A 57,671-nucleotide genomic window follows, 5' to 3' on the forward strand; every position below is an offset into this window, starting at 1 on the left:
GCCTCTTCGCACCTGCAGAAGGCTGCTCCAGTGCCGTAATGCTTGCAGCCACATCGGCAGCGGTCTGTTGGGCCGTAAGCACATGATATGCGGAAGACAAACCGCGCATCGAATGCCCCGACGCGTCAAAAGCTTCCACTTTGTAATAATAACTGGTGCCGGGACTCAGTTCGTTGTCCGTATACTCCCGCAAACTGCCGTTGTAGACGATACTGTACTCTCCCTTCTCACGATCGGAGCGATAGAGCTTGTAGCTTGCTGCGCCAAGAATTGCATCCCAGTGGAGTGATGCACTTGTTGCAGCCGATATATCAGCATTCAAACCGGCGCTGTCATCCGTAGGTGGCACCGCATCAGACTTGGAAATTATAATCCAGCTGATCAGCGGGTCCTGTGATGCCGTATTACGTACCGTTAATTCCAACTTTTTGCCAGATACGACAATGCCTGAGTGAGTTCTGACACTGGCGGGTGTATAAGTAACTGCACCGGTATTCGTGCCATTGATGAGGAAGTTCGCTCTCCGCGATGTATTCGTCCACGGATCGTTGAATCCGGCGTATATATCGTATGTCCCGTTCGGCACATCGAAGGTATAGGTCAGATCGCTGCCTTTGGGAGAGTTGCTGACATTGCCGCCGTTCAAATAACGGACGGTCGAGAAAATATCCCCGCCGCTCGAACCGGAAGCGAGCGCATCCGTGCTGACATAACCCCAAGTCCGTCCCTCCTCCGGCGCGTATAACTGATCTGCCGTATCCGAATTGACGAGCGTGCCTTTCATGTAGGCACCCATCAGTTTATAATCAGCCGTTTCGTATCCACTGCTGTTCACAAAATACTGTGCGTTCTCCGGAATAACATATACTCGGATAGCCTGCTTTTTGTTACCGAACTCCGGTGTCGTTACCTGAAGGGTGATTGGTCCTGGTTTCGCAAAATCTTCTGCCGTCATGACCCGGTTATCGACCGTCCATACCACTGGGGTTGACACAAGCGTACCTCCGTCACGCACATTGACCGTTTTAGGCAGGGAAGGTACTTTCCCGAGCGGCACAGCTTCCGGCAGCGGATCCGTGATATCTACCTTGCCCATCGAATTCAGCAGATCAGGCGACCAACTGTTATACCACTTGATAGCAATGTCTGATCCTATCCCGAACTCAATGGGCAAGAATACGTATTTTGCCCCGTCGTTTGAGAAATTGCCGCCGTTCCAAGTGTCTCCCACGTAAATGAATTTTCCTTTTTCCGGATCGACCGGAATAACCGAAGTGGTCTGCGTTCCGAATGCCTTACCTGGATCGGGGTCGCTCGGCAATGTGCGTACGAACGGATTGGTCATCGTTGACCAAGGACCAAAAATGTTATCCGCCACAGTCACTTTGTTTTCGTTAGCGGCCCAGCCGGACGCGCCGGAGGTCAGAATATAATATTTGCCCTGATACTTGAACATCGCGGGCGCTTCACGCTGTCCGCCTGGGAACACGCGCACATAATCGACGCCGTATTCCGCCTGATAGGTGGAATCACGTACCGGATTGCCTTTGTCATCCGTTCGTCCTTCCTTATGCCACCCTGTTACGTCACTGTAGTCTTCATTCAGTTTGGAGATATACAGCGTCAGGTTTTCCTCACTGGAGTAGATCAGATATCCGGTACCATCGTCGTCCTTGAACAACGTCATGTCACGCGCCATGCCCCGGTCACTTGGGAAGTAATCTTTCTCTCCTTCGGGAGTTCTGTCCATCCGATAACTCTTCTGATATACGAAAGGCCCTGTCGGGGAGTCACTGATCGCGTAGCCGGCCCGTGCTTTACCGTAGTTCGCATTGTCGTTGTAGGGGTCCTTGTCTCCGTCCATGTGAGCCCACATCACGTATTTTTTCGTTTTGTCGTTATAGATGACCTTCGGTCGTTCAATAATCCGGCCTTTACGGATATCGGCCCAAATGTCCACTTTGTCATCACGACCTTCATACAACTTGGCGATCAACGGGTTCTTGTCGAAATCATCCATCGATTGAATCATCGTCAATGCCATGCCTTCATCTGTCCAGTTCAGCAGGTCCTTGGATGAATACACGCGCACACCAACGGCTGGCCATCCGCCCGTATGGTATTCGCCATACCAATAATACTTTTCAGTCTGTTCATCGTAAAAAAATCCTGCGCCGTGTGCATCAATCGGCTTGCCGTCCTGATCCGGCCATAACTGCCCCGGCGTAAAGCTTGTACGAATGGTGGCAACCCCAAGTGGAGCAGATGCCGGAGAAACAGTGCCATCGACGGTCGCCTGGATCATGTAAAAATACCCCGTGCCCATCGTCAGATCACTATCAATAAACGTGCTTTCATTGCCACTGTATACTTGCTGATACGTACCCGCAGCACTGGTTGCACGGGATACCGTATATGATACATCCGATCCAGAAAGTTCATTCCACCCTAGGGAAATCGACGTATCCGTTACAACTGTAGCAGCAAACCCTGCTGGAGAATCAATCGAGTATGTGGTGGCCTCGGCAACGGTGAACGCAGATTCTCCGGCAGCATTAAAGGCCGTTACGCGGTAGCTGTAGCTGTTGCCGGGCTCAAGCCCCTGATCCGTGTAACTGAGCGCCGTACCTTCATACACCTGATCATACTGGTCACTGCCAGCCTCGGCCCGAGCCACACGGTAACCATTCGCCTTGTCCACGGCCGGCCAGGACAGCTTCACGCTCGTGGCATCGAGTGCCAAGGCCTTCAATTCGCCTGGAGCCTGTGGAGCAACGGCTGTCGTCCGAACCTCCAGCGGCGCAGACCATAACGATTCGGTCATCCCTCCGTATTCATAGGCGAGCTTGTAATAATACACCATATCCGGACTTAATCCCTCATCCACGTAACCCAAAGACTCGGTGTTGGTAATCAGGGAATACCCATTTTCAGGCGTAGAGGAACGGTACAGGTAATAGCTCGTTGCACCTTCTGCCTCGGTCCATTGCAGTGAAACCGAAGACGGCGTCTGTTCATCGTTGGAGAGTAGAAGATCGTTTCCTGGCGGCTTCTCGGCAATGATAACGTCATCTATATGTACCGACTGCCACTTATTTCGAATGCCAACTGTACCCGAACCGTATGTAGTATCGACCAAATCGAATACCAACCGACCCGAACCGTTTTCGGCGATGTACCCGCGAATGGAAGAACCAGACAGCACCATTTTGAGCGTATACCACGTATTTTTGGCCAACGCATAGTCCACCGATTTCAATGTCGTATCTGTTCCGTTCACCCGCTTGGAAAAGACAAGTTTATTGTTAGGGGCCTGCATTTGAAAATAATAAAAGTTGTTCTTATCCTGAAACCGCGATAAAATTCCCGGAAATCCCTGACCGCTCCCCGTGTAAAAACGCATGGAGATCGTCATGTCAGACATGACGTCTCCGGTTGAAATGATGCCTTCCCCAGTATCGCTCTGAAAAAGTGTGGAGTTGGACGCATCCGTCGGGTCCGCCATTACCGCCCAACTACCTGAGCTTATGTCCCACACGGGCGATGCCGTGTAATCCCCGTCAGAAAAATCGTCTTGCAGCAACGTGGCAGGCATTCTATCTGCATCGGCATATACATGGCTTGGTAACATCAATGGTCCTGAAGACAATACCAACGTAGCAGATAACATGAATATCAAGGGTTTCCTGAGTTTATCCAATGTTCATTCTCTCCTTTGACTTGGAAGATGAAAGCATGGTTCTTGAAGGCGGTGTTGTTATCCGGCCTGTCCTCAGCAGTAAGCATGCGGTAAAAAAGTGCGCTCCACCTCCCTTTTTTAATGAAACCGGTTTCATTATGGGGCAAAAAAAGACCCGTCTTCTCTCCTAAGTGCAATGTTACCAAAACGGAATACCTCGTCTTCTTTGCCCCTATGTCGTGAAACAGGTTTATAATATATAAATGTAATCGCTTTCTCGAATTATATGATTACGTATTTGAAGCTGTCAACCATTAACTCAGTTCGGACATTTTTCACTGTAACATGCAGAAAAAACGCGTATTCCGCCTGCTATGCAAGCAAAATACGCGCCTTGTATCACCTTTCGAGTTTGTTCGCAAACTCGCCCATATTACGTTAAAATACCTTCGTTGTCCACGACTCACAATTCCATGTCTCCGTAACCACATCACGATAGAATTCAGGTTCGTGAGAGATCAGCAGAATGCTGCCTTTGTATGCTTTGAGTGCGCGTTTCAACTCTTCCTTTGCATCAACGTCCAGATGGTTCGTCGGCTCATCGAGTACGAGCAGATTTGTTTCGTTATTAATCAGTTTGCAGAGACGCACTTTGGCTTTCTCTCCACCGCTCAGTACCGCAACCTTGCTCTCAATATGCTTGGTCGTCAGTCCGCATTTTGCGAGTGCAGCACGTACTTCAAATTGGGTATAGGAAGGGAACTCCTGCCAGATCTCTTCGATACAGGTATTGTAGTTCGCATCCTTCATCTCTTGTTGGAAATATCCAATCTCCAGATGTTCACCGCGCTGAACGGTACCTTCCAAAGCCTGAATCTCGCCCAGAATGCTGCGCATCAGCGTTGTTTTACCGATACCGTTCGCACCCACAAGGGCGATCTTCTGCCCACGCTCCATGCGCAGGTCCAGTGGTCTCGACAACGGCTCATTGTATCCAATGACGAGGCCTTTTGTTTCGAAAATGAGCTTGCCGGACGTTCTGGCATCACGGAAGTTAAACTGCGGTTTCGGTTTTTCCTTGGCAATTTCGATGACATCCATCTTGTCCAGCTTCTTCTGTCTGGACATCGCCATGTTGCGCGTAGCCACACTTGCCTTGTTCCGGGCCACAAAGTCCTTGAGATCGGCAATTTCCTGTTGTTGGCGCTTATACGCCGACTCCAGCTGCTGTTTTTTCATCTCATGAACTTCCTGGAAATGACTATAATCGCCCACATAACGGGTGAGATCCTGATTTTCCATATGATAGATCAAGTTAATTACACTGTTCAGGAAAGGGATATCATGCGAGATCAGAATGAAGGCATTCTCATATTCCTGCAAATAGCGTTTCAGCCATTCGATATGCAATTCATCCAGATAGTTCGTAGGCTCATCCAGGAGCAGAATATCCGGTTTTTCAAGCAGCAGCTTGGCGAGCAATACCTTCGTACGTTGTCCACCACTAAGGTCGTTAACGTCTTTGTCCAGACCGATATCGGTTAGACCCAAACCGCGTGCAGTCTCGTCGACTTTGACATCGATCATGTAGAAATCCTGGTTAGTCAGCGTATCCTGAATCGTACCTACATCCTCCAACAGCTGTTCCAATTCCTCTGGAGTTACATCGCCCATCTTGCCATACATATCATTCATTTCTTGTTCCATGTCGAACAAATACTGGAACGCACCACGAAGGACATCACGAATGGATTGCCCCTTGCTCAGCACAGCGTGCTGATCCAAATATCCGACACGCATGCGTTTGGACCACTCCACTTTACCTTCATCTGGCTGGAGTTTACCCGTAATAATGTTCATAAAGGTAGATTTACCCTCACCATTGGCCCCGATCAGACCAATATGTTCGCCTTTCAGGAGGCGGAAAGAAACGTTGTTAAAGATAGCACGGTCACCAAAACCATGACTTAATTTTTCGACATTTAATATGCTCATTCATGACACCTTTTCTATATAGACTTAATTCTTTGTATATTATAAGCGTTATATCATGCACAACTCAACGCCCTATTGTAAATTTAGCACCATTTTTCGATGAAATGTCCTTCGTTTTGACCCCTGATCCACTCAATCTGAAATCAATGACATTTGCCTTATAGGTATGGATGAGTTAAAATTTTTCCTTAAACGACTTACTACTATAAGAATGGAGCTCTCTTGGGGAGCATCAGGTGAAAATCATGATTGAAGTGAAACAATCCAAATTGGGTGATGGCGAATTTAACCGCGGCGTATTTGCGACCGTAGACATTCCAAAAGGCCAGCTGATCCATCAGGCTCCGGTTGTCCCTTATCCCAATGAAGACCACGAACATGTTGAGAAAACAATTCTCGAAGATTACGTATTCGAGTATGGAGCCAATCATACGGCTATCCTGCTGGGCTATGGCAGTTTGATTAACCATTCCTACGAGCCTAACGCCACCTATGATATCAACTTCGAAAACCACACTTTTGACTTCTATGCTTATACAGATATCAAAGCCGGCGAGGAAGTATTGATCAATTATAATGGCGAAGAAGATAACATGGACCCATTATGGTTTCTCGATGATTACGAAGAACGTATGCGCGAGTTGAACGAAGCAAGTGATGGTGAAGAGGATGCTGATGGCATTGAATCTGACTCCAAAAACACGGACTCAAGCAAATAAGACCTTGAGGATAAACGACAACAGTAGTGCAACTTCAAGTGGACAAAACTCAAATAAGCCTCAGCATATTCATTGAAGGCTTGATAAATTAACCTCATAGCGCTGCCTAATGCAAATGAAAACAAGCAAGTCCTCCATCAAGGAAGATTTGCTTGTTTTCGTTTGTTGCGATTGCGTCACTTGTCCCAACCAAACAAACTTAATCGGCAATGGGAGGGTCTGTGTGCAGATCCTGATCCGGTTCAGTCCATTTCCATTTGGTAAACGCAACCTCGAACCCGGCACGCTTGGGAGAACAGAGAAACGGCCCTGCTTGCTTGTTCGTCGGATAGGCAAATCTCGCGACCCGAATAGTACGCCAAGGATGCTCATCCGTGCGGGCACGAATAACCACGGCTTCGTCGTGGTACGAAGCCCGAATGGTAACAATGCGTCCGCCCCACTCCGGTACAGGCGAAAGCGACCAATCGGAAAACCGATCCGTTACGACCGCTCCTACATGAGCCACGCCGTCATTTACTTCTACCCCCGCCTTGATCCATTGATCCTGTCCATGCCAGAGCATTAATCCCGCCTGATCATATAATTCCGTGAATGAGCTCAGATCAAATGATACTTCAATGGCCTTGGTTCCATCCCATGGAGCAAGCATGGCATGTCCATTCTGATGACAGAAACCATAGAAGGTCTTCTCCCAGAAGTCACTGCCCTCCTGTGCCTCCACAATCAGACGGTCACCTTCCGTTCGCGCTTGAACCGGTTCGGTTGTCCACTCGGCATCATGAATCTGATGAAAATTAACTGACATGATTCATCCCTTCCTTCCACACCATCACATTAAAATAAAGAGCCCATATCCGATGCGGCTGTAGGATATGCAAAATTCATGGTGTTTAGCTGATCGGTCGTCAAATCGAACTGAATTGCCATGGCGAACAGGTTAATCAGTTCTTCTGTTTTGCCACCCAATACATGGGCACCCAGAATACGCCCTGTTGCCTTGTCGACTACAACTTTGGCCATGGAAAATTTTTCATTTGTACGTTTATAAGTATACCATTTCGACATGTCATTTACCTTCACCTCATAGCCCTCTTTCTTGGCCTGCTCGATATCAAGGCCTACAGAACCCAGGGATGGCACGGTAAATACTATGGAGGGCATTACTTTATAATTAGGTTTGTTATGATTGCCTTCGAGTAGATTCAAAGATACTGCGCGTGATTCCTGGCCTGCGAGCGGTGTCAACGGAAGTCCTTCCGTTGCGGTAACATCGCCGGCCGCATAGACTCTTGGATTGCTTTCGCTCTGTAAGAACTCATTAACGGAGATGCCTTTTTTCGTATAGCTGACATTTCCCTTCTCGAGTTCAAGCCCATCTATATTTGGAACACGCCCTGCTCCATGAACGACAAGGCCGCACTGCCATTGATGATCAGCCCCATTGCGGGTTCCACTGACCACATATGTGTTTCCTTGCTGACGAATCGCCTTCACTTCCGCATTCAAATGTACGTGTATGCCTACCTCTTTGGATTTTTGCAGCAGCAGGTCCACCAGTTCCGAATCAAACTGTTTTAGCGGCTCTTCTCCTCGATGAATAATATGAACTTCAGTACCGGCTCTGGCCGCAATATGTGCAAATTCAAAAGCAATGTAACCTCCACCCACCAGAACCAATTTATCCGGCAGCTGTTCCAGATCAAGAAAATCATCGCTGTATTTCAGATGCTCTGCACCATCAATAGGAAGTGGTGCTGGACGCGCACCCGTTGCGATGAGAATATGTTTCCCTTGTAGTACTTTGTCCCCTACACGAATATGATCTTCGTCAACGAAAGAAGCCTTTCCATGGAACGTATGCATTCCGGCCTGTTTGAACTTATCCTCGCTTGCTCTCGGAATACTTTCCGTAAATGTTCGCTTGAACGCCATAAGTTCCGACCACTGAATAGAAACGTTACCTTCCACTCCTTTGCCCTTCATTCTTTCATTCCAGTCGATCAGTTCAGCCGCTCCTGCAAGTACTTTTTTGGGATCACAGCCCCGTAACGCACAGGTTCCGCCAAACTCTCGTTCATCAATCACAGCAATTTTCCATCCAGCTTCGGCGCAGCGGGATATCACTGAGCTTGCAGCGCTGCCGGTTCCAATCACGATCAGATCATAAAGTTGTGTCATGTTAGTTCCTCCTCTTCAGGTATAACCATACATATCAAGCTATAATAACCCTGCTTTTTGCAGATACTTCGTTGCCACTTGTTCTGGACTCGCTCCATTAACGTTCACTTCGTAATTCATTTGACGCATCTCATCGTCCGTGATCCGGCCTGCAAGTTGATTCAATACCTCCACCATCTGCGGATATTGGTCTGCCGTTTCTTTGCGGAGCATTGGTGCTCCCTGATATGGCGGGAACAATTCCTGATCATCCTCCAGCACAACGAGTTTATACTGTCTCAATTCACTGTCTGTGGAGTAAGCATCCAGCAAATTGATATCTCCACGCTGAACGGCTGCATAACGCAGTTTCGGTTCCATTGTGGCTACGTCAGGGAATTTGATGCCATACTTCTTCTGAATGCCAACATATCCGTCTTCCCGATCTGAGAATTCCAGTGTGAATCCTGCCTTGATCTGCTGCTGTACCGACTTGAGATCCGATATGGTCTTGAGATTATACTGATCCGCAACCTTCTGAGGCACAGCCAACGTATACGTATTGTTGTATTCCATCGGGTTCAGAAGAACCATATTGAATTGGCTCAACATCCCGTCTCTTGCTTGCTCATACACTTCGGTTCGATCTGTGCTAACTGCGGTTTCCTTCATAAATTCAGATATGGCGGTACCCGTAAATTCCGGATAAATATCAATATCACCTGAATTCAGTGCATTGAAAAGAAATGTGGTTTTCCCCAATCCTGGTTTCAATTCAACCTTCAGATCGGTATCTTTTTCAATCAGCAATTTGTACATGTTAATGAGAATCTCTGGTTCGGCACCCAGCTTTCCAGCAATAACCAGATCTTTCTGCCCCCCACGGGAGAGCCATGGAATCGTGACTACCAGAATGGCCACCAGAGCGAGTGTTCCGAGCGTGACCAACGTTTTCTTGAATGATAAACGTTGAAACTGGCGTAACAGCACATCAAACAAAATGGCAAGCAATGCGGCTGGGATGGCTCCCAGAATAATCAATGCTGTATCATTTCGATCAATACCAAGCAAAATGAGTCCACCCAGACCTCCTGCACCAATCAGGGCAGCAAGCGTTGCTGTACCTACAATCAGAACCATTGCGGTACGAATACCTGCCATAATGACAGGCATCGCGAGTGGCAGCTCCACTTTGGTCAGACGCTGCCGACTGTTCATGCCCATCGCATTCGCTGCCTCGACCATCGAAGGATCGACTTCCGATATGCCCGTATACGTGTTGCGGAGTACCGGAAGCAAGGCATACACCACCAGAGCAATGATTGCAGGAAGTGTACCAATGCCAAATAACGGAATAAGCAGTCCGAGCAGAGCCAAAGACGGGATCGTTTGCAGTACGGCCGTAACCCCAATAATCGGCTCAGCCACTTTTGGCTTGCGTGTCAGATAAATGCCCAGCGGAATCGCGATCAGAACGGCAAAGAACAATGCGATAAATGAGATCTGAATATGCTCAAGGAGTGCGGACAATAACTGTCCTTTGCGCTCGCTGAACACCTCCGTAAATCTACTCATCCCCTTCACCTCGTTCCTGCAACTGCCCGGACCAGTACTGGATCAGATCGGCTCGACTAACCTGACCTATAATCTGATGGTCTTTCTCGACCAGTAAATGATCATGAGAAGCCATGATTTCCACAAAATCAGGCAGCGTAATCGATACGGGAACAGCCGTTTTAACTGACTTCGGTACATGTCCGGGTGAGAGCGATGACATGATCGATTCAAGATCAAATTTTGAAATCAATCGTTCTTGTTCGCCGGAGGCCGTTTGTAATTCAAACATTGGGTCGCCCCCACCAGATACAAGCTGTGAACTCCTATCCGGACCAGAACTGCCGACAAAGTCACGTACAAATTCATTGGCTGGGAGCTGGATAAGTTCTTCAGGGGTGCCTACCTGTAACACTTGCCCATCCTTCATGATGCAGATACGATCACCCAGCTTCATCGCTTCCTGAATATCGTGGGTAACAAACACAATCGTCTTCTTCATCTGACGCTGAATATCCAGAATATCGTCCTGTAGTTTCTCACGGCTAATCGGGTCAAGTGCACTGAACGGTTCATCCATCAGTACAATTTCGGGATCGGCAGCGAGTGCGCGCAATACACCGATTCTCTGTTGTTGTCCACCAGATAGCTCGGCAGGCTTGCGATCACTGTATGTGGTACCTTTCAGTCCAACCATGTCCAGCAAAGTATGTACGCGCTCCTTGATTTGCTCTGACTTCCACTTTCGGAGTTCAGGAACAACCGCAATATTTTCGGCAATCGTCATATGTGGGAACAGCGCAATCTGTTGCAGCACATATCCGATATTCCAGCGCAATTCATGAATGTTATATTCATCGATAGGCCGTTCATTAATTCGTACGGTCCCATCTGTCCGCTCGATCAGGCGATTGATCATTTTGAGCATGGTGGTTTTGCCGCAACCGCTCGGACCAATCATGACGAACAGCTCTCCCTTATTAATGTTGAGATTAACCTGACGCAGAGCATGGGTTCCATCAGGATATTGCTTGGATACATTTTCGAACTGAATCATCCGTTCACTTCTCTCCTTTTATCAAACATTCATTCTCATCTATTTCCCCAAAAGCGGCCACATATAATCACCGTGCTGGACTGGGTATTGTTGTTTCTATAATCATCGGAATATGAACGGGTACCTCCAAAGGTTAAATAATCAGCAAAAAAGACGGGCCTTCCGGCACCGTCTTCTTATTATTCAGCAGAATTTGCTTCCAATATTTTTATAAAATCCTTCTATGATTTCCCTCATTGCATATGCTGCCTAATAAACTGCTCCAGTGAAAGTGGGCTTTGCCCTGTGACTTTAAGTACCGTCTCCGTCGTTTGATCTTCTCTTCCTTCCTCCCGTCTATGATGAACGGAATCATTACGTCTTCCGGGTGCATGTCCATGACCGGCACAACAAGGTACACTTGATCCACATTTTTCAGCGCTGGACCATAAGTGGTTGAATCGTACCAATCAAAATAGACATAATTGTCGGCAGAATCAGAAGAAGCTGGTTTTTTTTTCTTGCCAGACGCACCGAAAGTGTGCCTCTGAAGCATGGCCGCAACGCGGCTTCCTGGCTGTCCATTCGCTCCTGTAATCAGTGTTAAAGGTTTATCGTTGAACATTTTCACTTCCTCCTTCGGTTTGCTCAGTGTTCATTTTCCAGACTGATCAGTCAAGAAAATAAATGCTTTGATTTTTGCCAAAGTGGTATAATGACACTAGAAGTTGAATTAATCCATTTACCATTACAATCATGCCAACATATAAAGGAGTGTAGCGATATGCATATTCAAATTACAGATTTGGCTGCTGCGCGATTAACTGAAAGACTGAATGATCAGCCCGGTTATTTCAAAGTGATCTATGACATGGAAGGTTGTGGCTGTAACGGAATTATCGCCATACTTATCGTGGATGAACCCGAAGCTTTGGATGTTCAAATTGAAACCAATCTCGTGCCATTTTATGTCGATCCGAAACAGCAGTTAAACCTGGAGCAGCACATGAAGCTGGACACGGAACCCAACTATCCTTCCTTTAAATTAAGCAGTGATTCCGGTGTACTTAGCAGCAATGTCCGTGTTCGGGATGCCCGCGCAGTGGCTGCTGGAAGATCCGGCAATTCTGTTTCATGCGAGCTGTAATTCAAAAGTTGTGGCTGAGATAATGAGTATTTGATTCGCTTATCTATGTATACAAAAAGACTTTGCACAATAGGTGCAGAGTCTTTTTTGTGCTCTTTTTCTCGTCAGACATTTAAAAACTATGAATCTCGCAAACTTTGTTTACAACTCGGAAACAATTGGAGAACCTATGGATATAATCCTCTAGTATACTCGGTATATAGCAAAGCACGAGATTGATATAACCCGAGGAGGAACACACATCATGAAATCTTTTACACGTAAATCCATCGTATCCACGATACTTATAGGTTCTGTCGTAGCAGGCTCAGCATTCACAACGCTGCCCTTCACTAAGGAGCTGAATCCGGTCGCATCTGCTGCCAGCTCCAGCTTCACTCAATTCCTGCACGATAATGCGCCTGGACGCACAATCAAAACGAGTAGTAGCGGTCTGGCAACGGTAACGAATCTATCAAGCACGGTTGTGCTAGTGAATAAAAAAAGAAACTTGCCTTCGACCTATGCTCCTCAGGATCTGGTTGTTCCTAACATTCCATTTAGCTTCTCTGGCTCCAGTCCGAAAAAGCAAATGCGTAAAGTAGCTGCCACAGCAATCGAGAATTTGTTCGCAGCAGCGAAAAAAGACGGCATTGATATCAAAGCCGTGTCCGGTTACCGCTCTTATGCCACCCAAAAATCCATTTTTGACCGAAATGCGAGTATCAAAGGCGAAGCCGTTGCGAATAAAACCAGTGCTCGTCCAGGACAAAGCGAGCATCAGACGGGTCTTGCGATGGATATCTCCAGTGCATCAGCGGGATATGATTTGCAACAAAGCTTTGGAAATACCAAGGAAGGCAAATGGCTGAAAGCCAATGCACATAAATACGGATTTATCATTCGTTATGGCAAAGATCAGGAGAAACTGACAGGCTACTCTTATGAGCCATGGCATGTGCGTTATGTTGGCGTGTATATTGCGGGGGAAATTACGAGCCAGAACCTTACACTTGAACAGTACCTTGAGCGCACCAAATAAACAGTAGAAATATCTGATGACAAAGGTACTCATTCCACTCTCATATGATAGACATATGTAAATGACAGATACAACTAACAGAACGGGGCCCGAAATTGGGCCCCGTTCTGTTGCATTATAACTACAACATTTTAATCGTTCTCCAAATCGAAAACATATGGATCAGCTCAATCACATTGATGGAAAAGTTACGTTCAATTCATAGCAGATTTAAGGTTTATTATTCAGTTCTGTGCTCCATTCCTCTACAGCATCAACGACCTGTTTTAATTGCTGCTCTTCATCAATCGCTGGATCATTGTCCCCTTTTTGCTTCCCATAAGAGCCAAATTGGCCATGGTTCCCTCCTTCTACACTGACATACAAAGTGTCAGCAGGTAGATTGGTTTTGGCACTTTCCCAAGCTTCTTTATTGAGAACACCATCTGCTGTACCTGTTATTTGCAAAACAGATAAATCTGTATCTTTTATGGATCCGCCCTCATCCGCATAAGAAGCCAAGAAAAATACACCCTGCAGCTTTTCACTGTGTTCAGAAGCATATCTCGCTGCAAATGAACCTCCTAAAGAGTGTCCCCCAATAACAAATTGTTCGTCTGGGTGTTCTTCAAGAAAGGAGTCCGCTTTATTTTGACCGAAAATGGCTAGATTCAGTGGCATTTCCGCAATATATACGCGATGCCCCCGTTGAGCCAGTTCTCTGGCAAATGGTGAGTAGCTTTCCGGTTCTACTAGACCTCCAGGATAAAAAATAATATTCGGTTCGATTACTTTCCCGGTTTGTGGCTCAAATTTATAACCGTCTTTGACCTCTGTTACTTTGACCTGATTATCATTCTGAAATGCGAGTTCCGCTTGATTGGAAGGACTATAGGTTATCGAATTGAGGTATACCAATAAGCCAATAATTACAATTACGATGAAGCAAACTCCCCATAACAATATTTTGGTCCATTTGTTTTTTTTCTCTGTTTTTGCCAAAGTTAAAACCTCTTTCAATCATTATTCTGGATGAAGATAGCAGAGCTGAAAGCACAGCAGCGACCCATTACACAGACAAATTCCAGTACATTCACCTGCTCGCTTTTGTATTTATCATTGAATTGCTGCTTCAGTTCTAGTAAATTATATTTACCGGTAAGTAAAATTACAAGTCTAATCTTATTCAATGGATAATTTGTCATAAAATATTCACGGAGGTAATGATGAAAATGAATATAGAATCACAACGCTCACCAGGAAGACCCAAACAAGCAGAAGATAATTTGCCCGTACAAGAAATAATTCTTCAAACAGCCGCCAAACTCTTTATGGAGCATGGGTATGAACCTGTTTCACTCCAACAGATCGCCAAAGCTTGTAATGTGTCTAAACCATCCATTTATTATCACTTCACCAGTAAACCGGAACTTTTTAAGATCGCGGTTACGACCATGTTTAAACATGTGCACCAAGCTACGTCACGATTATTAAGAGAAGCTGACAATCTGGAAACAGGACTGCTACATGTGGCAGAAGCAAGGTTAGCTAATCCTCATGCGGAGATTGAGACCCTGCTCAAAGATGCGGAGAGATATTTGAGTGAGAAACAGATCGAGGAAATCAGAGCAGCGGAAAATAAAATTTACGAAGAGCTGGCTCATTACTTTAAAGATGCGATGGATAATAACCTTCTTCGAAGCAACAATTCCATGCTTCTCGCGCAAACTTTCTCAACAATGATGGTCATCGGCAACAAGGAAGATACATTAAGAGAACATGATTCCACTTTGAATTTAGGTAAGGAGATTGTCGAAATTTTTTTGCGGGGTACGATGGTGAGATGACTGGCCGCCTGACTTATTTAAAAATGGTGCCTCTCTCTCCTCGTTCGAGGTTGGAGCAGCAGAAGACATGGGGTATAACAAAGTTGAGACGTGTATGAGAGATTGAAGCGATGTAAAATGCTAAGGAACCTCAGACACGTTATAACGGGGTTTTGGCCATATGTAACGTTTTTTGGAGCATTTCAGGAAATAACGTGTCTGGTGTCCCTTGCGATTGAAAAAGAGAGCTGGAGCCCTAAGCCGTCCTATTCCTTAAGTAAAGAACGTGCTCATGCTGCCTGAACCTTCCTGTCGACCTGATATTTTTTTGAATACGAGTGGCAGTCTCTTTAAACTTTCCGTTCCAGCCCAAGAACCTACACCAGCAAGAATTGCATTGTGAAACCAAAAAAGTGCAACATTGTACGCGATGGTACCCAGCACCATCTCCACCACAAAAAAACGTTTCAGCGTGGATGATTCGATGACGTATACCTGAAATTCATTTCGCGACTTTCCAGCTCTGTACCTTGTGATGAATGTTTTCATGAATCACCTCTTCTGTTTTATTTTATCGTATGGCAGGCAGATCTTGTCTTATTCAAAAATAATACTTACATAAAGTAACTTAGTGTGTTATAGTCAGTTTATAAATCATACATAAGCGAGGGAAACCACCATGAGTGAATTGGAGAATCTAGTCAAAAACCGTAGGTCGGCCGTTATTTTTGAAGAAGGAATTGAGATTCCAGAGTCGGAATTGCAAGAAATGTTTGCCTTGAACAAATTCGCACCTTCCGCCTTTAACCTCCAGCATACGCACTATCTTGTGCTGACGGACCCGGCTCAGAAAGAAAAAATCTATGAAGCTTCCCAGCAATATAAAGTTAAAACCGCCTCTGCGGTCATTGTTGTCCTCGGCGATGTTAACGCACACCATCACATCCGCACAATCAATGAGGGCCTGCTGAACCTTGGTGCGATGACTCCCTTCCAATACGAGCAAGAATCGCAGAGCGTCATCGAATTTTATGAAACGCGTGGGAGGTTCTTCCAGAGGGAAGATGCAATTCGTAATGCCAGTCTGTCAGCGATGCAATTGATGCTGATCGCTCAGGATCGTGGTTGGGACACCTGCCCCATGATTGGCTTCGACGCGGAAGAGTTACAACGGAGCTTGGATATTCCTGACCATTATGTACCGGCCATGCTAATTACAATCGGCAAAAAGTCAGAAAGCAAACAACGTCCGCGCGGATACCGCAAACCGATTAACGAATATGTCAGCTTCAACAAAATGCATGCCGAATAACTAAAAGTTATAAACAAAAAAGCCACGTTCTCGTGGCTTTAATACGTTTCATAGATAAGCGAATCAGAAATTTCCAATTTTTCGTTAAACGAAGCATACAGATAGAGCCGTCCAGCAGGTGTATCACCCGCATCATAACCTACTCTGAAGCAGCCACCTTCCTGAAATACCATGTCCGCCAGTACCAATCCATTTACATCCTCGTCCGGATGTGTCTTCCCTATAACCTGAAGCGTTCGCTCACATAATTCGTCGAACTGTTTCCAGGCCGTTTCGATCACTGGAGACAACTGATCCATAGCTACTTTCGTTGAAGCATCAGTAGTAATGACCATATCTTCTCCCTTGTACGTCAAAATAGCTGTATAGTATGACATCGAAACATCATACTGAAAGATTCCTACCCCCGAAACGCTAATGTCCGGTTCAATGATCAGGTTGTTCCCAAACTGAATTCTATCCAATCTGGAGTGGGTTTCAGAATCAAGTTCGGTTAGTTTATTTTCTGAACAATAAAGCTCCTGAAGCTGCTCGTTCTGACGGAGGTCCAACTTCGAGATATGGTTATTAAAACATCTAACACTTTCCAATTTCGGATTGTTACACGTATCCAGTTCGGTTAGATGATTATGATTGCACCGGATTTGCAGCAAGTTCATGCAGCTTGAGACATCCAGATGTGATATGTAATTGTTGGAGCAATCGAGCCGTTCCAGCAGCTTATTGTGATGCAGTTCGAGCGTAAAAAATGCGTTATAGCTACAGCTAAGTTCCTTCAAAGAAGGATTATGATCCAGATTTAACCTCGACAGCATATTCCAATGGCACTCCAGCTTCACAAGCTTGGGGTTGTTGCTTACATCCAAAGCTCGAAGTCGGTTAAAGCTGCAATCCAGAAACTCCAGCTCCGTATTTGCACTCAAATCTAGTGACAGAAGTAGATTCTCTTTGCCAATCAGCATTTTCAGGTTTGGATTACGGCTTATTTCCAGCACGGTTAATTGATTATACGAGCAATCCAGCTCTTCCAGCATACTGAAGTGTTCTAGTCCTGCCAGACTGGAAATATTTTGATTTGCGAGTGATAGTGATGTTACGGTTTCGATATCGCTTGACTGAATGGTTTCTCGATTATCGCAGAAATGCACCAGCACCCATTGCTTAAAAAGTTCGTCCGTAAAATCTCTGGTGATATCCATTGCAATTCTTCTCCCCCTAACTCTCAGCTACGCTTCTAATGTCATGATTATATCTTCAATTCTAAGTGTTTGCTGATGCGGAAACAAGAATACCACAAGTCCTAGTAACCCATTAACACTGAAAATAGACTTAAAGTCCTACGATCTCTCTTTCCCAAAAATACATATGAATATTTTTTTATACCATGATAGCATTCGAGATGTAACCCATAACCGTAACGAAAGGAATGAAAAGCAATGGAATTCCACATCGAAAACCTGCCAACCTCCCGAATTGCTTATGTACGACAAGTGGGTCCGTATGGTCCTGCTAACAACCACGCGATGGAAACATTGAAGACCTGGGCAAGATCCAAAGGCTTGCTTACAAGGTCGACTATCTTGTTCGGCATTCCGCAGGATAACCCGAAAACCACCCTCCCCTCTCAATGCAGGTATGATGCTTGTATTGTCATATCAGAGGATTACTGCCTGGATGAGTCGACTCCCCAACTTGAAGAAGCTGAACTTCCTGGCGGGCAATATCTGGTTTGCAAAGTCAAACATACAGCAGAAGATGTGAAGCAAGCCTGGACCGAGATTTTCCCGTATTTGCAGAGCAATGGTTGTATCATGGACAACAAACCCATTATAGAAAGGTATGCGGGTGATCTGCTTCTTCTGGATTATTGCGAAATATGTGTACCCGTTAAGCCACTATAAATCATTCAAAGTTGTGGATGCCAAAAACAACAAAAGCGACTTCAATGTTGAAGTCGCTTTTGTTTATAACTTATTGCCTTGTTTTTACCAATTAAAATGCCCAGTTCCCTTTGCGGAATACAGGTTCCACCGTACCATCCTGCAACTCACCATCAATGTCGAGCTCTGCAGAGCCGATCATAAAGTCCACATGGGTCAGACTAACGTTGCATTCATGTTTCAGCAATTCCTCGTTAGACATCGTCGTACCATCTTTCATATTAAATGGATATGCACTTCCGACGGCCAGATGGCAGGATGCATTCTCGTCAATACCGGTATTATAGAAAATACGATTCAAGTTGGAAATTGGGGAATCATGTGGCACCAAGGCCACTTCGCCAAGATAACGTGCACCTTCATCGGTGGCAAACAGGTTTTTCAGATGCTCTTCACCCGAAGCTGCTGTAAACGCAACAACCTGTCCATCCTTGAACGTAATTCTCATCTGGTCTACAAGTTGTCCATTCAGGTTCAGCGGCATCGTGCTGCTGACAAATCCGTTGACTCCACTGCGCTTCGGCATTGTAAATACTTCTTCTGTCGGCATGTTCGCAACGGTATACACACCTTGCTTGTTTTCGCTACCGCCACCACCCCAGATGTGGTTGTTCACCAGCTCGATTTTCAAATCCGTTCCGGGTGCGCGGTAGTGCAGGCTTTTATAGTTTTTCTTGTTCAGCAAATCACTCATGGCATTCAAGGTGTCCAAATGTTTTTTCCAGTTCTGAATAGCGTCTCCGCCATCGACACGGTTCATTTTGAAGATGGTTTCCCACATCACGTTAATGCGATCTTCCTCTGGAATGTCGGCAAACACTTTGTTCGCCCACGCCTTGGTTGGCGCTTTGATCAGACACCAGCTAATTTCGTGGTTACGCGTATATTTCGAATATCCGCGACGTGCATGAGCTGCCGCTTTGGTTGCACGCGAAACGTTGTCGGAATTAATGCCGTTGTATAATTCAGGGTCAGGTACTTTGATCGTGAGGGTAGCCCCGCCTGCTTCTGCAAACTTCTCCATCATTTCCGCCTTCCAGGCGGGGTAATAATCAAAGCTATCGTCAGAACCATGTTCAAAACGACTGCGTGTAATATTGTCATCATCAAAATCAACCTGTACGTACTTGGCACCAGCTGCATACGCTTTTTGTACGATCAGACGGGTGAATTCCAATGTTTCGATGGGTGCCGTTACGAGCAGATCCTGTCCTTTCTGAATATTTACGCCGACTTTGACAACCAGCTCTGCGTATTGTTCCAACGATTTTTCAAAGGTTTGTTCAAAATTACTCATGGTTGTGTTCACTCCTGTTTCATATTTGAATGTTCAGAGTCGATTCCTTCCCCTTCACTACTTATGCTGATATTTCCAACTATTTGTGTACACGTAATTATTTAAACCTTGCGTTTTTCCTGCTCACGCAGCTCAATTCGGCGGATTTTACCGGAGTTTGTTTTCGGCAGATCAGTTACAAACTCGATTTTGCGTGGATATTTGTAAGGTGCTGTCCATTCCTTCACATGATTTTGCAGTTCACGTGCCAGTTCTGGTGATGCGAGAGACTCGTCTCTCAGCACAACAAATGCTTTCACCACATTACCACGGATCTCATCGGGACTTGCGACAACGGCACATTCCTTCACACTGGCGTGTTTCATCAACGCTTCTTCCACCTCGAACGGTCCAATCGTGTAACCCGAACTGATAATGATATCATCACTGCGACCTTCAAACCAGAAGTATCCTTCTTCGTCTTTCCGTGCGCGGTCACCAGTTACAAAATAATCCCCACGCTGATTCGCTTCCTTCCGTCCCTCATCTTGATAATAAGCACGGAACAAGGCTGGCATATCCTTATGCACTGCGATATCTCCTACTTCACCAGCAGGTACAAGTTGTCCCTCTTCATTGACGATCTCAATAAGGCCTGGTGTAATGGACTGCCCCATAGAACCAATTCGTACGGGAGCATCTTTCAAGCTGCCGATAAGCAGCGTACTCTCGGTTTGTCCATATCCGTCCCGGATCGTCAGGTCAAAGTGACGCTGGAAAATTTCAATTACTTCCTGATTTAACGGTTCACCAGCAGACACGGCGCTGCGCAGTGCGGACAGATCATGATGACCCAGATCGTCTGTTTTGGCCATTAACCGATATTCCGTCGGCGTACAGCACAAGACGTTGATCTGATGCTCTTGCAGCAGTTCCAGATAACGTTTGGGTTGGAATGATCCATTGTAGACCAGTCCGGTCGCCCCTCTTCCGAGTACAGACAGGAACGGACTCCAAATCCATTTTTGCCATCCCGGTGCTGCCGTTGCCCATACCGTATCCGAAGGCTGAATATCCAGCCATAACGATGAAGCGATCCGCAAATGGGCGTAACCCCAACCATGACTATGTACTACGCCTTTTGGATTGCCAGTCGTACCGGAGGTATATGCGAGAATGGCCATATCGTCACGATGTGTTTCCACCGCAGCCATCGAATCGGATTGGTCTTTCATTAACTGGTGTACATTGACCCAGCCTTCTCCAGGTACACTATCATCACCATTTGGTGATGCAACGATGCGATGTGCCAATGCTGGCAGATCTGCATTTATCTTTTCAACTTCGGCAGTGGTCTCGGACCAGACAATGACAGCACGGGCCTCGGAATGCCGAAGACGATACTCAAGATCTTTCGCACGCAGCATTTCGGAAGAAGGAATAACAGCAATGCCCAGTTTCAGGCAGGCAATGTATATGACATAGGCAATAATTCGGCGTGGTACCATGACCAGCACCCGGTCACCCTTCTCCAAACCAAGATCACGCAAACCTCCAGCAAGACGATTGGCCTGCTTGAATAACTCACCATAAGTGATCTCTTCCAATTCTTTATGATCGCTTAGCCATCTAAGTGCAACCCGATCCGACGGGTGATTCTCCATCTCGGATGTCAGGTTATAGGTTTCAGGCGAAATCCACTGTTGAAAATTCAAATGGAGCCTCTCCTTCATATTTCAAATGTATAGCATCTATATATTATACCCTAAATCCTAGGACCTGGTGCTATGATATGAAATAGTTTTTAGAAAAAAATAAACACAGGTCAATTAAAACGAAGCTCTAAAAGGTCTATCTCTACATATAAAGGATGATAAGTAAGACAAAAAAGTGTCCTCCCGACTACAGGAAGACACCTTAGTTATCTCAACATATCTATAACATATAGATTGATTCAATCATTGTAGACATGACGCTGAATCTACATAGTCGTATCTCTTCGTTACAATCTTACCAAGCGTAGTTCCCGATGCCATCCAAGATACTTTCGATTTCATTCAGCTCTTCTGTCGTCAGATCTGGTGCCTGAAGTGCGGCTACGTTTTCTTCGATCTGGGACACACGGCTTGCGCCGATCAGAGCGGAAGTAACTCGGTTACCACGCAAAATCCAGTTTAGCGCCAACTGGGAGATCGTTTGGCCTCTACGTTCGGCAACAGCCTGAAGTGCTTCGAACTTGGCGATCCGTTCGTCCGTATAGGCTTCTTTTCTCAGATTGCCTGTTGGATTGGCGCGCTCTTCCCTGATCTTGTCCACATATTTATTCGTCAACTGTCCGCGGCCAAGCGGACAGAATGCGATCGATCCTACGCCATTCTCATCCAGCACATCCTGCAAACCATCCTCAATCCAGCGATGCAGCATCGAATAGTTTGGCTGGTGAACCAGACAAGGTGTTCCAAGACGACGTAAAATGGTCACAGCTTCCTTCGTCTGTTCGGCATCATAGTTGGACAAGCCTACATACAGAGCCTTACCCTGTCTAACGATATGATCCAGCGCAGTCATCGTTTCTTCGAGCGGTGTCTCCGGATCTGGGCGGTGATGATAGAAAATATCTACGTAATCCAGTCCCATCCGGCTGAGACTTTGGTCCAGACTGGCAATCAGGTTTTTGCGTGAACCCCATTCGCCGTATGGACCGTTCCACATATGATAACCTGCCTTGGTTGAGATGAGCAGTTCGTCGCGGTACGGACGCAGATGTTTTTTGATAATGACACCAAAATTCTCTTCGGCTGATCCTGGAGGTGGTCCATAGTTGTTGGCCAAGTCGAAATGGTTAATCCCCAGATCAAATGCGCGCAGGATCATCTCTTCCTGAATATCCAAGGTGCGGTTTCCACCGAAGTTCTGCCATAAGCCTAGTGCTATTTGCGGCAGTTTAATTCCGGTTTTGCCAGAGCGGGCATACTTCATTTCACTGTATCGTTGTTCACTCGCAGTATAGGGCATGGTTAATCTCTCTTTTCCTGTAAAAGTTATTGAATACCCTTTCATCTTAGACACTTTCCATGTAAAACGATATGGCATTTCACTACAACGATATGGAAAAATGATTGGTATCTTCATCAAATGATATTCATAAAACGATCCCTTTTCACCTTTTATATGTTAAAATGCAAGGTATAACGACCTCATAAACAGGAGTGAATAGCCTTGATTACGTATATGTGCAAAAACAGTCACTTTCAGGAGCTTCAGCTCCTTCATTACGGCACGGAAGCTTGCGCACCCGGTCACCACTTCGGCCCGGCCATGCGGGATTATTACAAAATCCATTACATTTTGGACGGCAAAGGCACCTTCGAAGTCGGAGGAAAAAAGGTTACGCTGCACAAAGGCCAAGGGTTCCTCATCGTGCCCCATTCTGTCGTTCACTATGAAGCAGATCAGAATGATCCGTGGGAGTATAGCTGGGTTGCTTTCCAAGGGAGCACCTGCCCTTCGTTATTACAGCAGGCTTGCCTGTCTGAGCACCATCCGATCTTTGAAATGGGCAATGACGATGACGAGATGCGCTCCTGTCTGCACCGCATGATTAGCTCTCGCAACACCCATAAGGGATGGGAGATCAGCATGACGGGACTGCTCTTTCAGTTTTTCTCCATTTTGATTGATCGAGCCGGTGAGGACAGACCTATTCCGCTCCAGGACTATACAAAAGAAACTTATGTCACTCAGGTAATGGATTTCATTGAGATTAATTATGCCAATACCATCACAGTACAGTCCATTGCTTCTCATGTTGGCTTGCAGCGCAGCTACTTGTGCTCTCTCTTCAAAGACAAGATGGGCACCAGCATTCAGTCTTATCTGGTCAATTACCGCATGCGCAGGGCGGCTGAGCTGACGTTGGACCCGGCTTTGACCATTGGGGATATCTCCCGTTCCGTCGGATATGCCGACCAGCTGCTTTTCTCGAAAATGTTCAAAAAAGTTATGGGCGAAGCCCCTACGTATTATCGCAAACACAAAACAGCACCTTCCCATTTATGCAGCTAATGGGAAAGTGCTGTTTTGTGTTTTTACACAGGATATCACTACCTGCTTACGACTGAATTCCATTCGTTCGTTCTTCTCGTTCTGCTCGTTCTGCTCGTTCTGCTTTAAGCCTGCTCCTGCATGGTCACGCCTACCACTTGAACTTTAATTTCATTCACCATAATGCCTGTTAATTGCTCCACTGCTTGCTGCACATTATGTTGAAGTTCCTGACAGACTTCATGCATCTTTCTGCCAAATTGAACATTGATTCGCAATTGGATAGATGCCTGGTCATCTTTGATCACAACGTCAATCCCTTTTTGCAAGCTCTTTCCGCTGATGCTCTTGGCGATTCCTTCGGTAAGACCAACAGACATGGAGGATATTCCCTCTGTAGTCTGGGCGGCCATGCCAACTATTTTGGAAACTACATCGTTGGAAATATGAATGGCGCCCATTTGAACAGATTGTGGCTCAATATACTCAGGTTCAGTGTATGGTTGTGGGATGATTTCAGACATGATTTCCACTCCTTCTATATCATTTATAAATGTTTAAGCATTCTGCCATTTGTCCTTGAAGAATAGCTGATAGATTCGAACCAAAATAATTTTTACGATCATGTAGACAGGGATGATGATCAGAATGGCAATTATGCCGCCCAGGTCCCCTGCACCCAGCACCAATATAATGGTGGTAAGTGGATGAATGTCGAGTTTTTTGCCGAATACATACGGTGCAACCAGATTATCCTGAATTTGCTGCGCTACCAGAATAATAATGAGTGACCAGATCGCAACCGATGGGGATACCACCAGTCCCATAATGACAATAGGAACGGAGGAAAGGATTGCCCCGATAAACGGAACAAAGTTCATAATTACCGCAATTACGGTTAACAGCAGTGCATACGGGAGACCGATGATCAGGAAACCGATATACATCAGCACACCCAGTGCCAGATTCACGAGAACTCGTCCCACAATAAAACCGCTTAACGCCTGATCGATCTCAAGTACCACGTCACGACTGTCTTTTTGGAAGCGTTTTGGTGCAATGTGCACCAGCTTACGGCCGAATTTCTCTCCCTGCTTCAACATGTAGAACAAAATGATCGGGAAAGTGAACAGAACAATCGCAAAGCTTGAGATAAGTGAGAAGAATCCACTCACATAGTTCGTTACAAAGGTAAAGCCTTTGTTAATGTAATCCGTAATCTGCGAAAACGGGGTCGATCCTTCCGGGAACATAGCCGTAATGACGCCGTTCTGTTCCAGCTCTTTAAGCTGCAAACTCAGTGAATTGATTAAATTTGGTGCGTTTTCTACCAGATTGATCAACTGCTCGCGTAGTGAAGGCCATAACCCTATAATAAACAGGGCGAACAGTATCCCAAACACCAGATAGATTAGCAGAATGCTAAGTGTGCGATTCAGCTTCTTTTTCTCCATGTAATTGACGAGCGGCCGCAGCAGATAATAAAAGAATACGGACAGCATCATCGGCACGGTAATCACCGTAAGCATGGTAACAAGCGGTTGGAAAATAAAGCTGACGCGTGATAACAGATAGATATTAATCAGTATCAGTGCCAGTGCAATACTGAAACGTACAAACGAATTTACTTTGAACAAAAAGTTTCCCCTCCACTTAACCTTTTCTATATGAGCACTTTGCAAATGGTGATCAGAATGACATGTTTATGTCCACCTTATCCTTTATGTCGGTTCTTTATTTCGGAATCTGTATAGTGAACACCGTCGTCTCCCTTCCACGTCGGGAAAGTGTTAATCGTCCACCCATTTTCTCGGTGTTCCGCCGTGCAATGGCCAGTCCAAGCCCGGTACCCCCGGTTCCCGTACGAGCCTCATCCCCGCGTACAAAGGGATCAAAGATGGTTGCCCATAACTCCTGAGGGATACCCACACCGGTATCAGCGACCTCAATAACCACATGATTGTCCAGTGGGATTAACTCCACACGCAGTTCCGTCCCCCGAGGGTTGTAGGACAAGGCGTTTGTAATCAGGTTCTGAATCACTCTGGACAACAGTTCTGGATCATATCTTGCATAGATCTCTTCATCTGGGACTAGCACATGCAAACCAAAATGGTTCTGCTCAATCTCACCATACGTATCGGCCATAATCTCACGTACAAACTCGCCGATTTCCCGCTGTTGGATATGCATACGGAAGTCAGGTGAATCCACTTTGAGCAATTCCAGCATATTCTGAATCATGCGTGCGACCTGAACAGACTTGTTGTAGATATATCCCAGATATCGCTGCTGCCTGTCCTTATCTTCCCCCCGCCCTTCCACCAAAGCCTGGGCGTATCCTTGAATACTCGTGATCGGGGTCTTGAGATCATGTGACAGGTCCACAATCAGTCGCTGCTTGCTCTCTTCGGCATAACGTTTCTCCGCAGATGTATTCTCAATGACGTCAGCCATATAATTGAATGTTTCTCCAATCTGGACAAATTCCCTCTCTGCCGTAATGGACATGCGCGTACTATAATTCCCCTGGATCATCTGGGTAAGACCTAGAGAGAGAATACTTAGCGGCTTTTTGATTCGCCGGGCGACCCAATAGCTGTATACAAATATCAGCAGCAAGACCAACCCGATCCCGATCATAATGTAGAACGATAACGGATGCTTCAAATTGGTAATCAGCTGATTATCATTAATACGTACACTGACCAAGTCACGCGGAATCTTCAGCAAAACGTACTTTGCAGCTCCCTCAGTTGAAAGTGGACTAATGGAGTAGTAATACGGCTGTTCGTTTCGGTTTTCGAGTCCAGCATATAGCTCAGCTTCACTGTATTGAGTGAACGTATCCTGCTTGTCCCCGATATAACGAATGACCCTCCGATCCGCATCCAGCACTTCAATCCATCCTCCGCTATCCTTGAGACGCTGAATCTCGGTATTGTTGGCCTCATTGGAACTACCGGACAACCATCCGTTCTCCAGTTCTGTCACATACACATGTGCCTCCACATTCAGATCAGGATCAACCACCTGATCCGAAATGCGGAAATCGACCACATCCAGATTAATGATAATGTACACAATGGCTACCAGTAACAACAAAAAGAAGTTAAACAGCAAAAAGTCCAGTGTCAGGGACGTTTGCAATAGTCTCTTTTCTCTAGCTTTCCATGGGCGCTTCAATTTTGTATCCCAGTCCCCTTATCGTTTTTAAATATTCCGGTTGTCTGGAGTCGCTCTCGATCTTCTCCCGAATGTTACTGATATGTACCATTATCGTGCTGTCCTCGTGAGCGTAATAATCTCCCCAGACGGCTTCGTATATTTTTTTACGGGTGAAGACACGGCCTGGCTGCTCAAGCAGAAGCTCCACGATTTTGTACTCTGTAGAGGTCAATGTCACAGGTTTACCCGAACGAAAAAGGATACATTGGGATCGATCAAGCCTGAGCTCACCCAGCACAAGATTCAGCTCTTTGGCAGCAGGCATGTCAGGTGCATCAAATTGATTGACTCTTCTGAGCAAAGCTTCCACTCTGGCGACAATTTCCAAAGGATTGAAAGGTTTGGAGATATAGTCGTCGGCACCCAATCCGAGTCCAAGGATTTTGTCATGATCCTGGCTCTTGGCCGACAAGAAAAGAACAGGCATATGATGTGTGGACCTGATTTGTTTGATCAACTGGAGTCCATCCATCACGGGCATCATAATATCCAGTATGACCAGATCAATCTGAGTTGAACGGATACACTCTAGCGCTTCTACTCCATTAACGGCCGTCACAATGTTGTAGTCCTTCTCGAGGTATAGCTGAAGCAGTTCCACAATTTCAGGTTCGTCGTCTGCAATTAATAGTGTGTATCTCATGTGAATCCTCTCATTCCTGTTTCAATAAATTCAGTTTTCATTCGAATTCGTATCCGTACATTCCGTTTATTGTTCATATGTCTATACGTTACTACTATATACTACGTCTCTTAAATCAATCTAAACCATTTCTAAAGATAACCTAAATAAAAAGCCCGGGCATCAGGCCAGAGCTTCAAATATAAAGCTAAAATAAGTAAAGTTTCAGTACCATTCATCACTTGCTACGTAACCAGGGTTCAACCCGATCATATAATCGGTCCTTATCATATTGCACATACTGACTCGCCTGATTGCGTACAGGGTCACCGGCATAGAAACGTTCATACAGATCATGTCTGGCTCCCAGCGGACTTCCTGTCAGTTCCCAGGCGAGCTGGAATAACCGAATCTTCTCCGGTGCCTGCATCGTTACGCCTCCAAGATACTTGTTCATCATGGAGCTGATACTCCCATCGAGCTCCAGCTTCCCGGAAGGGATCTGAATAAGGCCACCTGCGGCTATAGTCTTCAAAATCTCAACAGCGCGCGGGTAATAACGGTTCCCCAGATTACGGGCTGTTTCGATATACTTGAATCCTGGTAGCCAGTTACCATGAACATCCGGCGCAGCTTGTGCCTCGGATGCGATGATGAGTCCTTCAATCGTATGCATCTGGCTAATCATCTCCCCAAGCTGTTCCTGTACGTTTAGGAAGGAGTCGACTCCAATCTCCTTGGCAATGGAAGACGTGATGGCTGTAATGAATTCCAGCTTCGAATGGAGCCGAATAATGCTCTGATGGTAAGCCAGACTGGAGGATGCCACGTTGCAGCGAATCTGCCATACCGCTTCCGGATTGTTGTGCAACAGTACACGTTCCCAAGGTACAAATACGTCGTCAAAAAATAATACAGCATCCATCTCATCATAGTGACTACTGAGCGGATGAGCGGTATCTGAATCTGATGTTGCAAAAGATTCTCTACATACCATATGTAATCCTGGACTTCCTGCTGCCACAATAACCATATGCGCCAATTCCGGGCGATGTCCAGGAATTCGCTGAATCGGATATGCAATGATATCGTCCGCATATGGAGCAGCAGTCGCCACCATCTTCGCACCACGAAGGACAACGCCCTCTGTATTGGTACGAATGATTCTGAGCATTGCATCTTCATCTTCCCCAACAGGCAGAGCGCGGTTAATCTGCGGGTCACGCTGGACAATGGTCAGGAAGGCATCTTTACGTTTTGCCTCATCATAATAGGCAGCGATTTTAACTCCATATGCCGGGTCATATACAGCCATCGCATCCCGTGTGGCGTACCATCCGGTCAGGCGGGATCGGGCGTAATCCGAGAGACGGCTCATTACCCCGTAGGTGCGATCAGACCACAATCGAAAGGCTGCCGCCCTGCTGCTGATCTCCTGAGCATTACGGGGTACTCGAAAAGCCTGATGTACATATCCATTCGTCTGCTCATCCCAATAAGCCACTGTTTCTCTCGTGTCCGCCCCTTCTACCAGATTAAACAGACTTTCAATCGTTTGTAAGGTTCCCCGGAAGGCAGAATGCTCTGTTACGCGAATACGTTCTCCATCCAGCCATACATTCCGTTCGTCGTTCAGCCGTTGCAGATAAGCTTGTCCACGGGACATCGTTATGCTCAATGTAATCCTCCTTCTCCGTTAGAAAGGCTAGAAAACTCAATGGTGATAATGTTTTTAGTCATTTCAAGACTCAGTTACACTGAAATGATACATATTGTATCTATTAAAATAGTACTTTGCTTTGGTGGAAAAAGTCAACGGGGCTATGACAGAAGGGCTTCTCATTTCGGCAGGTTTGGCTGCATGGCTGATTCTTTTAGGGTAATACACCAAACTTGCCAGACGCTAACGAACCCTCCGCACCTTAAAAGGCGGATTCTGAAGGCATGCCACTTTTAACGAACTTCAGTGACGTTATTCGATGCAAAACGCTCGTCAGAGCCTAAAAAGCGACGTAACTAATTAAATAACGTCACTAGGATTCGTTACAATTCAGAACGGTATAAATGAGAGCGAATAAGGTGTTTCCGGTTCGTTAGTTCAAAATAACACGAAAAAGAGGCTGTCCGATAAGTCTTAATCATGACTTATCGGACAACCTCTTTATATTAGATTAATTTGGCATACATATGACGCAGATAGCGCCAGCGTACCAGCAGGAAAAATAGAATCTGCATGGATGCAAATACGAGGAAAATGCGCAAAGTATAACCCATGACGGAGAAATCAACCAACTGCTGCAATGCGACAAATGCAACGGAGCTATGGATTATGGCTAATGCTATTGGAAGGAAAAACATCAATACCAGCTGTCTGGTTACAATGCTGCGAAGCTCCGGTCGACTCAGTCCCATCTTACCAATCATGCGATACTGCTCTTCATCCCGTTCCAGATCTGCATATAACCGGAAGTAGGTAAAGCTTGCAGCAAAGGTGAAAAAGACAATGCCAATCAATCCACTTAGAATTAGGATAATACCATTGGTTTGTTTGGAATTAAGCCAATCCAGCACGAGAGCGCTGATCTCAAAGTAGCCCTGACCATCTGAGTCATTTTGAATGGATTCGATCAGATCAGGAGCAAACTTCCGCGTTCCCATCCAATCTGTCACAACAAATTGAGTTTTTTTATCGAAATAAAAATTTTCATCCGCTTGGATTTCATTCTTAAATTCCTTATTCATTTTATCGTACAGCTCATTGGAAACCACATACACTTCCCTTGTATATTCAACTGGGATGACGATCTCGGTCTCAGGAGTTGTTAGACGTATCTTTTTATTTGTTTCTCCAACCCTTATATCGATATTTTTCTGAGTTGAACCCTGCCCGACCAATGCACGTAACGTCTTGCGACTTGTAAGATTACCCGGAGTCATAAACGAGTCGTTGACGTTCTCCAAAGTTCGCTCTTTGTAACCAAGTGCCTTGGCAAGATGATTATACTCACTTAGTTTGATAATATAGTTGCCCTCGCCATCAAATAGCGGAATATAACTTCCTTTCTGATACGGAACTTCATTATCAATTAAAGTCTCTTCGATCTTCCTGATCTGGCGTTCTGCACTGGAGGTCTCCCATGAATTCTGGTAAGTAAACGCATATGGATTTGTCATGGATGATAATCCCGGATCAGCGATCGCAAGCATCGTACCAATGCCCGTAAAGGCAGAAGCCGAGATCACACTTACCATAAAAAACATGACAGCATTATCTTTCATTCGATAGGTAAGTTCGGAAAGAAACAGCAAATTCGTTTTGCGGAAAAACAAACGCTTATTGCCTTTGAGCGCACGAATGGCATACACACTAAGTTGGGTGAATAACAGATATGTGCCTGCAATAACCAAAACAACACTACCAAGCAGCAAAGGGAAAGAGTATGTGATCCATACAAAAGCAAATACACCCGCATATCCACCCCCAATGAGTATGACGGAGAGAAGTGCTAAAAGACGAGAAGCCTTTGGCTCGGGTTTTGGTTTTTCCTCTGATTTTACAAGGTCAATCAATGACCCTTTTCGCATCAGCAGCGATGAGCTCAGCGCAATCACAACAAACAACAGCAGAAATGCTCCGACAGAAAGTGCGATTGCTTTTAATGGGAAATAGAATCGGAGACTTTCTTCCACAGCGAGCATGGAACCGCAGATCAACAGGATCAGCTTGGCAAAAATCATTCCTAATCCAACGCCCGCCACAATGGCGGCGAGTCCAATACACATATTCTCCATAAATAATAGTCGGTTCATCTGTTTACGAGTCATGCCGATGATTTGAAATATGCCGAATTCTTTTTTACGTGTCTTTAGAAATGAACCTACGGAATAGAGCAGAAACAAAAACGAAAAGATGAAAATAATAATCTCTGCAATTAGAAACCCTTGATTCGCAAGCATGGTCACTGTATTACTTGAACCTTTCAGTCCATCCTTCAGATCCGGGTGAAACAAGAGCAATGCATACGTAAAAAAGATCATGACGGAAAACGTACTGCTCAGAAAATGGGCCAAGTAAATTCGTTTGTTCCGAACAACGTTATTAATGGCGAACTGGCGAAAATTCATGTCCTGAGCCTCCCATCAGGGATAATACGTTGATGATTCGTTGATAGAACGTCGATCGGTTATCTCCATAATGAATTTCGTTGTACAGTCGTCCATCCTTAATAAATACAACCCTGCTGCAATAACTTGCCGCAACAGCGTCATGCGTGACCAACAGCATGGTGGCCCGATCTTCCTGGTTGCGACGTTCCAGCATCTCCATTACATCACGTGCTGCCTTCGAATCGAGATTTCCTGTAGGCTCATCGGCCAGCACCAGCTTGGGAGAATGGATCAGGGCTCGTGCGATTGCAGTCCGCTGGGCCTGACCTCCGGAGATTTCATACGTGCGTTTGTTCAGAAGAGATGCGATGCCCAGCTTCTCTGCGAGTCGATCAACACGTTCATTCATCTCCTCAACCGGTACTCCATCCAGCGTAAGCGGCAGGACAATGTTTTCTTTTACCGTGAGTGTGTTGAGCAGGTTAAACGACTGAAATACAAACCCCAGCTCTCGGCGTCTGAACAGAGCCAGTTCATCGTGATTCAGTTCAAATGGGTTCTTACCTGCAATCTGCAATTCCCCTGAAGTAGGGTGGTCAATAGTTGAAATCATGTTCAGCAACGTTGTTTTGCCGCTGCCGGATGGACCCATGATGCCAACGAATTCACCCTCCTGAATACTGAGATCAATTCCTGATAAGGCTTCGTATGACACGATCCCTTTATAAATTTTGCTAATCTGTTTCACTGAACATATCTCCATAGGTTAATGGCTCCTTTTAGATTTTCGAATTTGAATTAAACCAAGTTGAACTGAACTTCATCGCAATTCGAGGTCGTTCTCTACGTTCTGACTTCAGTCTATCGAAGTTTCGACCATTCTCCTATGGATTAACCTTTCATCTTCATGACATTCTTGTAAGGTTATATAGGTCTCGCTGTCCAACAATCATCCTCTACTATGTAGAAAACGAGAAAGACGCCGATCCCTGTCAGGGCACCAGACGTCTTCTCATTTCATTCCGCTTATGAATTTTATATTTAGATTTCAAATGTAATGGTTACAGTGGTTCCTTCTCCCTGAACGGATGTAAGGTCAATTCGATGGTTCATTCGTGTCAGGACATCCTTAACAATATATAGCCCCATACCCGTAGATTCTTTAAAGTGACGCCCATTCTCTCCGGTGAAAAAAGGCTGGTACACTCGTTTGAGATCCGACTTGGGAATACCCACTCCCTGATCTTTCACTTCAAGAATAATGGATCGTGTGGATTCATGGGCCTGGATGGTTACCTTTTGCCCGTTTCCCCCGGAAGAGTACTTGATGGCATTGGATAACAGCTGTACGAGGACAAACCGAATCCACTTCGCATCTGATTGGACCATTAACGCAGAATCAATTTTCATCTCGGGATACACGTGATTGCGAATGAAGAACCGTTTCAGCTCATGGATGGCTTCTTCCCCAGCCGCCTTGAGGGATACTGGCTCCACACTGAAATCTTGTTCAAATGTCTCCAGCCGCGCCATGTACAGCACGGTTTCCAGCCCTCGTCTCATCTGGTCTGCTTCCTCTCGAATGCTGATGAAACGGGGATCCTCATCCTCCTGATCCTCAACCGTAAGTTCAATGACCGACAAAGGTGTCTTCATCTGATGAACCCATTGATTCATAAAAGTCAGGTATTCCTGTTGACGCTGTTCCAGACGATGCAGATGCGCATGATAATGACTGTACTGTGAGTCCAGCAATTCTGACAATGCCTGCGGCAAGGGCGCGGGCTCATTCAATGGAACAAATTCTTTCAGATCATTCATTCGATGTGACATCCGGGAATAGAACATGCGATGGGACAGATACCGATAAATGAGATAGGCTGCGTATAGGACTAGCCCCAGAGATACCGCATACGTGGCCGTTAACCAGTGGTCATAGCCGTCGTACCAGAAGACCGCAACCACGGTGAGCAGCACAACGATCACCCAACAAGTCAGTAGAATATGTTCTTTGATAAACAACTTCATGAGGGTGACGATGCCTTCCAATTACTGTTGAGTCGATAACCTGAACCTCGCACTGTCTCCAGCGCATCTGTAATTCCCAGCTCAGTCAATCGTTTACGCACGCGGGTCACATTCACGCTAAGTGTATTATCATCCACAAAGGAATCGTCCCACAGTTTTTCCAAGATGGTTTCACGGCTAACCAGTTTTGGACTGCGACGCAGCAACGTCTCCAGCAGGATGGTTTCTTTCTTGGTCAGCTGTATCTTGCGGTCGCCGAGCTCCATCTCCAATCTTTCCAGATAAACAGTTAGTCCATCCAATTCCACCTTGCGTTCTTCATGACGCGCAGCGTAATCGCCATACACCCGGCGCAGCTGACTTCGAATTTTGGCCATGACAATCTCATGCTCAAACGGCTTCGTAATATAATCGTCCGCACCGTTCTCAAGCGCCATGACCTGATCCATTTTGCCACTCCGGGCGGAGATGAAAATAATCGGACATGTGGAGATGGAACGAATTTGGCGACACCAATAGAAGCCATCGTAACTCGGCAAGTTGATATCCAGCAGCACGACATGCGGCTTCATTTGTTCAAACTGCTGAACGACCTGCTCAAAATCCTCAACCGCAACGGCCCTGTCACCATATCGCTCGATATGGGATTGAAGTAGGCCCGCAATCTTCGGATCATCTTCAATAATCATTATCGTATACATAAAAAGGATCTCACCTCTAACCTGTCATAATGGAATATGCAATTCTCTTTCCAAAATCATAACACAGGTGGGTACTATCGGGCATCGACCTGCTTGCGCCAATCCACAATGTCAGCGTTCAGCTGCTTCAAATCTCCAGACGGCTGCTCCTCATCGGACAAGTTATACTTCTGTTTCAAAGCCAGAATTCGATATACACTTTCATTAATTCGAGATTCTGAAATCTTCCCGGACTTCACCGCACTCTTCAGCGTATCAAAAATAGTCTTGGCACTCTCATAACTGTGAGCTACCAGCAGAATATCGCTCCCTGCCTGAACCGTCGCTACGGCAGCATCGTTCAGCTTATAATTTTTGGCGATTGCGCCCATGCTCAGATCATCTGTGATGACCACACCGTCATATTTGAATTTGCCACGCAACTGCTGACCAATAATGACGTCCGACAAGGAGGCCGGATGATTGGGATCAAGCTTCGGAAACAGAATATGGGCTACCATAACCGCTTCCACCTGTTCCTTCACCGCTGCCTCAAACGGAATCCACTCCAGCTGGGCAAGTTGCTTTTCTGTTTTGTTCACGACAGGCAGATCCAAGTGGGAGTCCACTGACGTGTCGCCATGACCGGGAAAATGCTTCACCACAGGAATAATCCCTTCGCTGCGCAGCCCCTTCATCTCGGCTATACCCATTTGCGATACCAGACTGGCTGAACTTCCAAATGAACGATCCCCAATCACCGGGTTATTCGGGTTACTGTTTACATCCAGCACCGGTGCAAAATCGACGTTAAAGCCTACCAGCTCAATTTGTCTTGCCAACAATTTGCCCATCGTTTCAGCCAAATCTGCATCCTTCGTCTTGCCCACTTTCCCATTGGAAGGTATGGTCACTACCGTTTCCGGCATTCGACTAACTTTGCCACCTTCCTGATCCACACTCATGAAAATAGGAACCGGATTGGAACGATTGGCATCCTTAATGGATTGTACGAACTTTGCTGTTCCTGGCACAGTCGAGAAATTATTTGCATAGAAAATAATCCCTCCCACCTTCTGATTCGTGATCATCTGTTTCGCTTGAGCATCCAAAGTGGTTCCCTGAACACCCGCGAGAATCATTTGTCCAATCTTCTCATCCAGAGACAGTTGATTAAGCTGTTCTTCTACCGGATCCTTCTCTTCCTTCGGAGGTACTGTATTCTGTTGATCATCCTGATTATTATCCTGATCGTTTGCACCTGTGTTTGAGTTCGCATTGGTTTCCGTTCCGGCATTATGGTTATTTGGCTCTGACGAGGAAGGCTTCTGGGACTGTCCACATGCAGATAAGAGCAGCACTATTCCGCATAGCAGGAACAACATTTGAAGCGTGTTTATGTGTTTATGTTTTAACTTGCGATTATCAATATACAAGGATGGTCATCCTCCTTAAACGTTGTTGTCATTCAGGCTGAATGTGGTTCAGGCATAACCTTATCATAAGGTGCATCATTTTCAAAATGGAGATGGGTCGAGTACAAATTCTTAAGTAGTAGCCTGAATGACGCAAAAAAAAAATCCCCTTTTGGGATTAAAGTGTGGTACTTCATGGTGTTATTCCTTGGGCGTGTGTGATTGGAGGGGATGAGAAAAAGTGTATGCGGTGCGAAAAATGTTTTCTATTGTGAATTTTTCATATATTGAAATTATTATTATAGGAAGACCAAAAACAGCTAATGTTTATCAAGCATTTCAATTTGGATATCTAATAATTTTAAGAATATTGAACAAATAGCTTTAGAAAAATATAAAAAATAAAATAAAAACTTTATATTGTTAACCTAAAATACATCTGTTATACTTTGACTCATATCATGTTAAGTAAAATGACATTATATCGAATGGGAGTGATTGTCTAATGAATAACCGGTTTAAATGGAAGGTTTCCTCTGCGTTATCTGCTGTATTATTAGTGATTCCAGCTTCTTATGTTGCAAATGCTGACACGAATCAATTCAAAAACGTTCCGAAGACACATTATCTTGAAGCAAAATCGGAAAACGTACGCTGGGGCAATATCGGAAAAGGTGATCCTGTACTTACGGTTAATTCGGGGGATATCGTCACGGTGGAAGCTGTTACGCATCACTCCGGCGATGATTATGAACGCATGATCAAAGGCGATGCCGGCGCAGAAGATATTTTCCATTGGAGCGAAACGAAAAAAAACGAGGCAGATCGTGGACCTGGCGTACATATCATGACGGGACCGATTGCAGTCGAGGGTGCTGAACCTGGCGATGTACTTGAAGTGAAGATTTTAGACATGAAGCTGCGCCCTAGCGGAAACGGGGAATATGCCGGTAAAACCTTTGGTTCGAATGTAGCCGCAAACTGGGGCCTTTTATATGGTGAGATGGAAGAAACGCCGAATACACGTGAGGTTGTTACGATATATGAAATGGAGACAAAAGGTGGCAATGATTACGCCAAGGCACTGTACAGTTATCGCTGGACACCGCAGACCGATCCGAGCGGCACTGTTCATCCAACCATAGATTATCCGGGTGTTATCGTTGATCACTCGACGGTGGAAGAGAACCATGATGTGCTAAAAGGCATTCACGTTCCTGTCCGGCTGCATTTTGGCACAATGAGCGTGGCTCCCAAAGAAGCTGATGTTGTCGATTCCGTTCCACCATCGTATTATGGCGGGAATATCGACGATTGGCGCGTAACTGAAGGGGCAACGATGTATTATCCGGTATCAGTACCTGGAGCACTGCTTTCTGTGGGTGATCCGCACGCAGGTCAAGGTGATTCCGAATTGAACGGAACGGCGATTGAAACATCCGTGACCGGGGATATCCAGCTCATTCTGCATAAAAAAGCGGCGCTGGACAACAAGTTGAAGGCGCTCAACTTCCCACTTCTTGAGAATGAAAACGAATGGGTTGTTCATGGCTTCAGCTACGCGAACCATTTGGCCGAACTGGGTGAGAATGCACAGACAGAAATTTTCAAGCAGTCCTCCCTGGATAAAGCGATGAAGGACGCAGCGAACAAAACGAAGTCTTTTCTGATGAGAGGCATGGATTTAACTGAAGATGAAGCATATTCACTGATGTCCGTTTCAACGGATTTCGGAATTACGCAGGTTGTTGACGGTAACTGGGGCATTCATGGCATCATCAACAAAAAAATCTTCGGGGAAAAAGAACAGAAGCGCACACTGCTGCGCACCAGTTTTGAACAATTCGGGGCAGACATCGGATGGGAGCCCGCAACAAAAATGATCACCATTCAATATAACGGCAATACGCTCTCGGCCAAAATCGGTGCCACAACGGCTACGTTTAATGAGGAAACGATCAAATTGACGGCGCCTATTCAATTGAACGATCAGAAGTCGGCAGAAGTCAGCGATTATTTCGTAACCTTCTACCGGGCAAAACTGTCCAAGACGGAATAGCCACTCTCTCCTGTTTTTGCAAAGGAATTAAACAAGCACCGTTGGTCTTCGGGCCTGACGGTTCTTGTTCGTTAAATATTCAATCCATCCTGGTTTTTGTGACGCTTCAACAAAATCTGGTTTTCCACCCGAACCAGCCCTTCCAGAGAGTAAATCGATTCGTTCATGAAGCACTCCATTTCCTCGATGCTCTCCACAAGAATGTGGGTGTGCAGGACGCAAGCCCCCGTCATTTCATAAAGCACTGCCACCCGCTCGTTTTCTTTCAGCGCCGCCACAATCTTGTCCAAATGTTTGGGTTCAACCTCCAGCTCAAGATAAGCAGAAATTTTTTTCCCAAGCTTCTCGGCACTGATTACAATCGAAAATTGCTCAATAATCCCTTGATTTACAAGACGTTCAATGCGTTCCTTAACTGCTACCCCTGAAAGACCGACCTCTTTGGCCAGATCAGTGTACGAGATTCTGCTGTTCTGGGCCAAGCGCCGCAAAATATGGCTATCAATCGTATCCAGCACGTCATTCACCCCTCTATGTACTACATATTGTAACAGAAAAACAGTGTCACAGAAAAACAGGCAACCCCTAATGACCTGCTTACCTGATCATACGAAAAGCCGCCTTTCGGCGGCATCAGGTTTGTTTTCAGTTTTCGTTGTTTTGGCACTTACCCTAAAGCTTCTCTTAATAGAGTGTTTTCAGCACTTCTGTTGTAAAAGGGACAATGTCGGACTCGCGTCCTTCACGAACTTTGTTTGGCCATTCCGGATCACTCAGCAGTACACGCCCCAACGCGATCAAGTCGAATTCATTATTCTCCATTTTCTCGTTCAACAGATCCAGATGAGCGTCACCGGTTCCCTGGTTTTCGTTCGCTCTGTCCACGAATTCCGCTTCGAGTCCTACTGATCCAACAGAGATCGCCGGTTTGCCACTTATTTTCTGTGTCCAGCCTGCAAGATTCAGCTCTGAGCCATCGAATTCCGGCAGCCAGAATCGACGTGTCGAGCAGTGGAAAATATCTACGCCTGCAGCTGTCAGTGGTGCAAGGAATTGCTCCAGTTGTTCTGGTGTTTTCACCAGCCGTGCGTCGTAGTTCCCCATTTTCCATTGGGAGAAACGAAGTACGATCGGGAAGTCAGGACCTACTGCAGCGCGGCATGCTTCAATAACTTCAACAGCAAAACGCGTACGCTGTGTCAGATCGCCTCCGTATTTATCCGTACGACGATTGGTGTGCTCCCAGAAGAATTGATCAATCAGGTAGCCATGAGCCCCGTGAAGCTCAATACCATCGAAACCGATGCGCTGCGCATCTGCTGCCGCTTGGGCAAACGACTGGATAAGGCCCTTGATCTCGTCTTCTGACAATGGTTCTCTCTCAGGTTCACCTGCCATACTTATTCCCGAAGGGCCTACCGGCTGAGCTTCTGCATTAGGCAGGTCGCCTGAACGGCGGGCTGTACCCACATGCCACAACTGTGGCATGATTTTGCCACCTGCCTCATGGACTGCTTTGACTACATTCGCCCAACCCTGCAATGATTCTTCGCCATGGAACAGCGGAATGCTCGCGCCACTAATGGATGAAGGATGGTTAATACCCGTTCCTTCCGTAATAATCAGCCCTACACCTCCGGCCGCTCTGCGACGATAGTATTCCACGACCTCTGGTCCGGGTACTCCTTCGGGCGAAAATCCACGAGTCATGGGTGCCATGACGATCCGGTTGGACAGGGTAAGCTTGTCCGAGGTAAATGGTTTAAACAAAGCTGACGGTACATTCATTGTGTATTGCTCCTCTACGATAAAGTTGGAAGAAAACAGGTATACTCCATTGCACATGCTCATGTATCTCTACCACAGAAGTTATTCAGTGAGTTGGTTAACAAATATCACCTTTCTATTTTATAGTTTCTGATTTTTATTTTCAAATTTCCGATCAAAGAGGCATTACAATCTCTTGAACACAAAAATAGGGCAAGCTCGATGTAGCTTCATCTAAGAAGTTCTACGATCTCGTCCTGCCCTGTACAATTAACCTAAACAGCTCTCTCTGTAACCAAAAATGTGGATGAAGCATAGTATATAATCCATAATCTTCCTTTCGATTAATTAGAATTAACAGGGATGTCATTGCGATTAACTCTCAGTAGTTTGCCTGATGAAGTCGATAGAACATCGGGGTCTGTGCCTAGTCCAAAGTAGAAATCACCTTCGTGTTCTTCAAAAGACTTGGCGTACGTGTCCTGGTTAAAACGGAGAATTTCATTCCATGTGTTCAGATCTGTGGATTGATATACCCGGTTTATATAGAGATTCGCACTTTTGCGAGTGTAGGTAAGCACATAAACCTTCCCTTCCCGAAGCAGCAGATCCGTAGGAAGAGCCTGAGTATCTGGCAAAATGACGCGTGTTGCCTGATTAATGTCGGTCATGACATTCAAGGATTTGGGTAACAGTTGCCCGTCATTGAATACCCCTCCGACAATATAAAGCAGCTTATTGTTGAAATTAATGTTTTTCCCTATTTTATTATACGGGACGGTGCCCGTTTGATAGGATAATCCCGGGAGCATTTTGCTACCATAGATGACGACGTCTTTCTTTTCGAGCTTCTCATTAATCTCTAATATATTGGTTTTATCTCCCCAAATATTATTGGCAGGATACATCATTCCTGATGCATATAATTTGCCTTTGATCTCAAATAGCGTATATGCCCTGAAGCCAAACGTATTGATAGTGGCGAATTTTTGCCAACTTTCTCCTTGATCATGAGAGATTAATACAGTAGGTTTCTGCTCGGTACCCAGCGCCGCAAACAGTTTACCCTGATAGGACGCCAAATCGTATACGTGTACACCTAGCGGCAGATTACGATACTTTGTCCACACATCTCCGTCTAACCGGTAGAAGTTTCCCATATCCCACTGCTCACCATCCGAATCATTTCCGGGAATATACAATTTGTCGTTCAGCACTTTATAAATGTCTATCTGTTCCTCATCTACGAATAATTTGGTCGAAGGAACGATGCTCGGATTGTTATTGGTGACGGCCTGGGTTATAAATTTGGGATTGGCTGTATCGTAATAAATGACTGGAATTGGGCCCGCATTAGGTGAAACACCTAAATTACTGCTGTTGCCGTGACCCATATATATTTTTCCTCTGTACAATTGCAAATCCCAGACATTGTTGGCATACGGTGCTTTCTTAAAAGGTTTTCCAAGCAACTCGATCTTGGACGTCACATCGGCCGATGCGATGGGTGCATTGGACACCTTGGCAAGTGCCCGTTCGGTAGTCGGCTGCTGTTCAGTGGAAACATTGTTTTTGGGTTTTGAACTGCCCATAAGCAGCCAGCCCATGCCTGCAACAACCGTCAAAATCACGGCTGCCCACTTCGTATTCCTCTGCATGTCCGCTTCCTCCTTCATTATTATGAAATAACACCTTTACATCAAAATGATACAAATTGTATCTTTTTATATTATGTAAAATGAAACGTACTTGCAACAAATTCCGCCCGCTTTGTGCAAAAAAAATAGACAATCGCATCCGAAGATGCGTTGTCTATTTGTCATTCATTCGTTGCGGCTGCCTACCGCTGGACATCAGCTCAAGTTGAACTTCAACCTAGTGACTGCTGCCATTCGTTGACTTCCACTCTATTATGTTGTCTTGTTAAATAGCTCGGTAAAGTTACTCTGCTTTCACCAGAATTTTAACCTGGTTTTTCTCTTTCAGCAGTGCTTCAAATCCATGCTCTACCACTTCGTCCAGGCTGATTCGTTTGGTTACCAACTTATCAGCTGGGAAGAAACCTTTAGCCATCAGGCTAATCACAGCCGGGAATACGTCACGGTAACCGATAATGCCATTGACTGTGCGCTCCTTCATAACAATGGAGTTAGGCAGAATCGGTGCTTCTTGTTCGAAGATGCTGACGATCATCAATTCACCGCCAATACGCGTTGAATCAATCGCTTGTTGCAGCACCCGTGGTACACCCGTTACTTCATAAGCTACATTCACGCCGCCTTGTGTACGCGCATGGATTTCTTCCACCACATTGTATTGTGTAGGATCAATAACAATGGCGCCAAGTTCTTCCGCTTTGGCTTTACGTTCCTCGGATAATTCAACAACATAAATATCCGATGCGCCAGAAGCTTTCAACGCTTCAATAACCAGCAACCCGATTGGACCCGCACCAAAAACAGCCGCAGTGTCGCCCACTTTCAGTTTGCTTTGACGAACAGCATGAAGCGCTACTGCGGAAGGTTCCACCAACGCTCCTTGCTCATACGAGATGGAATCAGGAATGGCATGTACCATATATTCCTCAGCTGTTACATACTCCGAGAAACCTCCGCCTCCACCAGCCAGGCCCAAGAAACCCATCTGATCGCACAAATTGTATTTCCCTTGTTTACAGGCTTCACAATGGCCACACGCATAGATCGGTTCCACTACAACGCGGTCACCTGCCTTAAATCGTGTCACACCTTCTCCTACTTCAACGACTTGTCCTGAAAATTCATGTCCCATCACAACAGGTGCTTGTTCCCCTGTTAGCGGATGCGGTGCTTGAGCCGGAATGAAGATCGGGCCAGCAGTGTACTCATGCAAGTCACTGCCACAGATTCCACACCACTCCACTTTTATTTTAACCTTTCCCTGTTCAGGGCGGGGTTCATCAATATTTTCGAGACGCAAATCTTTCACTCCATGCCAACGCAATGCTTTCATTTGTTTCATCTCCCAGATCATAATTTTTGATATAATCGGAAACGTTTCCGTAAGTTAAATATGTCACATTTTAAATAGGCTGTCAAACATAATTTGTCACACATATGTCTATCTTATGAATTTTACGTCGATAATTCTGGTGTAATGCCAGCGTTTTCAATGTATTGATCTTTTTTTCTCTGTGGCTTTCCCTCCGTTCTCTCTCGTGTATATTTTTAATTCAATTGATATAGAATGCGCGATTTATCTCTATTTATCCATTCGGTTCTTTTGGAAAGCAACCAACATCTCTGGTCTTTAATCGTATTCACAGGATACTTATTGGCTCAAATGTTATAATCAAGGTATAGGATTGTCATTTCATTCGTATATATTTTCAAAATTCGGAATCGTTTCCGATGAAGTGAGGTTAACTAAACGTGAGTAAAGATCAGAAGGTTACGATCAAGGACGTTGCAGAACTTGCAGGTGTAGGTATCGCTACCGTCTCCCGTGCCATTAACAATTCCGATGGCATCAGCAACAAAACCCGGGATAAAGTCATGCAGGCCATTGAGGAGCTAGGATTTGTCCCCAATACCTCTGCTCAGAGTTTGAAAATACGCCAGACGCATCAGATTGCACTGGTTGTACCTGACATACGCAACGCCATCATTCCCGAGATCTCTTGGTCTGTTGAACAAACGGCGAAGCAGCACGGGTATCATGTGGTTCAAATTAATACGGCGGGTAATGCACGAACGGAACTGGAAACCATTCGTACGATCAAAAAACTGCACGTGGACGGGCTTATTTTCATGCCTTTGGCATATCCCAAAACGTTGTCTGGCTTAATTGATAAAGCTCCTCTTCCCATTTCCATGATCAATTACGGTAAAAAGCTGGACCCTGGCATGAAAGCAGATGTCGTTTCTCTTTCACAGCCTGAAGGGAAATTGGTGATGGAACATCTGATTAAGATTGGACGGACTCGCATCGCATACGCCGGTGCTCCCAAAGATATTATTGAAGAACGTTATCGGGCTTATGAGCAGGCACTGGGACATGTAGATATCTCGCTTGTTTACTTCGGAGAAGATTTTTCATTGAATACGGGAGCTAATGCAGCGGATTATTTCTATGGACTGACTCACATGCCAGATGCCGTATACGCGATTAACGATATGGTCGCCATCGGACTGGTAAATCGGTTTAAAGAACTCGGCGTTCGAGTCCCAGAAGATATCGCTGTCGTGGGCGTTGATAATAACCAATGGACAACCGTTACTTCTCCGCAGATCAGTTCAGTCTCGATTATGGGCGAAGAAGTGGCCCGACTTGCTACGGAATTGCTGTTAAAACGGATTCGAGAGATGAGCACCACGGATTACGAGCATATTCAATTTGAGCCACGGTTAATTGTGCGTGAGTCCAGCGTTGCCATGATCCGCTCATCTTCACAAGGACCACCCGCAGAAGAATGATCGCAAAGTCACCGGATTTAATGGACAATCCCACTTGATAAATACAAAAAAGGTGCTCACCAGGTATGAATTTCGTTCCTGAGAAACACCTTTTTTTATCTTCATTCACACTCTTTTATCTCAAACCCACCTCCGAGCCATTACTTCTTCGAAAGCAATTGTCTAATTGGTGTTCCTTTGATAAACATCTCAATATCCTCTACGGTATGGTTAAAATAAATGGCATAGTTGCCTTGAGTCACATAACCCAGATGCGGCGTTGCCAGCAGATTGGGCAGTGTACGCAACATATGATTCACAGGAAGAGGCTCCTGTTCATATACGTCCAGACCTGCCCCGGCAATCCACTCATTCTGTAAAGCTTCGACCATCGCCTCTTGATCCACAATGCCTGCACGGGACGTATTTATCAATAAAGCAGTATTTTTCATCCGTTGCAAATCGGCTCGTCCGATCAGATTACGTGTCCGATCACTGAGCACCAGATGAATGGAAACAATATCACTCTGTTCAAGCAGCTGCTCCTTGGTCTCTGCCCATTGGACTCCCTGTTCCTCTGCTTTTGCCTGTGTCAAATTCTCACTCCAGGCGATCACGTTCATGCCAAAGGCTTGTGCAATCTCTGCCATTCGGCTGCCAATCTTGCCTAAACCGAGCAATCCCAATGTCTTTCCGTACAAATCCATGCCAACTGTACTCTGCCAATTCCGATTGGAGCGCAGTGCGTTATTTTCAGTTACCAACTGTCTGGACAGACCCAGTATCAACGCCCATGTGAGTTCAGTCGGCGGGTTCGAGCTACCTTCCGTGCCGCACACGATTACACCGCTTTCTTCCGCAGCCTGGAGGTCAATGGAGGCATTGCGCATGCCGCTTGTAATCAGAAGCTTGAGCTTGGGCAATTGTGTAATCACGGATTCAGGAAAAGGTGTACGCTCACGCATCAAGACTATAATTTCAAAATCCTGCAGTTCCTGAACGACCTTCTCTTCTGATCCCAAATAGTTATTGAACGTCTGAACCTCAACCCGATCCAGGATAGGAGTCCAATCCGCTGAAGAAAGGGCTACATTCTGATAATCATCCAATATGGCACAACGCAACTTCGTCTGCATGGTTGAATCTCCTCCTCATATATGTGCATCATCTAACAATCTTTGAACATGTTATATGAATATGTAAATCATAGTATACACCCTAATTTAATCTATACCCTATCTGTATTGTATCAACTCAAGCCCTCATCTGCCCAATGTCCTCAGACACAAAAAAGAGCAGGAACACGCTCCCATTTCACCCTGTCACATCAAAACAGCTTGAAAAGCAGCGCCGTGATCAGTATGGCCATCGCCACTTGAAGCAAGGACCGTATTTTCCAAAAAATCGTATCCAATTTTGATTGATCATTCTCTGTCAGCGAACCAACAATAGCAATAAAAGCAAGTATGCCAATCACAATCAAACTGAACTTGATGATCCCCATCCCGCCGTATGTCGTAAGCAGCACACCTATAATGTATAAAACGACAAGGTAGATCCTATGAAAATAACGCTCCATATGAACACCCTTTCTAAAAATGAAATCCTTCCCTCATTCCTCAAGCAACGATAACGTAATCTTAATACTCTGCTGCACAAATGAGCGATCCGGCTCCGATTTCATCATCACAGTCAATCCAATCATCGATACAACCAGAGACCTGGACAACGCACTTGCGTCGAGATCATTAGACAATTCCCCTGTTTCCTGCCCCCGTTCAATCGTCTCCTTGAAAATCGCCGCCAGATACATCTGGTGCTCGCGTGTCAGAACAGCGAATTTGGGGTCATGCGGAGCCAGTTCAACCATCGTATTGATGCAAAAACAGCCGTGACGAGTATCTGTCACATCCCCTTCTGCTCCAATATGTTCAAATAAGGTACGGAAGGCTTCTTTCACAGAGGATGTATGTTGCAGCCTGGATCTGACCTGAGCGGCATGCAAAGTTGTATATCTGCGAAGTGCCGTTTCAAACAATTCCTTTTTGTCACCAAAAGCCGCATATAGACTTGGACGCTGAATCCCCATGGCTGTTGTCAAATCACTTAAGGACGTCGCTTCAAATCCCTTATCCCAAAAAATCTGCATCGCCGCTTCCAGTGCCTGATCCGTATCAAATTCCCGTTGTCTAACCATGCATTCACCCTCTTTATGTATCGATCAGTATACATCTATTTTAATCTATATCCAAATCCCACGTCAAACATATCTCAATTTATAAAAGAAAATTTAATCATTCCATTTTAATTCTTGACATCGTGTCAACGTGTGAAGTATGTTTATTCGGAATCATAATGTACTGATCGGTATATTTAAATTCATCAGTGGACTTTCTGCTCCCTAACTTACCATATTCGAATACAGAAAGGTGAATCATCCATGCAAAATCCTTCTCATCAAGCACATCCCTTCAGCGAAGGACGTCCGAGTATGACCCGCGTTGTGGCGCTGTTATTTGCCCTGTGCAGCGGACTGGCGGTAGCTAACATTTATTATGCCCAGCCTTTACTCGACTCCATTGCTGACGAATTCAGTATCACGCATTCATCCATTGGCATTGTTATTACCGTAACCCAGATTTGTTACGCCCTCGGATTGTTATTACTGGTCCCTCTTGGTGATCTATTGAACCGGCGCAAGCTGATCATTAGCCAGATGCTTTTATCCGTAATCGCACTGATCACTGTCGGTACCTCATCCTCCAGCCAGATTCTATTCATTGGAATGGCGGCGATCGGGTTGCTTGCCGTCATTACACAAACACTCGTTGCCTTTGCCGCCTCCCTGGCTGCACCTTCAGAACGAGGGCGTATCGTCGGTCTGGTCACAAGCGGGATCGTCATAGGCATATTACTGGCACGAACCATTGCAGGCACCTTAAACGATTGGATCGGCTGGAGATCGGTCTATCTCTTCTCTGCCAGTCTGACATTACTAGGCGTTATTGCCCTATTTCTTGTACTCCCAAAACACGAACCTAAACGAGAGAAACTCAGCTACACCCAATTGATCGTTTCTGTCCTGCAACTATACCGTGAGCTGCCTATTCTGCGGACACGTGGCGTTCTCGCCATGTTGATCTTCACAGCCTTCAGCATTCTGTGGACTTCCATGGTGCTGCCACTTAGCGCTCCGCCACTTTCCCTGTCACATACTGCTATTGGAGCCTTTGGTCTCGCGGGAGCTGCTGGTGCGCTGGCTGCTGCACGTGCAGGAAGACTAGCTGATCGGGGATTGGGACAAAAGACGACAGGCGTCGCTCTGGTCATATTGCTTCTATCCTGGCTGCCCATTGGCTATGTTCACCACTCATTATGGCTGCTTATAGCTGGGGTAATTATGCTGGACCTTGCCGTGCAGGCCGTACATGTCACCAACCAGAGTCTGATCTATGAAGTTCGACCTGAGGCGCAGAGCCGCTTGACGGGCGCCTACATGATCTTTTATTCGATAGGAAGTGCTACCGGTTCCATTGCTTCTACTCAAGTTTACGCGTGGACAGGCTGGACTGGCGTTTGCTGGCTGGGCGCAGGCGTTAGTGCCACTGCGCTTCTGTTCTGGGCCTTCGATCGGTATTTCCATCGGAATTCGTAATCAATAAATGAACTTAATCCAGCTTATTCCATACCACGATAAACAGAGTGGCTAGCGGACCAAATAACAGGGAAATCAGAAACCAGTTACGACCACTTCTGTTTTTTCCCTGAGCAAGTCCGGCATTAATGAGGGCAAGTGTGCCCCAGCCCACAAAATATTCGTTTTCCATCAAACATCATCTCCTCCTGACAGATCGGCTCTATTTATTTTCTAGTAACTCTTTTAGCTTCAAATTACGGCTCTCCAGGAAAGCCTGCATATACCTCTTGAGTACAATCCGCTCTGCGACCCAACCCAGAACACCAAGAGGAGCTTCAAATCTTAGTGTGTCCCTCATACAAGTGGTCTGCTCACCAAGTTTGCTGAAGCTGTGTTCATGTCTCATGCTCTTGAAAGCACCTTTCTCCATCTGATCCACAAAGAGATACGGCCGATTGTACTCGGCGATCCGGGAAGTCAGCTGCTGCCTTATCCCGAAATGGTTTACTTCGAAAGTTACCGTGTCGCCTTCGCCAATTCTGCCCGTCGTAACACCAGCTACAGCCTGCTCACGGGTATGTTTCCAGACCGTCTGGGTATGAATATCAATGTCCCGCGCATAGTCGAAACATCGGTCGATGGGGGCATGTATTTCAATCTCAGTTACCACTTCAATCAAGAGCTATCTCTCCTTTCCCGATTCCGTTACAATATGAATAGGCGCTTGGCCCTCTCTGCAACCTATTGGTGATCACTGAAAGGAGTTGTATATGATTCATGAATTCATCAACCAAAATCACAACGTTTCTAATGTTCTCGGGACAAGCAGAGGAAGCTATTCACTGGTACACTTCTTTATTTGCTGACTCGGCCATTCAGCACGTGTTTTATCAGGATAATGGCAAAGTTCTGCATGCCACTTTTACTCTGAACGGGCAAACCTTTATGGCGATTGACAACACTAGCGCTTTTCACGCGTTTACTCCAGCTATCTCACTGTTTATCGACTGCGAAACGACCGACGAGATTGCCAGGTTGTTCGAAGCCTTATCCACTGAGGGAGAGGTATTGATGCCGCTGGCTGCATCCCCCGTCAGTCAGCAATTCGCCTGGGTCCAGGATCGTTATGGCGTGAATTGGCAGCTCAATCTTCCTAAAAAGGAAAATTAAGGTCTTTGCAAAAGTATACTCCTGGTCACCATGAAGAACAACGCAGTGCATAATATAAATGAAAAAAACGGGTCCCCTATCATGGTACAGGAGGCCCGTTTTCTGTATGAATTCATTTGTTATTCAAACTTAGATAATTAATTCATTAATGGCAAGAGTGCGTTCTTTGGACAGATCACGATATTGTTCCGATTCCACCTTGATCAGTGGTTTGAAAATATCGGATGTATTGTTCATGACAATAACACCCCGCTCGCCGTTGCTCAGCAGTACTTGTTTACCAATAAAATTAGGAAGCAGATGCTGCATCAAGGCTTGAACCGGCTTTTCATTCAATTTGCCGAATCCCATCGCATAGATATCGCGTAAGTTGTTAATCAGGTTCGGATTGCTGCTTCCGTGACTGCCGGATCTCATCCCGATGTATATGTCAGCAACAGATACGATCTGTGTGTATGGATGAATTTCATCTTTTTTCAGTTGCATTGGATATCCCGTGCCATCCTCCAGTTCATGATGCTGAAGAGCTACCAGCGCCGTAGCTTCATCCGTCATGGAACTTTTGATAATATCATGTCCATAGATCGTGTGACGCTGCAATTCGAGCTGTTCATCTGCGGTTAACGGTTCCATCTTGTTACGTATCCGATGGGATACCTTGCATTTGCCGATATCGTGAAGGTAGCCACCACGACTGATCTGGTAACTCTCTTTTTGGGAATAACCAAGCCAGTTAGCCAGGTAAAATGACAACAGTCCAACCTGAATGGAATGGGTGTAGTTATTGACATCATCCCGTTCCAGCATCATCAGGAGATGTACGACATCCTTTTGCTCGTCCAGTCCCTCCACCATCGGTTGAAGCGCATCGTCCACCATGGTAGCGTTGAACTTACCTACCGTCAGTGCTTCAAGAAACGCAGATTGATAATTATGTACAGTTTGTATAAATTGGGATTTCATTTCTTCTTCGGGCGGTTCTTCCTTGGTGCTTGTGCTTGCTCCAGATGCAAATTTTGCTGCAGCAGCAAAAAATTCTGCTTCCGTGATCTCTTCCTCGCGTGGTTCAATATCCACATAGTCTACGCGGTGCTGCATCAGCAAGGTGATATCTTCACTTTTGATCACAGTACCCTGACCCAGAACGTGTAATCCCGCTTCGCTGAATGTATCCGCAGTTAGACGGTCTCCATCTTGCAGGTTCATAATATGGATTCTCAAATCGGTATTCCCCCTGAACAATCATTTATAGTCAACAGCACCCGTTAGATCGGGTCCCAAAAATCCCTATACTACTTTATATCGATAAATACATTCTTTTTCTCCATAGTCCAAACGACCTTAATCGTAAAAGGAAATACGAACGTATAAGACTTTATTCTCAGTCCTATTTTCAAAAAAGTCCCGGTTTGAATTTGTATTTAGATATCTGGCATCTTGTTTTACACATATATAACCAAAAAGCCCAAAAAAATCTTTGGGCTCTTATTGAATTCAACTATATTTTGATCGAGCTCAGACTCGCTCCCTGTACGAAAAAGCGTTCAATGCTTTTCTCAACAGATGGGTCAGGAATTAACGGTGGAGCCTGATGCGGCTTCACTCTGGCATCAATAATGATCTGGTCACAGCCCCAATGTTTATAGTTGTAACTGCTGTTCACACCGTACATATCATGGGAAGGATTACTGCGGGTAAATGTCGCCCACAAGAAGTTGCTGAGATTCGCACTAAGGAAAGAACTATCGTCACATAAAACAATCATCGGACAAGAAGACAGATCTCCCTTTTCCTTCAGCATATCCGTAAATGCCTTCATTTCTTGTTCTGTATCCACATAACTGGTGAATGACGCACCCTGAACGGCTACAACTCCTGGCATTACGAGCTGCGGATTACTATACCCCCGGATATCCTTCAATATCTCCGGTACTTCACGGCACAATTCCCGTTTCTTGTCCCCATAGGCTGCAAATACAACTTTACTGCCACTGTTCAATCCGGTTCCCGAGTAATCCAGCGTATCGATCGTTGTATTGGTATGGAAATGAATGTCCCGCTGCAGATCCATTCGTTCCAGGATGTACGTCAGGAATTCCACTTCCCGGTGCGTATCCAGCGGTTGCTGATCTTCTGCTGTGATAAACAAATATTTCGCCAGACTGAGCTGGCCTGTACCCAGAATACGACTCGCAATCGTCAGCAGCTCTGTTGGCTGTTTTACCGCTTGGTAGGGTGTATAACGCTCACTTCCAATCGCAAACAGGAGCGGATGTACTCCTGCTGCATCGACTGCATGAACTTCTTTTACGCCCGGAATCTCCTGTTTAATGGCATCACCCGTAATTTCGTGAATCAGATCCCCAAATGCGGTATCCTCTTGCGGAGGACGACCCACCACAGTAAATGGCCAAATCGCATTCGGCTTGGCGTACACTTTATGCACTCTCATTAGTGGGAACGGATGGGTCAGACTATAATATCCAAGATGATCACCAAACGGTCCTTCTGGTTTCGTCTCGTCCGGGTAAATTTCACCCGTGATGACAAAATCGGCATCATTGCTGATGCAATATCCATCCTTATAGCTGTAGCGAAAACGACGGCCGGCAAGTAGTCCTGCGAAAGTCATCTCACTGAGCCCTTCAGGCAAAGGCATCACGGCAGAAAGTGTATGTGCCGGCGGCCCCCCAATGAAGATGCTCACTTTCAGAGGTTCTCCCTTTTTGACTGCTTTGGCCTGATGAATACCAATTCCGCGATGGATCTGATAATGAAGTCCAATTTCCTTATTCAGTTCATAATCATTACCACTTAGCTGTACCCGGTACATGCCCAGATTGGAGTTCATGATGCCTGGCTTGTCCGGGTCCTCCGAATAGACTTGAGGCAGTGTAACGAATGCTCCACCATCCATAGGCCAATGCTTGATCAACGGCAGATCCGAGATCTGAATCTCCTGCGCGGTTACAGGCAAACTGATGGACTTTTGCTTAGGTAGAGCCTGCCAAGCGGCAAGACCTGTGCTGATATGCTGAAATGGCGTTTTAAGTGCCTTCATGGGATCATCCCGGACAGCCATGACACGTTGTACACCTTCAAGCGTTCCACGGAACATGAATTTGCTTCGTTCCAGTGTACCGAAGAGGTTCGAAACAGCCTGGAACTTCGAGCCTTTCACATTTTCGAAAAGCAGAGCTGGGCCTTTCGCCTCATGCACTTTCATATGTATCGCTGCCATCTCCAAGTGAGGGTCAATTTCTTCCTTCACTCGAATCAAATGTCCATGCTGCTCCAGATCATTAATGCAATCTTCCATATTGCGATATTTCATTGGATGGCTCCATTCTTTATATAATAAATTGTTATGTTCATATATTCACATAGATGTGCGGGGGTAGCAGATAGAATAAACGTTGAATCTACTTCACTCTCGTCACACTACAAATGGATTGATGCTTGCATCTCTTCTATCTTATCAAATCATCTGCCACTAAACAAAACAATATATTAAATCTCTTACGCAGCACTTACCAAAAAGCAATATTCAGGCAAAAGGAGTCCTGTATTCATAAGGACCGCGATTGCTTAAATATTGCTAATTAAGCTTTTTAAGACATAGTCGAAGGTCTGGGGATCGTAACCGTAAACTGCGTTCCTTCTCCAACCCTGCTCTCCACATCAATTGTACAATCATGTAATTTCAAAATTTTAATCACGATGGAAAGTCCTAATCCATTGCCTCTGAGAGCACTGCTTCGTGCTTTGTCCACCATATAAAATCGATCGAAAATATACGGAAGCTCTTTCTCCGGTATTCCTTGTCCTGAATCTCTAATTGATACCTTCACAGATGACGTGGACATCTCGATTGCGACGTAAATGCCCCCATCGGGACCCGTATATTTTATCGCATTGTTGATTAGATTCTGCCAGACCTGCTCAAACAAATCTTTATCGGCGGTAATTTCGCAAGGCAATAAGTCCAATTCAATCCTGATATTTTTGTGCGCCCACTGGGGTTCCGCCAATACGATCGTTCTTCTTAACTGTTCATCTAATTGAAAGGTGGTGAGATTAAACGGATGGTGCTCTGAATCCAGTGAGGCTAACCTTAGTAAATTATCACTTAGCCTGGACAAACGTAAAGTTTCCTCATATATGATATCCAAATGCTCTTTCTGCTCTTCCAATGGGATGACACCATCTTGCAGCGCTCTTGTGAATCCTCTGATCGATGTTAATGGGGACTGCATTTCATGAGAGACGTTACTGACAAAATCATCACGCACCGAGTCTATTTTTTGCAACTCACGGGCCATATGATTAAAACTCTCCATCAGCTCACCAAACTCATCCTGATTATTATGTTTCAACCGGACAGTTAGATCGCCTGACGCCATTTTCTTGGCTGCAGCGGTTAGTCTTTTGATCGGTTTCACAATGTACCCGGACATGAACATGATTAATAAGCTTCCTATGACTAAAACAGTGAGTAGGGATATAAATAATGTACGTTTCACATTATGAAAAATTGATGAAAAATTAATTTTGATCAGAAGCGCATCTTTCTCTTCATTTATCCTGGGAACACCGACGATTGTCGTTTCATCTTTATTGGACATTATAAACGCTTTCGTCGAATTTGCGTCGAATAACTCATGAACTTTATCCATTGGTATTGAGGCAAGTAATCCACTTTGTTCATTCACGGAAGTTATATTCAAGCCGTATCTTGCAAAAATATTTAAGCTTGTTTTCACTTTTTCCGGATCATCGATTAGGTTTATCATCGTAGCGATATCTTCAGCAATCGTAATCATGGAATGATTCGGTGTGTTTTCCTGAGACCGCATATTTAATATAAAGGAAAGAATTACACTGATGATGACAATACCAAAAAATGTTACTACTATTCGTAGACGCAGGCTTTTTCTTATGATTTTCATATACTCTCCAGACGATATCCCAGTCCTCTAATTGTGGAAATCATCAGCTCGGGAATGGGTTCCAGTCGTTCTCTTAGCCTTTTAATATGCACATCTACGGTTCGCTCATCACCTTCATAATCGATACCCCATATATCTTCGATAAGCTGTGTACGTGTGAATATTTGCCCTGGCAAACTCGCCAAAGCAAACAACAATTCACATTCCTTCTTTTTCAATTCAACCGATTGAGTTCCTGCATCCACTGTCAAATTGCTCAGATTAATTGTTGCACCGCCTATATGAATAACATTCGATGAAATCTTGTTGTATCTCTTCATTAGGGATTTCACACGCAGGATTAACTCTACTGGATCAAAAGGTTTTACTAAATAATCGTCTGACCCTGCATTGAATCCTCTGACTTTATCCTTGGATTCGCCTTTGGCAGTCACCATCAGAATCGGAATATCCATATAAGATCGAATATCTTCGGTCAGTTCAATACCATCTACACGTGGCATCATCACATCTACAATCGCTAAATCAATTTTGGTATGAGACAAGATATTCAATGCTTCTTGGCCATCCGGCGCTTCCACGACGGAAAACTGATTAGTTTCAAGGTATATTCGAATCAATTTGCGGATATGGGAATCATCATCAACCACAAGAATCGTGTTCATTTATGCATTATCCTTTCCGCAATTATCATTACTCACAACTGTATTTATTCATATCGCAAGGATTCCATTGGGTCCAGCTTGGCAGCTTTGGAAGATGGCATCAAACCAGCGATGATGCTGATTAACGTACTTACTGCGATACCAAACACGATATAGTATCCAGATAGATTAATCAATTTTGCACCAAAAGCATTGTCCAGGAAGATGTTTAGTACATAGCTAATTATCGCTGCAAGGATAACGGCAATGACCCCACTGAAAATACCCAATAAGGCAGATTCGGAAAAGAATATTCGCTTGATATCCTTTTTTCTTGCACCAATTGCTCGAAGAATTCCGATTTCCTTCGTCCGTTCCACTACACTAATGTACAGTACCACCAATATCATAATCCCTGATACAATTAATGAAATTCCGGCAATTCCAGCCAGAACAATCGTAGCCATGTTTACGTACGTCGTGATACGCTCCATGATTTTTGCTGTTTGAGAGCCAGAGAAACCTGCATCCACAACTTCGGCATTAATCTCATTCACATATTTCATATCGGTTGCATAAGCATTAACTTGAATCGGGCCGATGGTCATTCCATTATCAGTGTACATCTGTTTCAGCGTCTGTGAAGGGAGATACCCTGGAGTCTGCTGCATCGGAGTTTGTTGACCCGTCGCTTCATAGATACCTGAGATCGTAACTTCTTTTTCTAAAATAATTGGTTTGTGGTTAGCATCCATTTCATTGATATATAGATGGATTGATTTTCCTACCATAGAATCAGGTTGATCATTTCCACTTAATTTATTCGCCGTTTTCAACGGTAACAGAACTTGATTGCCTTCTGGGAAAGTACCTGCTGTAATCATTTCTTTATCAAATGCGTCTGTAAAGGTCGTTAATTGTGTGAGTCCTTCCGATTGTTCTTCATACACCAAAGTCGATTTTCCATCCACAGAGGTAATTGTCTCCACATGATCTACATTCGGAAGATTACGGATGGTTTCGATATCAGCATCTGTAAATGCCTGTCCTGTTGCCATCAGAGCTTCCGGGCCGCGCTTGTCACTTGCTTCTTCACTGGGTTTAGTGATGTCCACCAGTAGGGGATCCATACTTGCATTAATTTCGTTATTCATATAACTCGTAATGCCATTTCCCAATGATAACATCAGGAGTACGCTCAAAATCCCTATCGACCCACCCAATGCTACCAGTACATTTCGCTTACCATTGAGTTTCATATTTTTGAGAGCCATCTTAAAAGAAGCAAGTAAGCCCAGGTTTCTCGAAGCACCACTACTACCCTCATAGGTAGTTAAGGAACGATCTTTTAGATGAATGTCATCCTTAATCCGTCCCTCCTCTACCTTCACAATACGTGTACCGGAATCAGCTACTTTCTGCGAGTGGGTTACCGCAATGACCAGCATCCCTTTTTGCGCAATGCTGTCCAGCAAAGCTAGGATTTGATCTCCGTTTTCCTTATCCAAAGCACCCGTTGGTTCATCCGCCAAAATAATGTCCGGATTATTCGATAATGCACGAGCTATGGAAACCCTTTGCTTCTGTCCACCCGACAGCTGGTTAGGCCGTTTGTTCAGATGATTCTTCAGCCCGACCTCGGTCAAAATATCAATAGCGCGCTTATTGCGATCCTTTTCACTTGTGTCCGTCATTTGCATGGCAATCGTAACATTCTCCAGCACAGACAGATGCGGGATCAGGTTGAAATTTTGAAACACAAATCCGATATTTTTTTTTCGATAATCATCCATTTCCTTCTCAGTCATGGCACTTAAATTCTTTCCACGAACAAGGATCTCCCCTTCAAAATCGGAGTCCATTCCACCAATAATATTCATAAGGGTTGACTTTCCGCAACCCGATTCGCCAAGGATGGAAACGAATTCTCCGGTCTCAAAGCTCAAATTCACATCGTGGAGCACGGGAACCTTTTCTTTACCGTACAACGTGTATGATTTCTTCACATGTTTAACTTCTAATATGGTCATCTTGATCTCTTCCTCTCCAAGTCGTACACCGTATCTATCTATTTGTTTGATTTACTTTTCACATTCTAACAAATTTGTGTGAACTGATAATGAACTGGACAATCTGCTTCAGCCTGGTAAAAGAAAGACACTCGTAGTGACTTGAGGTGAACCATATCAAGTCACTACGAGTGTCAAAATTAAATTCCTTCAACAATACGCTTCGCCCGAACCTCTACCTGACGGAATAGTTCTTCCTCATCAATCGTCAGCAGCTGCCTGCCTCTCATCAGCACACGCCCATTCACAATGGTGGTATCTACATCGGCGCCGTTCACGCTGTATGCAAGCAATGATTCCAGCTCGTGAACCGGCTGCAAGTGCGGTTTCTTCAGATCAATCAGAATCAGGTCAGCTTTGCGCCCAACTTCCAGCACACCCACTTCATCCTGAAGGTTCAACAGACCTGCACTTCCCCGTGTAGACATGTGTAGTACATCTCTTGCCGACAAGCGGGTAGGGTCACCATAATCCAGCTTTTGCAGCCAAGTTGCAGCCTTGATCTCTTCAAACATATCGATGGTTGTCGCACTTCCTGCCCCATCGGTTCCAAGACCCACGTTAATTCCCTGTACAATCATCTCGGTGATTGGGGCAATTCCGCAGCCAAGCTTCAGATTGCTGACCGGATTGTGCGCTACTCCACCACGCATGCCTTTCAATCTGCCAATATCTCTTCGATTTAGGTGTACGCCATGGGCAAGCAGTACGTGTGCCTTTTCAAACATACCTGCCTCTTCCAAATACTCCGTTGGCGTCATGCCATAGCGTTCACGAATCTTCACAACTTCCTCTTTCGTCTCAGCCAGATGAATGTGGATAGGCACGCTCTCCTGTTCCGCCATCGCGATTACTTCCCGCAAAGGTTCTACTGGACAAGTATAGGGAGAATGCGGGCCATACATCGTCGTAATTCGACCCTCGGCCTTACCCGACCAACGTTGTATCAAATCGACCGCTTCCTGTAATCTGCGCCCACCGTCATCCTCCACAAATACCATGCCGCGTGTGAGCGATGCCCGAATCCCGGTTTCCGTTACCGCTTCTGCGATTTCATTCATGTGAATGTACATATCCGCGTAAGCTGTTGTTCCTGAACGGATCATCTCGGTAATGGATAGTTGTGCTCCCCAGTATATATCTTCGGGTGTCATTCGGGCTTCTGCCGGCAGCAT

Annotated in this window: 50 protein-coding genes (2 of these 50 only partly in view); 12 read left to right on the plus strand and 38 right to left on the minus strand. The window is 45.4% G+C overall.

Features of this window, described 5'->3' with window-relative positions:
• Both DC345_RS05955 and DC345_RS05965 read right to left on the minus strand, forming a co-directional pair.
• Nucleotides 1–3,700: the 5' portion of an S-layer homology domain-containing protein gene (locus tag DC345_RS05955; RefSeq protein ID WP_113052324.1), read on the minus strand. Its footprint begins 1,508 nt before the window's first position; only the first 3,700 of its 5,208 coding nucleotides appear in the window; it begins with the start codon at nucleotides 3,698–3,700; its stop codon lies off the left edge, out of view.
• A 417-nt stretch (nucleotides 3,701–4,117) separates the two neighbouring features.
• Nucleotides 4,118–5,674 (minus strand): ABC-F family ATP-binding cassette domain-containing protein, encoded by a 1,557-nt coding sequence (locus tag DC345_RS05965; RefSeq protein WP_113052326.1) that lies wholly within the window; start codon nucleotides 5,672–5,674, stop codon nucleotides 4,118–4,120.
• Between the two features lie 245 nt (nucleotides 5,675–5,919).
• Here DC345_RS05965 and DC345_RS05970 point away from each other — a divergent pair, with 245 nt between their 5' ends.
• A complete protein-coding gene (locus tag DC345_RS05970; RefSeq protein ID WP_113052846.1) occupies nucleotides 5,920–6,393 on the plus strand; it encodes an SET domain-containing protein in 474 nt (157 codons plus the stop codon).
• A gap of 199 nt (nucleotides 6,394–6,592) precedes the next feature.
• On the opposite strand, the gene DC345_RS05975 is transcribed toward DC345_RS05970, so the two are convergent.
• From DC345_RS05975 to DC345_RS05995, 5 genes are all read right to left on the minus strand, one after another.
• Complete coding sequence (locus DC345_RS05975) at nucleotides 6,593–7,201, minus strand: DUF1349 domain-containing protein (RefSeq protein WP_113052327.1); 609 nt, start codon at nucleotides 7,199–7,201, stop codon at nucleotides 6,593–6,595.
• A 29-nt stretch (nucleotides 7,202–7,230) separates the two neighbouring features.
• The gene (locus tag DC345_RS05980) at nucleotides 7,231–8,574 is read right to left on the minus strand and encodes a dihydrolipoyl dehydrogenase family protein (RefSeq protein WP_113052328.1); all 1,344 of its coding nucleotides are present in this window, start codon (nucleotides 8,572–8,574) and stop codon (nucleotides 7,231–7,233) included.
• A gap of 39 nt (nucleotides 8,575–8,613) precedes the next feature.
• The gene (gene opuFB / locus DC345_RS05985; RefSeq protein WP_113052329.1) at nucleotides 8,614–10,128 is read right to left on the minus strand and encodes an osmoprotectant update ABC transporter permease/substrate-binding subunit OpuFB; all 1,515 of its coding nucleotides are present in this window, start codon (nucleotides 10,126–10,128) and stop codon (nucleotides 8,614–8,616) included.
• A complete protein-coding gene (locus DC345_RS05990; protein ID WP_113052330.1) occupies nucleotides 10,121–11,164 on the minus strand; it encodes an ABC transporter ATP-binding protein in 1,044 nt (347 codons plus the stop codon). Before DC345_RS05990 ends, opuFB begins: the two co-directional genes overlap by 8 nt.
• Nucleotides 11,165–11,372: 208 nt before the next feature.
• Nucleotides 11,373–11,768 (minus strand): Rossmann-fold NAD(P)-binding domain-containing protein, encoded by a 396-nt coding sequence (locus tag DC345_RS05995; protein ID WP_181586500.1) that lies wholly within the window; start codon nucleotides 11,766–11,768, stop codon nucleotides 11,373–11,375.
• A gap of 159 nt (nucleotides 11,769–11,927) precedes the next feature.
• Here DC345_RS05995 and DC345_RS06000 point away from each other — a divergent pair, with 159 nt between their 5' ends.
• Both DC345_RS06000 and DC345_RS06005 read left to right on the plus strand, forming a co-directional pair.
• Nucleotides 11,928–12,290 carry an iron-sulfur cluster biosynthesis family protein gene (locus tag DC345_RS06000; RefSeq protein ID WP_113052331.1) on the plus strand — a complete coding sequence of 121 codons (363 nt, stop codon included), beginning with the start codon at nucleotides 11,928–11,930 and terminating at the stop codon, nucleotides 12,288–12,290.
• A 244-nt stretch (nucleotides 12,291–12,534) separates the two neighbouring features.
• Nucleotides 12,535–13,311 (plus strand): M15 family metallopeptidase, encoded by a 777-nt coding sequence (locus DC345_RS06005; protein ID WP_113052332.1) that lies wholly within the window; start codon nucleotides 12,535–12,537, stop codon nucleotides 13,309–13,311.
• 210 nt (nucleotides 13,312–13,521) lie between these two features.
• Here DC345_RS06005 and DC345_RS06010 read toward each other — a convergent pair whose 3' ends face one another.
• Nucleotides 13,522–14,292: an alpha/beta fold hydrolase gene (locus DC345_RS06010; RefSeq protein WP_113052333.1), complete on the minus strand. Its 771-nt coding sequence runs from the start codon at nucleotides 14,290–14,292 to the stop codon at nucleotides 13,522–13,524.
• Here DC345_RS06010 and DC345_RS31670 point away from each other — a divergent pair.
• Both DC345_RS31670 and DC345_RS06015 read left to right on the plus strand, forming a co-directional pair.
• Nucleotides 14,286–14,432, plus strand: coding sequence for a hypothetical protein (locus DC345_RS31670; RefSeq protein WP_181586501.1), 147 nt, complete (start codon nucleotides 14,286–14,288; stop codon nucleotides 14,430–14,432). The two genes, DC345_RS06010 and DC345_RS31670, sit on opposite strands and share 7 nt — an antisense overlap.
• A gap of 84 nt (nucleotides 14,433–14,516) precedes the next feature.
• Nucleotides 14,517–15,137: a TetR/AcrR family transcriptional regulator gene (locus DC345_RS06015; RefSeq protein WP_258530571.1), complete on the plus strand. Its 621-nt coding sequence runs from the start codon at nucleotides 14,517–14,519 to the stop codon at nucleotides 15,135–15,137.
• 252 nt (nucleotides 15,138–15,389) lie between these two features.
• Here DC345_RS06015 and DC345_RS06020 read toward each other — a convergent pair whose 3' ends face one another.
• Nucleotides 15,390–15,665, minus strand: coding sequence for a hypothetical protein (locus tag DC345_RS06020; protein WP_113052334.1), 276 nt, complete (start codon nucleotides 15,663–15,665; stop codon nucleotides 15,390–15,392).
• A gap of 130 nt (nucleotides 15,666–15,795) precedes the next feature.
• Here DC345_RS06020 and DC345_RS06025 point away from each other — a divergent pair, with 130 nt between their 5' ends.
• Nucleotides 15,796–16,428 (plus strand): nitroreductase family protein, encoded by a 633-nt coding sequence (locus DC345_RS06025; protein ID WP_113052335.1) that lies wholly within the window; start codon nucleotides 15,796–15,798, stop codon nucleotides 16,426–16,428.
• Nucleotides 16,429–16,466: 38 nt separating this feature from the next.
• On the opposite strand, the gene DC345_RS06030 is transcribed toward DC345_RS06025, so the two are convergent.
• Nucleotides 16,467–17,627: a leucine-rich repeat domain-containing protein gene (locus tag DC345_RS06030; protein WP_113052336.1), complete on the minus strand. Its 1,161-nt coding sequence runs from the start codon at nucleotides 17,625–17,627 to the stop codon at nucleotides 16,467–16,469.
• A gap of 237 nt (nucleotides 17,628–17,864) precedes the next feature.
• Between DC345_RS06030 and DC345_RS06035 the strand changes: the two genes are divergently transcribed.
• The gene (locus DC345_RS06035) at nucleotides 17,865–18,329 is read left to right on the plus strand and encodes an AraC family transcriptional regulator (RefSeq protein WP_113052337.1); all 465 of its coding nucleotides are present in this window, start codon (nucleotides 17,865–17,867) and stop codon (nucleotides 18,327–18,329) included.
• Nucleotides 18,330–18,420: 91 nt separating this feature from the next.
• On the opposite strand, the gene DC345_RS06040 is transcribed toward DC345_RS06035, so the two are convergent.
• The 3 genes from DC345_RS06040 to DC345_RS06050 all read right to left on the minus strand — a co-directional run bounded on the left by DC345_RS06040 (nucleotide 18,421) and on the right by DC345_RS06050 (nucleotide 22,659).
• Nucleotides 18,421–19,665 carry an aminopeptidase gene (locus DC345_RS06040; protein WP_113052338.1) on the minus strand — a complete coding sequence of 415 codons (1,245 nt, stop codon included), beginning with the start codon at nucleotides 19,663–19,665 and terminating at the stop codon, nucleotides 18,421–18,423.
• A 101-nt stretch (nucleotides 19,666–19,766) separates the two neighbouring features.
• Nucleotides 19,767–21,377: an acyl-CoA synthetase MbcS gene (mbcS, locus tag DC345_RS06045; RefSeq protein WP_113052339.1), complete on the minus strand. Its 1,611-nt coding sequence runs from the start codon at nucleotides 21,375–21,377 to the stop codon at nucleotides 19,767–19,769.
• Nucleotides 21,378–21,654: 277 nt separating this feature from the next.
• Nucleotides 21,655–22,659 carry an aldo/keto reductase gene (locus DC345_RS06050; protein ID WP_113052340.1) on the minus strand — a complete coding sequence of 335 codons (1,005 nt, stop codon included), beginning with the start codon at nucleotides 22,657–22,659 and terminating at the stop codon, nucleotides 21,655–21,657.
• Nucleotides 22,660–22,863: 204 nt separating this feature from the next.
• Between DC345_RS06050 and DC345_RS06055 the strand changes: the two genes are divergently transcribed.
• Entirely contained in the window at nucleotides 22,864–23,709 is an 846-nt protein-coding gene (locus tag DC345_RS06055) for an AraC family transcriptional regulator (RefSeq protein ID WP_113052341.1), read from the plus strand.
• A 104-nt stretch (nucleotides 23,710–23,813) separates the two neighbouring features.
• On the opposite strand, the gene DC345_RS06060 is transcribed toward DC345_RS06055, so the two are convergent.
• From DC345_RS06060 to nagZ, 10 genes are all read right to left on the minus strand, one after another.
• On the minus strand, nucleotides 23,814–24,212 hold the full coding sequence (locus DC345_RS06060; RefSeq protein WP_113052342.1) for an Asp23/Gls24 family envelope stress response protein: 399 nt from the start codon (nucleotides 24,210–24,212) through the stop codon (nucleotides 23,814–23,816).
• 33 nt (nucleotides 24,213–24,245) lie between these two features.
• Nucleotides 24,246–25,325, minus strand: coding sequence for an AI-2E family transporter (locus tag DC345_RS06065; RefSeq protein WP_076291048.1), 1,080 nt, complete (start codon nucleotides 25,323–25,325; stop codon nucleotides 24,246–24,248).
• Between the two features lie 97 nt (nucleotides 25,326–25,422).
• Nucleotides 25,423–26,874, minus strand: coding sequence for a sensor histidine kinase (locus tag DC345_RS06070; RefSeq protein WP_113052343.1), 1,452 nt, complete (start codon nucleotides 26,872–26,874; stop codon nucleotides 25,423–25,425).
• Nucleotides 26,852–27,559 (minus strand): response regulator transcription factor, encoded by a 708-nt coding sequence (locus DC345_RS06075; protein ID WP_113052344.1) that lies wholly within the window; start codon nucleotides 27,557–27,559, stop codon nucleotides 26,852–26,854. The genes DC345_RS06070 and DC345_RS06075 overlap by 23 nt, the downstream gene beginning before the upstream one ends.
• Nucleotides 27,560–27,776: 217 nt before the next feature.
• The gene (locus DC345_RS06080) at nucleotides 27,777–29,204 is read right to left on the minus strand and encodes a 4-hydroxyphenylacetate 3-hydroxylase family protein (protein ID WP_181586533.1); all 1,428 of its coding nucleotides are present in this window, start codon (nucleotides 29,202–29,204) and stop codon (nucleotides 27,777–27,779) included.
• 500 nt (nucleotides 29,205–29,704) lie between these two features.
• Nucleotides 29,705–31,663 carry an FtsX-like permease family protein gene (locus DC345_RS06085; protein ID WP_113052346.1) on the minus strand — a complete coding sequence of 653 codons (1,959 nt, stop codon included), beginning with the start codon at nucleotides 31,661–31,663 and terminating at the stop codon, nucleotides 29,705–29,707.
• The gene (locus tag DC345_RS06090; RefSeq protein ID WP_113052347.1) at nucleotides 31,638–32,408 is read right to left on the minus strand and encodes an ABC transporter ATP-binding protein; all 771 of its coding nucleotides are present in this window, start codon (nucleotides 32,406–32,408) and stop codon (nucleotides 31,638–31,640) included. The genes DC345_RS06085 and DC345_RS06090 overlap by 26 nt, the downstream gene beginning before the upstream one ends.
• Before the next feature lie 278 nt (nucleotides 32,409–32,686).
• A complete protein-coding gene (locus DC345_RS06095) occupies nucleotides 32,687–33,673 on the minus strand; it encodes a sensor histidine kinase (RefSeq protein WP_113052348.1) in 987 nt (328 codons plus the stop codon).
• Nucleotides 33,670–34,374 (minus strand): response regulator transcription factor, encoded by a 705-nt coding sequence (locus DC345_RS06100; RefSeq protein WP_064638808.1) that lies wholly within the window; start codon nucleotides 34,372–34,374, stop codon nucleotides 33,670–33,672. Before DC345_RS06100 ends, DC345_RS06095 begins: the two co-directional genes overlap by 4 nt.
• A 74-nt stretch (nucleotides 34,375–34,448) precedes the next feature.
• Complete coding sequence (gene nagZ / locus DC345_RS06105) at nucleotides 34,449–35,789, minus strand: beta-N-acetylhexosaminidase (protein ID WP_258530572.1); 1,341 nt, start codon at nucleotides 35,787–35,789, stop codon at nucleotides 34,449–34,451.
• 484 nt (nucleotides 35,790–36,273) lie between these two features.
• On the opposite strand from nagZ, the gene DC345_RS06110 reads away from it, so the two are divergent.
• Nucleotides 36,274–37,827 carry an acetamidase/formamidase family protein gene (locus DC345_RS06110; RefSeq protein ID WP_113052349.1) on the plus strand — a complete coding sequence of 518 codons (1,554 nt, stop codon included), beginning with the start codon at nucleotides 36,274–36,276 and terminating at the stop codon, nucleotides 37,825–37,827.
• A 71-nt stretch (nucleotides 37,828–37,898) separates the two neighbouring features.
• Here DC345_RS06110 and DC345_RS06115 read toward each other — a convergent pair whose 3' ends face one another.
• From DC345_RS06115 to DC345_RS06130, 4 genes are all read right to left on the minus strand, one after another.
• Complete coding sequence (locus DC345_RS06115) at nucleotides 37,899–38,345, minus strand: Lrp/AsnC family transcriptional regulator (protein WP_113052350.1); 447 nt, start codon at nucleotides 38,343–38,345, stop codon at nucleotides 37,899–37,901.
• A 166-nt stretch (nucleotides 38,346–38,511) separates the two neighbouring features.
• On the minus strand, nucleotides 38,512–39,615 hold the full coding sequence (locus DC345_RS06120) for an NADH:flavin oxidoreductase (RefSeq protein ID WP_113052351.1): 1,104 nt from the start codon (nucleotides 39,613–39,615) through the stop codon (nucleotides 38,512–38,514).
• Nucleotides 39,616–39,938: 323 nt separating this feature from the next.
• Nucleotides 39,939–41,252 carry a hypothetical protein gene (locus DC345_RS06125; protein ID WP_113052352.1) on the minus strand — a complete coding sequence of 438 codons (1,314 nt, stop codon included), beginning with the start codon at nucleotides 41,250–41,252 and terminating at the stop codon, nucleotides 39,939–39,941.
• Nucleotides 41,253–41,535: 283 nt separating this feature from the next.
• Complete coding sequence (locus tag DC345_RS06130; RefSeq protein WP_113052353.1) at nucleotides 41,536–42,585, minus strand: 2,3-butanediol dehydrogenase; 1,050 nt, start codon at nucleotides 42,583–42,585, stop codon at nucleotides 41,536–41,538.
• A 419-nt stretch (nucleotides 42,586–43,004) separates the two neighbouring features.
• On the opposite strand from DC345_RS06130, the gene DC345_RS06135 reads away from it, so the two are divergent.
• Entirely contained in the window at nucleotides 43,005–44,048 is a 1,044-nt protein-coding gene (locus DC345_RS06135; protein ID WP_113052354.1) for a LacI family DNA-binding transcriptional regulator, read from the plus strand.
• 140 nt (nucleotides 44,049–44,188) lie between these two features.
• On the opposite strand, the gene DC345_RS06140 is transcribed toward DC345_RS06135, so the two are convergent.
• From DC345_RS06140 to DC345_RS06150, 3 genes are all read right to left on the minus strand, one after another.
• Entirely contained in the window at nucleotides 44,189–45,163 is a 975-nt protein-coding gene (locus tag DC345_RS06140; RefSeq protein ID WP_113052355.1) for a D-2-hydroxyacid dehydrogenase family protein, read from the minus strand.
• Nucleotides 45,164–45,354: 191 nt separating this feature from the next.
• Nucleotides 45,355–45,606 (minus strand): hypothetical protein, encoded by a 252-nt coding sequence (locus tag DC345_RS06145; RefSeq protein WP_113052356.1) that lies wholly within the window; start codon nucleotides 45,604–45,606, stop codon nucleotides 45,355–45,357.
• 33 nt (nucleotides 45,607–45,639) lie between these two features.
• Nucleotides 45,640–46,224: a TetR/AcrR family transcriptional regulator gene (locus tag DC345_RS06150; protein WP_113052357.1), complete on the minus strand. Its 585-nt coding sequence runs from the start codon at nucleotides 46,222–46,224 to the stop codon at nucleotides 45,640–45,642.
• Nucleotides 46,225–46,467: 243 nt separating this feature from the next.
• Here DC345_RS06150 and DC345_RS06155 point away from each other — a divergent pair, with 243 nt between their 5' ends.
• Entirely contained in the window at nucleotides 46,468–47,682 is a 1,215-nt protein-coding gene (locus DC345_RS06155; RefSeq protein ID WP_113052358.1) for an MFS transporter, read from the plus strand.
• A gap of 13 nt (nucleotides 47,683–47,695) precedes the next feature.
• On the opposite strand, the gene DC345_RS31675 is transcribed toward DC345_RS06155, so the two are convergent.
• Both DC345_RS31675 and DC345_RS06160 read right to left on the minus strand, forming a co-directional pair.
• Nucleotides 47,696–47,854, minus strand: a complete 159-nt coding sequence (locus DC345_RS31675; protein ID WP_175382611.1) for a hypothetical protein — start codon at nucleotides 47,852–47,854, stop codon at nucleotides 47,696–47,698.
• Between the two features lie 30 nt (nucleotides 47,855–47,884).
• Nucleotides 47,885–48,334, minus strand: coding sequence for an SRPBCC family protein (locus tag DC345_RS06160; protein WP_309304319.1), 450 nt, complete (start codon nucleotides 48,332–48,334; stop codon nucleotides 47,885–47,887).
• A 107-nt stretch (nucleotides 48,335–48,441) separates the two neighbouring features.
• On the opposite strand from DC345_RS06160, the gene DC345_RS06165 reads away from it, so the two are divergent.
• On the plus strand, nucleotides 48,442–48,834 hold the full coding sequence (locus DC345_RS06165; protein WP_113052360.1) for a VOC family protein: 393 nt from the start codon (nucleotides 48,442–48,444) through the stop codon (nucleotides 48,832–48,834).
• Nucleotides 48,835–48,963: 129 nt separating this feature from the next.
• Here the strand turns inward: DC345_RS06165 and DC345_RS06170 are convergent, their stop codons facing one another.
• The 6 genes from DC345_RS06170 to DC345_RS06195 all read right to left on the minus strand — a co-directional run.
• A complete protein-coding gene (locus DC345_RS06170) occupies nucleotides 48,964–50,055 on the minus strand; it encodes an HD-GYP domain-containing protein (protein WP_099852681.1) in 1,092 nt (363 codons plus the stop codon).
• A gap of 277 nt (nucleotides 50,056–50,332) precedes the next feature.
• On the minus strand, nucleotides 50,333–52,168 hold the full coding sequence (locus DC345_RS06175; RefSeq protein WP_113052361.1) for a UbiD family decarboxylase: 1,836 nt from the start codon (nucleotides 52,166–52,168) through the stop codon (nucleotides 50,333–50,335).
• A gap of 277 nt (nucleotides 52,169–52,445) precedes the next feature.
• Nucleotides 52,446–53,657 carry a sensor histidine kinase gene (locus DC345_RS06180; protein ID WP_181586502.1) on the minus strand — a complete coding sequence of 404 codons (1,212 nt, stop codon included), beginning with the start codon at nucleotides 53,655–53,657 and terminating at the stop codon, nucleotides 52,446–52,448.
• Nucleotides 53,658–53,779: 122 nt separating this feature from the next.
• Nucleotides 53,780–54,448 carry a response regulator transcription factor gene (locus tag DC345_RS06185; RefSeq protein ID WP_113052363.1) on the minus strand — a complete coding sequence of 223 codons (669 nt, stop codon included), beginning with the start codon at nucleotides 54,446–54,448 and terminating at the stop codon, nucleotides 53,780–53,782.
• A 44-nt stretch (nucleotides 54,449–54,492) separates the two neighbouring features.
• Nucleotides 54,493–56,457: an ABC transporter ATP-binding protein/permease gene (locus tag DC345_RS06190; protein ID WP_113052364.1), complete on the minus strand. Its 1,965-nt coding sequence runs from the start codon at nucleotides 56,455–56,457 to the stop codon at nucleotides 54,493–54,495.
• 179 nt (nucleotides 56,458–56,636) lie between these two features.
• Nucleotides 56,637–57,671: the 3' portion of an amidohydrolase gene (locus tag DC345_RS06195; RefSeq protein ID WP_113052365.1), read on the minus strand. 258 nt of this gene lie beyond the right edge of the window; only the last 1,035 of its 1,293 coding nucleotides appear in the window; its start codon lies beyond the right edge, outside the window; the stop codon is at nucleotides 56,637–56,639.

Source organism: Paenibacillus taichungensis, from assembly GCF_003287275.1.
GTDB lineage: Bacteria > Bacillota > Bacilli > Paenibacillales > Paenibacillaceae > Paenibacillus > Paenibacillus taichungensis_A.

What these genes read in the sequence shown, in the direction of transcription:
- DC345_RS05965 (WP_113052326.1), bottom strand. Translation starts at nt 5,674, where the DNA reads ATGAGCATATTAAATGTCGAAAAATTAAGTCATGGTTTTGGTGACCGT.
- DC345_RS05970 (WP_113052846.1), top strand. Translation starts at nt 5,920, where the DNA reads ATGATTGAAGTGAAACAATCCAAATTGGGTGATGGCGAATTTAACCGC.
- DC345_RS05975 (WP_113052327.1), bottom strand. Translation starts at nt 7,201, where the DNA reads ATGTCAGTTAATTTTCATCAGATTCATGATGCCGAGTGGACAACCGAA.
- DC345_RS05980 (WP_113052328.1), bottom strand. Translation starts at nt 8,574, where the DNA reads ATGACACAACTTTATGATCTGATCGTGATTGGAACCGGCAGCGCTGCA.
- opuFB (WP_113052329.1), bottom strand. Translation starts at nt 10,128, where the DNA reads ATGAGTAGATTTACGGAGGTGTTCAGCGAGCGCAAAGGACAGTTATTG.
- DC345_RS05990 (WP_113052330.1), bottom strand. Translation starts at nt 11,164, where the DNA reads ATGATTCAGTTCGAAAATGTATCCAAGCAATATCCTGATGGAACCCAT.
- DC345_RS05995 (WP_181586500.1), bottom strand. Translation starts at nt 11,768, where the DNA reads ATGTTCAACGATAAACCTTTAACACTGATTACAGGAGCGAATGGACAG.
- DC345_RS06000 (WP_113052331.1), top strand. Translation starts at nt 11,928, where the DNA reads ATGCATATTCAAATTACAGATTTGGCTGCTGCGCGATTAACTGAAAGA.
- DC345_RS06005 (WP_113052332.1), top strand. Translation starts at nt 12,535, where the DNA reads ATGAAATCTTTTACACGTAAATCCATCGTATCCACGATACTTATAGGT.
- DC345_RS06015 (WP_258530571.1), top strand. Translation starts at nt 14,517, where the DNA reads ATGAAAATGAATATAGAATCACAACGCTCACCAGGAAGACCCAAACAA.
- DC345_RS06020 (WP_113052334.1), bottom strand. Translation starts at nt 15,665, where the DNA reads ATGAAAACATTCATCACAAGGTACAGAGCTGGAAAGTCGCGAAATGAA.
- DC345_RS06025 (WP_113052335.1), top strand. Translation starts at nt 15,796, where the DNA reads ATGAGTGAATTGGAGAATCTAGTCAAAAACCGTAGGTCGGCCGTTATT.
- DC345_RS06030 (WP_113052336.1), bottom strand. Translation starts at nt 17,627, where the DNA reads ATGGATATCACCAGAGATTTTACGGACGAACTTTTTAAGCAATGGGTG.
- DC345_RS06035 (WP_113052337.1), top strand. Translation starts at nt 17,865, where the DNA reads ATGGAATTCCACATCGAAAACCTGCCAACCTCCCGAATTGCTTATGTA.
- DC345_RS06040 (WP_113052338.1), bottom strand. Translation starts at nt 19,665, where the DNA reads ATGAGTAATTTTGAACAAACCTTTGAAAAATCGTTGGAACAATACGCA.
- mbcS (WP_113052339.1), bottom strand. Translation starts at nt 21,377, where the DNA reads ATGAAGGAGAGGCTCCATTTGAATTTTCAACAGTGGATTTCGCCTGAA.
- DC345_RS06050 (WP_113052340.1), bottom strand. Translation starts at nt 22,659, where the DNA reads ATGCCCTATACTGCGAGTGAACAACGATACAGTGAAATGAAGTATGCC.
- DC345_RS06060 (WP_113052342.1), bottom strand. Translation starts at nt 24,212, where the DNA reads ATGTCTGAAATCATCCCACAACCATACACTGAACCTGAGTATATTGAG.
- DC345_RS06075 (WP_113052344.1), bottom strand. Translation starts at nt 27,559, where the DNA reads ATGAGATACACACTATTAATTGCAGACGACGAACCTGAAATTGTGGAA.
- DC345_RS06080 (WP_181586533.1), bottom strand. Translation starts at nt 29,204, where the DNA reads ATGTCCCGTGGACAAGCTTATCTGCAACGGCTGAACGACGAACGGAAT.
- DC345_RS06085 (WP_113052346.1), bottom strand. Translation starts at nt 31,663, where the DNA reads ATGAATTTTCGCCAGTTCGCCATTAATAACGTTGTTCGGAACAAACGA.
- DC345_RS06090 (WP_113052347.1), bottom strand. Translation starts at nt 32,408, where the DNA reads ATGGAGATATGTTCAGTGAAACAGATTAGCAAAATTTATAAAGGGATC.
- DC345_RS06095 (WP_113052348.1), bottom strand. Translation starts at nt 33,673, where the DNA reads ATGAAGTTGTTTATCAAAGAACATATTCTACTGACTTGTTGGGTGATC.
- DC345_RS06100 (WP_064638808.1), bottom strand. Translation starts at nt 34,374, where the DNA reads ATGTATACGATAATGATTATTGAAGATGATCCGAAGATTGCGGGCCTA.
- DC345_RS06110 (WP_113052349.1), top strand. Translation starts at nt 36,274, where the DNA reads ATGAATAACCGGTTTAAATGGAAGGTTTCCTCTGCGTTATCTGCTGTA.
- DC345_RS06120 (WP_113052351.1), bottom strand. Translation starts at nt 39,615, where the DNA reads ATGAATGTACCGTCAGCTTTGTTTAAACCATTTACCTCGGACAAGCTT.
- DC345_RS06125 (WP_113052352.1), bottom strand. Translation starts at nt 41,252, where the DNA reads ATGCAGAGGAATACGAAGTGGGCAGCCGTGATTTTGACGGTTGTTGCA.
- DC345_RS06130 (WP_113052353.1), bottom strand. Translation starts at nt 42,585, where the DNA reads ATGAAAGCATTGCGTTGGCATGGAGTGAAAGATTTGCGTCTCGAAAAT.
- DC345_RS06140 (WP_113052355.1), bottom strand. Translation starts at nt 45,163, where the DNA reads ATGCAGACGAAGTTGCGTTGTGCCATATTGGATGATTATCAGAATGTA.
- DC345_RS06145 (WP_113052356.1), bottom strand. Translation starts at nt 45,606, where the DNA reads ATGGAGCGTTATTTTCATAGGATCTACCTTGTCGTTTTATACATTATA.
- DC345_RS06150 (WP_113052357.1), bottom strand. Translation starts at nt 46,224, where the DNA reads ATGGTTAGACAACGGGAATTTGATACGGATCAGGCACTGGAAGCGGCG.
- DC345_RS06155 (WP_113052358.1), top strand. Translation starts at nt 46,468, where the DNA reads ATGCAAAATCCTTCTCATCAAGCACATCCCTTCAGCGAAGGACGTCCG.
- DC345_RS31675 (WP_175382611.1), bottom strand. Translation starts at nt 47,854, where the DNA reads ATGGAAAACGAATATTTTGTGGGCTGGGGCACACTTGCCCTCATTAAT.
- DC345_RS06165 (WP_113052360.1), top strand. Translation starts at nt 48,442, where the DNA reads ATGAATTCATCAACCAAAATCACAACGTTTCTAATGTTCTCGGGACAA.
- DC345_RS06175 (WP_113052361.1), bottom strand. Translation starts at nt 52,168, where the DNA reads ATGAAATATCGCAATATGGAAGATTGCATTAATGATCTGGAGCAGCAT.
- DC345_RS06180 (WP_181586502.1), bottom strand. Translation starts at nt 53,657, where the DNA reads ATGATTACGATTGCTGAAGATATCGCTACGATGATAAACCTAATCGAT.
- DC345_RS06185 (WP_113052363.1), bottom strand. Translation starts at nt 54,448, where the DNA reads ATGAACACGATTCTTGTGGTTGATGATGATTCCCATATCCGCAAATTG.
- DC345_RS06190 (WP_113052364.1), bottom strand. Translation starts at nt 56,457, where the DNA reads ATGACCATATTAGAAGTTAAACATGTGAAGAAATCATACACGTTGTAC.